General features: G+C 69.9%; 54 protein-coding genes (1 of these 54 cut by a window edge). 47 read left to right on the top strand and 7 right to left on the bottom strand.

Annotation, left to right across the window (positions count from 1 at the left end):
• The 12 genes from LSF15_RS00270 to dapF all read left to right on the top strand — a co-directional run.
• Window positions 1–124 carry the 3' portion of a ribonuclease J gene (locus tag LSF15_RS00270; RefSeq protein ID WP_232496527.1) on the top strand. 1,553 nt of this gene lie to the left of the window's left edge, so only the last 124 of its 1,677 coding nucleotides appear in the window; its start codon lies off the left edge, out of view; the stop codon is at window positions 122–124.
• Window positions 125–191: 67 nt separating this feature from the next.
• Window positions 192–683, top strand: a complete 492-nt coding sequence (locus tag LSF15_RS00265) for a GNAT family N-acetyltransferase (RefSeq protein WP_232496526.1) — start codon at window positions 192–194, stop codon at window positions 681–683.
• Between the two features lie 95 nt (window positions 684–778).
• Window positions 779–3,679: an FtsK/SpoIIIE family DNA translocase gene (locus tag LSF15_RS00260; RefSeq protein ID WP_232496525.1), complete on the top strand. Its 2,901-nt coding sequence runs from the start codon at window positions 779–781 to the stop codon at window positions 3,677–3,679.
• 55 nt (window positions 3,680–3,734) lie between these two features.
• Window positions 3,735–4,337, top strand: coding sequence for a CDP-diacylglycerol--glycerol-3-phosphate 3-phosphatidyltransferase (gene pgsA / locus LSF15_RS00255; protein WP_232496524.1), 603 nt, complete (start codon window positions 3,735–3,737; stop codon window positions 4,335–4,337).
• A gap of 1 nt (window position 4,338) precedes the next feature.
• Entirely contained in the window at window positions 4,339–4,911 is a 573-nt protein-coding gene (locus tag LSF15_RS00250; RefSeq protein WP_232496523.1) for a CinA family protein, read from the top strand.
• 147 nt (window positions 4,912–5,058) lie between these two features.
• Window positions 5,059–5,367, top strand: a complete 309-nt coding sequence (locus LSF15_RS00245) for a helix-turn-helix domain-containing protein (RefSeq protein ID WP_232496522.1) — start codon at window positions 5,059–5,061, stop codon at window positions 5,365–5,367.
• 76 nt (window positions 5,368–5,443) lie between these two features.
• Complete coding sequence (locus tag LSF15_RS00240) at window positions 5,444–5,686, top strand: DUF3046 domain-containing protein (protein ID WP_232496521.1); 243 nt, start codon at window positions 5,444–5,446, stop codon at window positions 5,684–5,686.
• A gap of 273 nt (window positions 5,687–5,959) precedes the next feature.
• On the top strand, window positions 5,960–7,021 hold the full coding sequence (gene recA / locus LSF15_RS00235; protein WP_232496520.1) for a recombinase RecA: 1,062 nt from the start codon (window positions 5,960–5,962) through the stop codon (window positions 7,019–7,021).
• Window positions 7,022–7,071: 50 nt separating this feature from the next.
• The gene (locus LSF15_RS00230; RefSeq protein WP_232496519.1) at window positions 7,072–7,800 is read left to right on the top strand and encodes a regulatory protein RecX; all 729 of its coding nucleotides are present in this window, start codon (window positions 7,072–7,074) and stop codon (window positions 7,798–7,800) included.
• A 12-nt stretch (window positions 7,801–7,812) separates the two neighbouring features.
• Window positions 7,813–9,408, top strand: a complete 1,596-nt coding sequence (gene miaB / locus LSF15_RS00225) for a tRNA (N6-isopentenyl adenosine(37)-C2)-methylthiotransferase MiaB (RefSeq protein ID WP_232496518.1) — start codon at window positions 7,813–7,815, stop codon at window positions 9,406–9,408.
• Between the two features lies 1 nt (window position 9,409).
• A complete protein-coding gene (gene miaA / locus LSF15_RS00220) occupies window positions 9,410–10,330 on the top strand; it encodes a tRNA (adenosine(37)-N6)-dimethylallyltransferase MiaA (protein ID WP_232496517.1) in 921 nt (306 codons plus the stop codon).
• 4 nt (window positions 10,331–10,334) lie between these two features.
• The gene (gene dapF / locus LSF15_RS00215) at window positions 10,335–11,216 is read left to right on the top strand and encodes a diaminopimelate epimerase (RefSeq protein WP_232496516.1); all 882 of its coding nucleotides are present in this window, start codon (window positions 10,335–10,337) and stop codon (window positions 11,214–11,216) included.
• 7 nt (window positions 11,217–11,223) lie between these two features.
• On the opposite strand, the gene LSF15_RS00210 is transcribed toward dapF, so the two are convergent.
• Window positions 11,224–11,823, bottom strand: a complete 600-nt coding sequence (locus LSF15_RS00210) for a class I SAM-dependent methyltransferase (RefSeq protein ID WP_232496515.1) — start codon at window positions 11,821–11,823, stop codon at window positions 11,224–11,226.
• A gap of 157 nt (window positions 11,824–11,980) precedes the next feature.
• On the opposite strand from LSF15_RS00210, the gene hflX reads away from it, so the two are divergent.
• The 5 genes from hflX (at window position 11,981) to LSF15_RS00185 (ending at window position 19,215) form a co-directional block, all read left to right on the top strand.
• Window positions 11,981–13,504 (top strand): GTPase HflX, encoded by a 1,524-nt coding sequence (gene hflX, locus LSF15_RS00205; RefSeq protein WP_232496514.1) that lies wholly within the window; start codon window positions 11,981–11,983, stop codon window positions 13,502–13,504.
• Between the two features lie 312 nt (window positions 13,505–13,816).
• On the top strand, window positions 13,817–14,809 hold the full coding sequence (locus tag LSF15_RS00200; protein WP_232496513.1) for a methylenetetrahydrofolate reductase: 993 nt from the start codon (window positions 13,817–13,819) through the stop codon (window positions 14,807–14,809).
• Window positions 14,806–17,151, top strand: a complete 2,346-nt coding sequence (gene metE, locus LSF15_RS00195) for a 5-methyltetrahydropteroyltriglutamate--homocysteine S-methyltransferase (protein ID WP_232496512.1) — start codon at window positions 14,806–14,808, stop codon at window positions 17,149–17,151. Before LSF15_RS00200 ends, metE begins: the two co-directional genes overlap by 4 nt.
• A 124-nt stretch (window positions 17,152–17,275) precedes the next feature.
• On the top strand, window positions 17,276–18,397 hold the full coding sequence (locus LSF15_RS00190) for a Kelch repeat-containing protein (protein ID WP_232496511.1): 1,122 nt from the start codon (window positions 17,276–17,278) through the stop codon (window positions 18,395–18,397).
• A 71-nt stretch (window positions 18,398–18,468) separates the two neighbouring features.
• On the top strand, window positions 18,469–19,215 hold the full coding sequence (locus tag LSF15_RS00185; protein WP_232496510.1) for an alpha/beta fold hydrolase: 747 nt from the start codon (window positions 18,469–18,471) through the stop codon (window positions 19,213–19,215).
• 15 nt (window positions 19,216–19,230) lie between these two features.
• Here the strand turns inward: LSF15_RS00185 and lexA are convergent, their stop codons facing one another.
• Window positions 19,231–19,899: a transcriptional repressor LexA gene (gene lexA / locus LSF15_RS00180; protein WP_232496951.1), complete on the bottom strand. Its 669-nt coding sequence runs from the start codon at window positions 19,897–19,899 to the stop codon at window positions 19,231–19,233.
• Between the two features lie 276 nt (window positions 19,900–20,175).
• On the opposite strand from lexA, the gene LSF15_RS00175 reads away from it, so the two are divergent.
• The 10 genes from LSF15_RS00175 to LSF15_RS00130 all read left to right on the top strand — a co-directional run bounded on the left by LSF15_RS00175 (window position 20,176) and on the right by LSF15_RS00130 (window position 32,618).
• Complete coding sequence (locus LSF15_RS00175) at window positions 20,176–20,571, top strand: LysM peptidoglycan-binding domain-containing protein (protein ID WP_232496509.1); 396 nt, start codon at window positions 20,176–20,178, stop codon at window positions 20,569–20,571.
• 46 nt (window positions 20,572–20,617) lie between these two features.
• Complete coding sequence (locus LSF15_RS00170) at window positions 20,618–21,718, top strand: histidinol-phosphate transaminase (RefSeq protein WP_232496508.1); 1,101 nt, start codon at window positions 20,618–20,620, stop codon at window positions 21,716–21,718.
• A complete protein-coding gene (hisB, locus tag LSF15_RS00165) occupies window positions 21,715–22,329 on the top strand; it encodes an imidazoleglycerol-phosphate dehydratase HisB (protein WP_232496507.1) in 615 nt (204 codons plus the stop codon). Before LSF15_RS00170 ends, hisB begins: the two co-directional genes overlap by 4 nt.
• Window positions 22,326–22,964 carry an imidazole glycerol phosphate synthase subunit HisH gene (hisH, locus tag LSF15_RS00160; RefSeq protein WP_232496506.1) on the top strand — a complete coding sequence of 213 codons (639 nt, stop codon included), beginning with the start codon at window positions 22,326–22,328 and terminating at the stop codon, window positions 22,962–22,964. The genes hisB and hisH overlap by 4 nt, the downstream gene beginning before the upstream one ends.
• Window positions 22,965–23,071: 107 nt before the next feature.
• Complete coding sequence (gene priA / locus LSF15_RS00155) at window positions 23,072–23,818, top strand: bifunctional 1-(5-phosphoribosyl)-5-((5-phosphoribosylamino)methylideneamino)imidazole-4-carboxamide isomerase/phosphoribosylanthranilate isomerase PriA (RefSeq protein WP_232496505.1); 747 nt, start codon at window positions 23,072–23,074, stop codon at window positions 23,816–23,818.
• Complete coding sequence (locus LSF15_RS00150) at window positions 23,802–24,644, top strand: SseB family protein (RefSeq protein ID WP_232496504.1); 843 nt, start codon at window positions 23,802–23,804, stop codon at window positions 24,642–24,644. Before priA ends, LSF15_RS00150 begins: the two co-directional genes overlap by 17 nt.
• A gap of 29 nt (window positions 24,645–24,673) precedes the next feature.
• The gene (locus LSF15_RS00145; RefSeq protein ID WP_232496503.1) at window positions 24,674–25,720 is read left to right on the top strand and encodes a winged helix DNA-binding domain-containing protein; all 1,047 of its coding nucleotides are present in this window, start codon (window positions 24,674–24,676) and stop codon (window positions 25,718–25,720) included.
• 145 nt (window positions 25,721–25,865) lie between these two features.
• The gene (locus tag LSF15_RS00140) at window positions 25,866–27,275 is read left to right on the top strand and encodes a pyridoxal phosphate-dependent decarboxylase family protein (protein ID WP_232496502.1); all 1,410 of its coding nucleotides are present in this window, start codon (window positions 25,866–25,868) and stop codon (window positions 27,273–27,275) included.
• Between the two features lie 8 nt (window positions 27,276–27,283).
• Window positions 27,284–31,855 (top strand): ATP-dependent helicase, encoded by a 4,572-nt coding sequence (locus LSF15_RS00135; protein WP_232496501.1) that lies wholly within the window; start codon window positions 27,284–27,286, stop codon window positions 31,853–31,855.
• Entirely contained in the window at window positions 31,842–32,618 is a 777-nt protein-coding gene (locus tag LSF15_RS00130; RefSeq protein WP_232496500.1) for a DNA-formamidopyrimidine glycosylase family protein, read from the top strand. The genes LSF15_RS00135 and LSF15_RS00130 overlap by 14 nt, the downstream gene beginning before the upstream one ends.
• A gap of 19 nt (window positions 32,619–32,637) precedes the next feature.
• Here the strand turns inward: LSF15_RS00130 and LSF15_RS00125 are convergent, their stop codons facing one another.
• Window positions 32,638–33,009 carry a DUF1844 domain-containing protein gene (locus LSF15_RS00125; protein WP_372459885.1) on the bottom strand — a complete coding sequence of 124 codons (372 nt, stop codon included), beginning with the start codon at window positions 33,007–33,009 and terminating at the stop codon, window positions 32,638–32,640.
• Between the two features lie 324 nt (window positions 33,010–33,333).
• Between LSF15_RS00125 and infC the strand changes: the two genes are divergently transcribed.
• The 10 genes from infC to pheT all read left to right on the top strand — a co-directional run bounded on the left by infC (window position 33,334) and on the right by pheT (window position 42,607).
• Window positions 33,334–33,954: a translation initiation factor IF-3 gene (gene infC, locus LSF15_RS00120; protein ID WP_308188406.1), complete on the top strand. Its 621-nt coding sequence runs from the start codon at window positions 33,334–33,336 to the stop codon at window positions 33,952–33,954.
• 55 nt (window positions 33,955–34,009) lie between these two features.
• On the top strand, window positions 34,010–34,204 hold the full coding sequence (gene rpmI / locus LSF15_RS00115; RefSeq protein ID WP_232496498.1) for a 50S ribosomal protein L35: 195 nt from the start codon (window positions 34,010–34,012) through the stop codon (window positions 34,202–34,204).
• Between the two features lie 48 nt (window positions 34,205–34,252).
• Entirely contained in the window at window positions 34,253–34,639 is a 387-nt protein-coding gene (gene rplT, locus LSF15_RS00110; protein WP_232496497.1) for a 50S ribosomal protein L20, read from the top strand.
• A 93-nt stretch (window positions 34,640–34,732) separates the two neighbouring features.
• A complete protein-coding gene (locus LSF15_RS00105) occupies window positions 34,733–35,545 on the top strand; it encodes a TrmH family RNA methyltransferase (protein ID WP_232496496.1) in 813 nt (270 codons plus the stop codon).
• A gap of 56 nt (window positions 35,546–35,601) precedes the next feature.
• Window positions 35,602–36,390 carry an amino acid ABC transporter ATP-binding protein gene (locus LSF15_RS00100; protein ID WP_232496495.1) on the top strand — a complete coding sequence of 263 codons (789 nt, stop codon included), beginning with the start codon at window positions 35,602–35,604 and terminating at the stop codon, window positions 36,388–36,390.
• A gap of 53 nt (window positions 36,391–36,443) precedes the next feature.
• Entirely contained in the window at window positions 36,444–37,310 is an 867-nt protein-coding gene (locus tag LSF15_RS00095) for a glutamate ABC transporter substrate-binding protein (protein WP_232496494.1), read from the top strand.
• Window positions 37,311–37,414: 104 nt separating this feature from the next.
• On the top strand, window positions 37,415–38,062 hold the full coding sequence (locus tag LSF15_RS00090) for an amino acid ABC transporter permease (RefSeq protein WP_232496493.1): 648 nt from the start codon (window positions 37,415–37,417) through the stop codon (window positions 38,060–38,062).
• The gene (locus LSF15_RS00085) at window positions 38,059–38,967 is read left to right on the top strand and encodes an amino acid ABC transporter permease (protein WP_232496492.1); all 909 of its coding nucleotides are present in this window, start codon (window positions 38,059–38,061) and stop codon (window positions 38,965–38,967) included. The genes LSF15_RS00090 and LSF15_RS00085 overlap by 4 nt, the downstream gene beginning before the upstream one ends.
• Before the next feature lie 70 nt (window positions 38,968–39,037).
• Entirely contained in the window at window positions 39,038–40,078 is a 1,041-nt protein-coding gene (pheS, locus tag LSF15_RS00080) for a phenylalanine--tRNA ligase subunit alpha (RefSeq protein ID WP_232496491.1), read from the top strand.
• Window positions 40,079–40,081: 3 nt separating this feature from the next.
• A complete protein-coding gene (pheT, locus tag LSF15_RS00075; protein ID WP_232496490.1) occupies window positions 40,082–42,607 on the top strand; it encodes a phenylalanine--tRNA ligase subunit beta in 2,526 nt (841 codons plus the stop codon).
• A gap of 61 nt (window positions 42,608–42,668) precedes the next feature.
• Here pheT and LSF15_RS00070 read toward each other — a convergent pair whose 3' ends face one another.
• Both LSF15_RS00070 and LSF15_RS00065 read right to left on the bottom strand, forming a co-directional pair.
• Window positions 42,669–43,652 (bottom strand): NAD-dependent epimerase/dehydratase family protein, encoded by a 984-nt coding sequence (locus LSF15_RS00070; protein WP_232496489.1) that lies wholly within the window; start codon window positions 43,650–43,652, stop codon window positions 42,669–42,671.
• Window positions 43,653–43,661: 9 nt separating this feature from the next.
• Window positions 43,662–44,279: a hypothetical protein gene (locus LSF15_RS00065; protein WP_232496488.1), complete on the bottom strand. Its 618-nt coding sequence runs from the start codon at window positions 44,277–44,279 to the stop codon at window positions 43,662–43,664.
• Window positions 44,280–44,432: 153 nt separating this feature from the next.
• On the opposite strand from LSF15_RS00065, the gene LSF15_RS00060 reads away from it, so the two are divergent.
• The 9 genes from LSF15_RS00060 to LSF15_RS00020 all read left to right on the top strand — a co-directional run bounded on the left by LSF15_RS00060 (window position 44,433) and on the right by LSF15_RS00020 (window position 53,897).
• A complete protein-coding gene (locus LSF15_RS00060) occupies window positions 44,433–45,662 on the top strand; it encodes a sensor histidine kinase (RefSeq protein WP_232496487.1) in 1,230 nt (409 codons plus the stop codon).
• On the top strand, window positions 45,659–46,324 hold the full coding sequence (locus LSF15_RS00055; RefSeq protein ID WP_232496486.1) for a response regulator: 666 nt from the start codon (window positions 45,659–45,661) through the stop codon (window positions 46,322–46,324). Before LSF15_RS00060 ends, LSF15_RS00055 begins: the two co-directional genes overlap by 4 nt.
• Window positions 46,325–46,559: 235 nt before the next feature.
• Window positions 46,560–47,603 (top strand): N-acetyl-gamma-glutamyl-phosphate reductase, encoded by a 1,044-nt coding sequence (argC, locus tag LSF15_RS00050; RefSeq protein WP_232496485.1) that lies wholly within the window; start codon window positions 46,560–46,562, stop codon window positions 47,601–47,603.
• Window positions 47,600–48,757 carry a bifunctional glutamate N-acetyltransferase/amino-acid acetyltransferase ArgJ gene (gene argJ / locus LSF15_RS00045; protein ID WP_232496484.1) on the top strand — a complete coding sequence of 386 codons (1,158 nt, stop codon included), beginning with the start codon at window positions 47,600–47,602 and terminating at the stop codon, window positions 48,755–48,757. The genes argC and argJ overlap by 4 nt, the downstream gene beginning before the upstream one ends.
• Before the next feature lie 35 nt (window positions 48,758–48,792).
• Complete coding sequence (gene argB, locus LSF15_RS00040; RefSeq protein ID WP_232496483.1) at window positions 48,793–49,707, top strand: acetylglutamate kinase; 915 nt, start codon at window positions 48,793–48,795, stop codon at window positions 49,705–49,707.
• Window positions 49,704–50,891, top strand: a complete 1,188-nt coding sequence (locus tag LSF15_RS00035; protein ID WP_232496482.1) for an acetylornithine transaminase — start codon at window positions 49,704–49,706, stop codon at window positions 50,889–50,891. Before argB ends, LSF15_RS00035 begins: the two co-directional genes overlap by 4 nt.
• Before the next feature lie 32 nt (window positions 50,892–50,923).
• Window positions 50,924–51,853: an ornithine carbamoyltransferase gene (gene argF / locus LSF15_RS00030; protein WP_232496481.1), complete on the top strand. Its 930-nt coding sequence runs from the start codon at window positions 50,924–50,926 to the stop codon at window positions 51,851–51,853.
• Window positions 51,853–53,283, top strand: a complete 1,431-nt coding sequence (gene argH, locus LSF15_RS00025; protein WP_232496480.1) for an argininosuccinate lyase — start codon at window positions 51,853–51,855, stop codon at window positions 53,281–53,283. The genes argF and argH overlap by 1 nt, the downstream gene beginning before the upstream one ends.
• The gene (locus tag LSF15_RS00020) at window positions 53,280–53,897 is read left to right on the top strand and encodes a DNA-3-methyladenine glycosylase (protein WP_269756076.1); all 618 of its coding nucleotides are present in this window, start codon (window positions 53,280–53,282) and stop codon (window positions 53,895–53,897) included. Before argH ends, LSF15_RS00020 begins: the two co-directional genes overlap by 4 nt.
• Window positions 53,898–53,928: 31 nt before the next feature.
• Here LSF15_RS00020 and LSF15_RS00015 read toward each other — a convergent pair whose 3' ends face one another.
• A complete protein-coding gene (locus tag LSF15_RS00015) occupies window positions 53,929–54,531 on the bottom strand; it encodes a hypothetical protein (protein WP_232416124.1) in 603 nt (200 codons plus the stop codon).
• Window positions 54,532–54,592: 61 nt separating this feature from the next.
• A complete protein-coding gene (locus LSF15_RS00010; RefSeq protein ID WP_232416122.1) occupies window positions 54,593–55,216 on the bottom strand; it encodes a DNA-binding protein in 624 nt (207 codons plus the stop codon).
• A gap of 147 nt (window positions 55,217–55,363) precedes the next feature.
• Here LSF15_RS00010 and tyrS point away from each other — a divergent pair, with 147 nt between their 5' ends.
• Window positions 55,364–56,665, top strand: coding sequence for a tyrosine--tRNA ligase (tyrS, locus tag LSF15_RS00005; RefSeq protein WP_232416120.1), 1,302 nt, complete (start codon window positions 55,364–55,366; stop codon window positions 56,663–56,665).
• Window positions 56,666–57,094: the final 429 nt, after the last annotated feature.

The raw sequence follows: 57,094 nt of genomic DNA, 5'->3' as shown, positions 1-57,094 counted from the left end.
CGCACAGAACGGCGTCCGCGACTCGCGCGGCTTGCAGCAGATCGTTCGCCGAACGCTCGGCACGTGGGTGAGCCGTCGCCTGCGCCGGCGTCCGATGCTGGTGCCGCTCGTCATCGAGGCGTGACGCCGCGCCCGACACGCTGCGAGAGGTCGGAAACGTCGCCGAAACACCGCGCGCGTAGCATCCGTGCATGGCGGACTTCCTGATCCGTCCGGCCATCCCCGGCGACGGAGCGTTCCTCGCCGACATGGTGGTCGAGGCGGCGAACTGGCGGCAGGGCGCTCACCGGCCGAAGCCGGTGGTGCTCGCCGACCCGGTCTCGCGCGCGTACATCGCGGGCTGGCAGCAGCCGGCCGATCGAGGCGTGGTCGCCGTCGACGCCGAGGGGCGTGCGATCGCGGCGGCATGGTTCCGGTTGTTCTCGCCCGAGCAGGGCGCCCGCGGATTCGTCGCGACCGGCGTGCCCGAGCTGATCATCGGCGTCCGTCCGCTGTGGCGGTCGCAGGGCGTCGGCCGGTCGCTGATGCGATCGCTGGCGGATGTCGCGCGGTCAGCGGGCTACGCCCGGCTGGCATTGAGCGTCGAGCACGGCAATTTCGCGCACGCACTCTCTCGCTCCGAGGGATTCAGCGTCGTCGAATCCTCGGGCGGGCGCGACACGATGGTCCGAGTGCTGCGCTGAAGCGCGCTCGCCGGCGCCAACGGGTCACGACCCGATCGCAGACACTCGCCCGTTGATACGGGGCTGAGTCGGCGGTCGGCCGTAACGTGGGGAGCATGGCTACGAGCACCAGGTCGAACGGGCGCGCCTCGGGCACCCCGTCGCGCAGCTCGAGCTCGCGCACCGCGCCGACCAAGAAGCTGCCGGCGACCACGGCCAAGACGGGCAGGGCGTCGGCCGCGTCGAAGAAGGCGGCGGCCGCGCCTGCCGGGCCGAACCTGTTCGTTCGCGCGTGGATGGGGCTTGCGCACGTCGCGGGCGGTGCCGCCCGCGCCCTCGGCCCCGAGACGTTGCAGAAAGATGAGCGCCGCGACGGCCTGCCGTTCTTCATCGTCGTGCTCGCGATCGCCGGTGCGGTCGTCGAGTGGTTCTTCATCAACGAGCCCATCGCGCAGTCGCTCGATTCGTGGACGTTCGGCGGCCTGTTCGGACGGGTGGCGTTCGCGCTGCCGGTGGTCATGCTCCTCTTCGCCGTCTGGCTGTTCCGGCACCCGAGTTCGGTGCACGACAACACGCGCATCGGCATCGGGCTCGGCGTGCTCCTGCTCTCGGTGTCGGCGCTCTGCCACATCTTCGGCGGCCAGCCCGAGCCGAGCGAGGGCATGGCCGTGCTCGCGCGTGCCGGCGGCATTCTCGGGTGGATGCTCGCGCAGCCGCTCATCCTGCTCATCACGCCCATCGGGGCGACGGTCATCGTCATCCTGCTCGTGACGCTCTCGCTGCTCATCATGACGAAGACGCCGCCGAACCGCATTCCGACGCGGTTCCGCGAGCTGTACGCGTGGCTGTTCGGGGCTCCCGACGAGGCCGAGGCGCCCGCCGAGGCTCCGGCGAAGCTCTCGCGCCGCGAGCGCAAGAAGGCCGTGCAGGCCGAACTCGACGGCATCGACGACCTCGGCGACGAGCCCGAGCACACCGGCCTGCTGCCGTGGTGGCGACGCAACGACTCCAATCGAGAAGAAGACCCGGCATTCGAGGCTCCGGGCGTCGACGGCATCACCGAGGTGTTCGGCCCGGGCTCGGCCGCGGGCAGCTTCGAGACCCCACTCGAAGGGGTCGGCGGCCCCGCCTCCTACGGCACCGAGGTGCTCGGCGATCTCGAGCGTGCCGAGTCGGCGCTGGCGCACTTCACCGGCGACGTCCCGCGCGGCGGCACGGGGCTTCGCGGCGACGAAGGCGGACAGACCACGGCCCTGCCGATGTTCGACGGGCTCGACGACGCCGCGTCGGCGACATCACCCACGGGCGACGGCGGGCTCGGCGGCATCGACGGCGACGAGCCGTCCGAACCCGAACGCCCGTACTCGCTGCCGGCGGCATCCACGCTCGCCGCCGGTGCGCCCGCGAAGTCGCGATCGCAGGCGAACGACGACGTGGTGCGCCAGATCACCGGGGTGCTCGACCAGTTCGGCGTCGACGCGAAGGTCACGGGGTTCTCGCGCGGGCCGACGGTGACGCAGTACGAGATCGAGCTCGGCCCAGGTGTCAAGGTCGAGCGGGTCACGGCGCTCTCGAAGAACCTCGCGTACGCCGTCGCATCGAACGAGGTGCGCATCCTCTCGCCGATTCCGGGCAAGAGCGCCATCGGCGTCGAGATCCCGAATGCCGACCGCGAGACGGTGACCCTCGGCGACGTGCTGCGCTCGGGGGCGGCGGTCAACGCGTCGCATCCCATGACGATCGGCGTCGGCAAGGACGTGGGCGGCGGTCATGTCGTGGCCAACCTCGCGAAGATGCCCCACCTGCTCGTGGCCGGCTCGACCGGCTCGGGCAAGTCGAGCTTCGTGAACTCGATGATCACCTCGCTGCTCATGCGGGCCAAGCCCGCCGACGTGCGCATGGTGCTCATCGACCCGAAGCGCGTCGAGCTCGCGCCCTATGCCGGGGTGCCGCACCTCATCACGCCCATCATCACGAACCCGAAGAAGGCGGCCGAGGCGCTGCAGTGGGTCGTGAAAGAGATGGACATGCGCTACGACGATCTCGCGTCGTTCGGCTTCCGCCACATCGACGACTTCAACAAGGCCGTCGTCAACAATGAGATCGTGCTGCCGGCCGGCTCCGAGCGCAGGCTCAAGCCCTACCCGTACCTGCTCGTCGTCGTCGACGAGCTCGCCGACCTCATGATGGTGGCTCCGCGCGACGTCGAGGACTCCATCGTGCGCATCACGCAGCTCGCCCGCGCGTCGGGCATCCACCTCGTGCTCGCCACCCAGCGCCCCTCGGTCGATGTCGTCACGGGCCTCATCAAGGCCAATGTGCCCTCGCGTCTCGCATTCGCGGTGACGAGCGTCACCGACTCTCGGGTCATCCTCGACCAGCCCGGCGCCGACAAGCTCATCGGGCAGGGCGACGGCCTGTTCCTACCCATGGGAGCATCGAAGCCCATTCGCGTGCAGGGCGCCTGGGTCACCGAGGCCGAGATCGAACGTGTCGTGAAGCACGTCACCCGGCAGGCGCGGCCCGACTACCGGCAAGATGTCGCGGCCGCCGTCGAGCGCAAAGAGATCGACGCCGACATCGGCGACGACCTCGAGCTGCTGCTCGCCGCGGCCGAGCTCGTGGTGTCGACGCAGTTCGGCTCGACATCGATGCTGCAGCGCAAGCTGCGGGTCGGATTCGCCAAGGCCGGGCGGCTCATGGACCTGCTCGAGTCGCGCGAGATCGTCGGTCCGAGCGAGGGCTCGAAGGCGCGCGATGTGCTGGCGACCACCGAACAGTTGCCCGAGGTGCTCGCACGACTGCGCGGCGAGCCGTCGGGGCCGTCGTCGGCTCCGGCCCTCCCGGCCCAGTCAGCCGCCGGCGCTTCGGCCGCCCCGGCTGCAGCCCCCGCCGATGCCTGGGGCGAGCCCGACGACCGCTATGACGGCGACCCGGTCGCGCGGGGAACCCGGGGCCTGCCCGAGGTCGACGCCGATCCCGACGAAGACGCCTGGGGGCTCACCGGTCGCGACTGACGGGTGTTCGCACGACACTGCGCCGCGGCATCCGTCGCCGGGTACAGTTGGCCGTATGACCAATCCCGCCGGCAGCTCCGCGCGCTCGGCGAACTGGAACCTCCCCAACGCGATCACGGTCGTGCGAATCCTGCTCGCGCCGATCTTCTTCTGGATGCTGCTCGCCGACGGCGGCGATGACGGCCCCCTGCGCTGGGCCGCTGCCGCGTTGTTCATCATCGCGATCGCGACCGACGGCATCGATGGGCACATCGCACGGTCGCGCGGACTCGTCACCGATCTCGGCAAGATCCTCGACCCCATCGCCGACAAGCTGCTCACGAGCGGAGCACTCGTCTGCCTGTCGATCCTCGGCGAGCTGCCGTGGTGGGTCACCGCGATCATCGTGGTGCGCGAGGTGGGCATCACGGTGTGGCGGTTCGTCGAGCTCGGTCGCGGCAACGTCGTTCCCGCATCGTCGGGCGGCAAGCTCAAGACGCTCGTCCAGGCCGTCGCGATCTCGTTCGCGCTCGTCCCGCTCTGGACCGTGTTCGGCGAGTGGATCCATTGGGTCAACGCCATCCTCATGACCGCCGCGGTCGTGCTCACCCTGTGGTCGGGCCTGTTGTACGTGCGCGACGCCGTGCGCCTCGCTCGGTCTGGCGACGCCGGCGCCTGACGTGGGCGAGCCGATTCCCCAGCCCGGCGCCGAAGCCGCCGAGCGCGTCATCGCCCTGCTCACGCGACGCGGGCTCCGCGTGGCGGTCGCCGAGTCGCTGACGGGCGGGCTCGTGGCCGCAGCGATGACGAGTGTGCCCGGGGCTTCGGTGGTGGTCAACGGCGGAGTCGTGGCGTACGACACGGCGATCAAGCACTCCCTGCTGGGGGTCGATCTCGCGCTGCTCGAGCGCGAGGGAGCCGTGCATCCCGAGGTCGCCCGGCAGATGGCAGAGGGTGCCCGCGCCGCCCTCGCCGTCGACGGACGGCCGGCCGATCTCGGCGTCGCGACGACCGGCGTCGCGGGCCCCGACTGGCAGTACGGGCGCGCGCCGGGCACGGTGTACCTCGGCATCGCCGACGCCGAGGGGGCTGAGGCGATCGCGCTCGCACTCGACGGCGACCGCGGGGCGATCCGAGCGGCCACGGTGCAGGCGTTGCTCGACGCGGTCGTGACGCGGCTCGAGACATCCGATCGTCGGGCCGGTCCGGGCGCCGAAGGCGATCCGGAATCGCGCCACCCAGCTGCGGAATAGTCTTCGTGAACACCCTGTTACATGTGGCGAGGTTCACACGAAAGCTCCAGTGTGCCACGCTAGATTGGAAGCCACGAGGGTCGGGTAGACTGGCTCTCCCGTTTCCGGTCTCGGCGAGGCCGCAGGCACAGTAGAGGAGGTTCCCCGATGGTTCTGGTTCGACAGGAGATCGGCGATGTGTTGAGGGACTTCCGACTGCAGAAGGGGCGCACGCTCCGGCAGGTGGCGTCCAAGGCGAGCGTCGCGCTCGGGTACCTGAGCGAGGTCGAGCGGGGTCAGAAAGAGGCCTCGAGCGAGATCCTCGCGTCGGTCGCCGACGCACTCGACACGCCCATCTCGGTGATCATGCACGAGGTCGGCGACCGCATCGCGGTGCTCGAGGGGGTCAGCGTGGTTCCCGACAGCCTGCCCGACGAGCTCGTCGCCGAGTTCGACGCCGACATGATGGTGCGCTGACCGCGTCCGTCTCCGCAAACATACGAACGCTTCGGCCGGTCCTCGGACCGGCCGAAGGCATGTCCGGGAGGAGCCGATGAAGCTCAGCGAGTTCCAGATCGCCGTCGATGCCGAGTTCGGCGCGGGTTACGGCGGTGTCGTCGTGAACGATCTCGTGCTCGCGACGCTCGGCGGGCGCACGGCTCGCGAGGCGCTCGCGGCGGGCGTGCGGCCGCGTGAGGTGTGGTTCGCGCTCTGCGACGCGACGGATGTCCCTGAAGAGCGCCGTCACGGAGCCGGACGGCCGGTGCCGGGGGATCGCGGTCACGGCGACCGCTGAGCGGCGCCGTATGCCCGAAGGCGTGTTCGACACGCGGGCGCGTCTTCGAACATCTGTTCGGTCGCTGGGGTAGTCTCCTCAACAGCAGGAGTTCCAGCGCGATCCATCCACATCTCCGCCGGCGACGGCGTCCGATGTCGGTGGCCGACCATACGGTCGAAGCGTCGGAACACACCGCAAACCGCCTTGTCGCGAGACGCCGCGGGTCACGGCCCGCAACGTGGAACGACAGCCTAGAGGCAGCAGCAACCGAGCATCGAAGGAGCCCACACCATGGCATCACCCGCAGACCGCGAGAAGGCACTCGAAACCGCCCTCGCTCAGATCGACCGTCAGTTCGGCAAGGGCTCGGTCATGCGCCTCGGCAGCGAAGAGCGCGCGCCGGTCGAGGTCATCCCCACCGGTTCGATCGCCCTCGACGTCGCCCTCGGCATCGGCGGCATTCCGCGCGGCCGCATCGTCGAGATCTACGGCCCCGAGTCCTCGGGCAAGACCACGCTCACGCTGCACGCCATCGCCAACGCACAGCGCGCCGGCGGCATCGCCGCCTTCGTCGACGCCGAGCACGCCCTCGACCCCGAGTACGCCAAGAAGCTCGGTGTCGACATCGATGCACTGCTCGTGTCGCAGCCCGACACCGGCGAGCAGGCGCTCGAGATCGCCGACATGCTCGTGCGTTCGGGCTCGATCGACCTCATCGTCATCGACTCGGTTGCGGCGCTCGTTCCCCGCGCCGAGATCGAGGGCGAGATGGGCGACTCGCATGTCGGTCTGCAGGCACGTCTCATGTCGCAGGCGCTCCGCAAGCTCACCGGTGGCCTCAACCAGACCAACACCACGATGATCTTCATCAACCAGCTCCGCGAGAAGATCGGCGTGTTCTTCGGCAGCCCCGAGACCACCGCGGGCGGCAAGGCGCTCAAGTTCTATGCGTCGGTCCGACTCGACATCCGCCGCATCGAGACCCTGAAAGACGGCACCGACGCGGTGGGCAACCGCACCCGCGTCAAGGTCGTCAAGAACAAGATGGCGCCGCCGTTCAAGCAGGCCGAGTTCGACATCCTCTACGGAGTCGGCATCTCCCGCGAGGGCAGCCTCATCGACTACGGCGTCGACCAGGCCATCGTCAAGAAGTCGGGTGCCTGGTACACCTACGACGGCGACCAGCTCGGGCAGGGCAAAGAGAACGCCCGCAACTTCCTGTTGCAGAACCCCGACATCGCGGCCGACATCGAGCAGAAGATCCTCGTGAAGCTCGGCATCGGCCAGCCTGCTGCCGTCGCGGCAACTCCGTCGAACGTCGAGTCGATCACGTCGAAGCGCAAGGGCGCCTGACGCAGCGGTGCGATGACCGGGAGAAGCTCGATGATCGGGGAGAGCGCATGATGAGCGACGCAGCCTCAGACGGTCTCGCCCCGGTCACGTACCTGCCATGGGTGCGCCCCGATGCCGTGGCCACGAGTCGCCCCGTCACCGAGAAGCGTTCGCGCCCGGATGTCGAGAAGACTGCACGCACGGGTCGACCGGCAACGACTGGCGAGGCCGTCGACCGGCAGGCGCGCCCGAGGTCCGAAGCCGGGCCGCTTCCCTCCGTCGAAGCGACCACCGCCGACCCGGCGACGGTCGATCCGCCCGAGACCGGGGTCGAGCGCGACGACCGCATCGACCGCCTGGTCGTCTCCCGCCTGCGGCGATCGGCGCTCTCGGTGACCGAGGTGCGCTCGGTGCTCGCAGAGCACGGGCTCGACGAGCATGAGATCGACGAGTGGATCGAGCGCTACGAACGCCTCGGCTACCTCGACGACGCACGCCTGGCCGAGCAACTCGTGCACAGCCACGGCGTGCGCCGCGGCAGAGGCAGTGGCGCGATCCTCAATGAGTTGAGCCGTCGCGGCATCGACGGGGGCATCGCGCGAGCGGCGGTAGAAGACCTCGACCCCGAGACCGAGCGTGAGAACGCACTGGCCGTCGCCGAACGACGCGCTCGTCAGCTCACGGGGCTCGACCGGCAGACCGCCGAGCGCAGGCTCTCGGCGTTCCTGCAGCGACGGGGGTATTCGAGCGATATCGTGCGCGAGGCGGTGACGGCGGCGATCGCCGCTGCAGGCTCGTAAACTGGTGCGATCATGAGCACCATTCACGAGGTCGCGACAGTCGCGACGACGGAGTCGTCGAACGCACCGCGCACGTACGAGGTCCGCACCTTCGGGTGCCAGATGAACGTCCACGACTCCGAGCGGCTGAGCGGTTCGCTCGAGGCGGCCGGGTACATTCCCGCCGACGGCACCGAGCCAGACGTCGTCGTCATCAACACGTGCGCGGTGCGCGAGAACGCCGACAACAAGCTCTACGGCAACCTCGGCCACCTCGCGAGCGTCAAGCGCCGCCATGCGGGCATGCAGATCGCGGTCGGCGGCTGCCTCGCCCAGAAAGACAAGAACGTCATTCTCGAGAAGGCGCCCTGGGTCGACGTCGTGTTCGGCACGCACAACATGGGGTCGCTGCCGAGCCTGCTCGAGCGTGCGCGACACAACGACGAGGCGCAACTCGAGATCCTCGACGCCCTCGAGGTCTTCCCGTCGACCTTGCCGACCAAGCGCGACTCCACCTACAGCGGATGGGTGTCGATCTCGGTCGGCTGCAACAACACGTGCACCTTCTGCATCGTGCCGGCGCTGCGCGGCAAAGAGAAAGATCGGCGGCCGGGCGAGATCCTGGCCGAGATCCAGGCGCTCGTCGACGACGGCGCCGTCGAGGTCACCCTGCTCGGGCAGAACGTGAACTCCTACGGCGTCGAGTTCGGCGACCGGCAGGCGTTCGGCAAGCTGCTGCGCGCCGCCGGCCATATCGAGGGCCTCGAGCGAATCCGGTTCACGAGCCCGCACCCGGCGGCGTTCACCGACGACGTCATCGACGCGATGGCCGAGACGCCGAACGTCATGCCGCAGTTGCACATGCCGCTGCAGTCGGGCTCCGACCGCGTCCTCAAGGCGATGCGCCGGTCGTACCGCTCCGAGAAGTTCCTCGGCATCCTCGACCGCGTGCGTGCGAAGATCCCGAACGCCGCGATCTCGACCGACATCATCGTGGGCTTCCCGGGCGAGACCGAAGAGGACTTCCAAGATACGCTCCGCGTCGTCGAGGCCGCGCGGTTCGCTTCGGCGTTCACGTTCCAGTACTCGATCCGCCCGGGAACTCCGGCGGCGACCATGGACGACCAGGTGCCGAAGGCGGTCGTGCAAGAGCGGTACGAGCGACTCACCGCGCTGCAGGAACGCATCTCCTGGGAGGAGAACGAGAAACTCGTCGGCCGCGCCGTCGAGGTGCTCGTGTCTTCGGGCGAGGGCAAGAAGGACGCCGAGACCCACCGGCTCAGTGGTCGCGCCGAAGACAGCCGTCTCGTGCACTTCGAGGTGCCCGCCGGGTCCGAGCTGCCTCGGCCGGGTGACGTCGTCTCGGTGACGATCTCGCGGGCCGCACCGTTCCATCTCCTGGCCGACTCGCTCGGCGACGCCCCGCTGGCCATCCGTCGCACGCGCGCGGGCGACGCGTGGGATCGTGCCGAGGCCGAGAGCTGTGCGGTACCGGTCGCAGGCGGGTCATCCGACGCCGGCCGTGTCTCGCTCGGTCTGCCGACGCTGCGCGCTCGCTCGGCGGAACCGCTCGTCGCGCCGGGCGTCGGCACCATGCCGATCTACGACCCCACCGACGCGCAGCGCTGACGTGTCGCTCATCGCGATCGTCGGCGCGACGGGCACCGGCAAGTCCGATTTCGCGCTCGACCTCGCGACGGCACTCGAACGAGCCGGCCGAACTGCAGAGGTCGTGAACGCCGACGCCATGCAGCTCTACCGCGGCATGGACATAGGCACGGCGAAGCTCTCGCTCGCCGAGCGCCGCGGCGTGCCGCACTACCTGCTCGACGTGCTCGACGTCACCGAAGACGCCTCGGTGGCCACCTACCAGTCGGCGGCCCGTGACGTGATCGACGACATCGTCGCACGGGGCGCGGTCGCCCTCCTCGTCGGCGGTTCCGGCCTGTACGTGTCGAGCGTGATCCACGACTTCAGGTTCCCGGGCACCGACCCCGAGGTGCGGGCGAGGCTCGAATCCGAGCTGGCCGAACACGGTCCCGGGCTCCTGCATGCGAGACTGCGCCGCATCGATGCCGTGACCGCGGCGAGCGTCGACGCGCAGAACGGCCGTCGCATCGTTCGCGCGCTCGAAGTCATCGAACTGACCGGCGAACCCAAGGCGGCGCGGTTGCCCGATGATCCGGTGCCGTGGCGGGAGCACCGCATCGTGCACCTGCACAGCGAGCGCGCGCACCTCGTCGAGCGCCTCGACGCACGCGTGCTCGAGATGTGGCGGCGGGGGCTCGTCGACGAAGTGCGCAGCCTGCTGCCGCGCGGCATCGAGCGCGGAGTGACCGCCCGAAAGGCGATCGGCTACGCGCAGGCGCTCGGGGAACTGCACGGGCGGATGTCCCGGGCCGACGCGATCGCCGAGACGCAGCAACTCACCCGCACCTATGCACGGCGCCAGGTCGGCTGGTTCAAGCGCTACCGCGATGCGGTCGCGATCGACGCCGACGACGCGGCGGCCCGCGCCGCCGAACTCGCCCGCCTGGCGACCCTAGACTGAGGTGATGTCGTTCGATCTTCGATTCACCAAGGGCCAGGGCACCGGTAACGATTTCGTGCTCTTCAGCGATCCCGAGGGTGAATCCGAGCTGACGCCCACCCAGATCGCCGCCATCTGCGACCGTCACTTCGGTGTCGGCGCCGACGGCGTCATCCGTGCGGTGCGGTCGGCGAATCTCGACGCGGGCGCCGCGGCGCTCGCCGAGAACCCGCATGCCGGGTGGTTCATGGACTACTACAACTCCGACGGCTCGGTCTCCGAGATGTGCGGAAACGGCATCCGCGTCTTCACGAAGTACCTGCTCGACCAGGGCCTCGCCGACCTCCACCCAGGCGACGAGATCGCCATCGGCACGCGCGCCAGCGTGCGCACGGTGAGCCGCACCTCGAACGGGTTCCAGGCCGACCTCGGTCTGTGGCGGCTCGATGGCGGCGAGCCGCTCGTACGGGCGAAGCAGCTTCCCGTCGCTCGGCCGGGCCTCGGCATCGACGTCGGGAATCCGCACATCGTCGTCGCCCTCGCCGATGATGAAGAGCTCGAGAGTCTCGACCTCGGCTTCCAGCCGATCCTCGACCCCGAACCCGTCCATGGAGCCAACATCGAGTTCGTGGTTCCGGCCGAGCCGCTCGTCGACGACGGCGTCGGGCGAATCCGCATGCGCGTGCACGAGCGCGGATCGGGAGAGACGCTCTCGTGCGGCACCGGAGCCGTCGCGTCGGCGCTCGCCGTGCGGCACTGGGCGGGCGCGGGTGCGCCCAACGACTGGCGCGTGCAGGTTCCGGGGGGCGTGCTCGGCGTCCGCATGTTCCAGGCCGACGATGGCGAGCACGTGGCGCTGTCGGGTCCGGCCGAACTGGTGTTCGACGGAGTGCTGACGCTGGCCTGAGCGGCGCTCAGCGTCGCGCTTCGAGCACCCTGAAGCCCTTCGAGGTCTCGGCGCGCTCGACGTCGAAGCCGAGCTCATCGGCGATCCAGCGCTGCAGCGAGTCGGCGCCGAGTTGCTTGGCGACGACGAGCCATGCGCTCGCATCGTCGTCGAGCCGGGGGAGCCAGTCTTCGAGCAGTGCATGCAGCCCGGCCTTGCCGATGCGGATCGGGGGGTTCGACCAGATCGCGGCGAACCGCACGTCGGGCGGCACATCATCGGGCAGCGTGGCCCTGACATTCGTGAGTCCGAGCCGGGCGACGTTGCGCCGCATGAGGTCGAGCGCGCGTTCGTTGACGTCGACCGCCCACACCGTGGCTTCGGGTGCCTGCAACGCGAGGCTGATCGCGATCGGACCCCATCCGCAGCCGAGGTCGAGCAGGTCTCCGGTTGCGGGCGGCGCCGGCACTCGTTCGAGCAGCACGCGGGTGCCCGTGTCGAGATGCTCGGGGCTGAACACACCACCGGCGGTCGTGACGGTCAGATTGCGGCCCGCGAGCGTGACGGTGATGGTGCGGAGCGCCGCCTCACCGGCGGGCCGCGCGGTGAAGTAGTGGTCCGAGGGCATACAGGGGAACCTATCGCACGCGAACCGAAGGAGTGGTCCGAGGCCATGCAGTGCTCATCAGGGGAACCTATCGCACGCGAACCGAAGGAGTGGTCCGAGGCCATGCAGTGCTCATCAGGGGAACCTATCGCACGCGAACCGAAGTAGGGTTGACAGGATGAACGATGCCGAACAGTCCGCCGCAGACGACGCCGTCGAGCGGGTGCTGCGCGGCTCAGAGACCAAGGCGGGCGTCACGCGCTTCGGGGCGGGCCCAGCCGACGCGCTCATGACCGACGGCTCCCACGACACCTCAGGCGAGAACGACGGCGAGCAGTTCGATCGCGAAGAGCGGGCGGCGCTTCGCCGTGTCGGCGGCCTCTCGACCGAACTCGAAGACGTCACCGAGGTCGAGTACCGGCAGTTGCGGCTCGAGAACGTCGTGCTCATCGGCGTGTACTCGCAGGGTTCGCTCGACGACGCCGAGAATTCCATGCGCGAACTCTCGGCCCTTGCTGAGACGGCCGGGGCGCGGGTGCTCGACGGCGTGCTGCAGCGTCGACCGCATCCCGACCCGAGCACCTACCTCGGCCGCGGCAAGGTCGAAGAGCTGCGCCACATCGTGGCGTCGCTCGGCGCCGACACGGTCGTCGCCGACACCGAACTCGCTCCGAGCCAGCGGCGCGCGCTCGAAGACGCCGTCAAGGTCAAGGTCATCGACCGTACCGCGGTCATCCTCGACATCTTCAGCCAGCACGCGAAGAGCCGTGAGGGCAAGGCGCAGGTCGAGTTGGCGCAACTCGAGTACCTGCTCCCGCGCTTGCGCGGCTGGGGTGAATCGATGTCGCGTCAGGCCGGCGGCCAGGTCGGCGGCGCAGGGGCCGGCATGGGCTCGCGCGGCCCCGGTGAGACGAAGATCGAGCTCGATCGTCGCCGCATCCACTCGCGCATGGCGAGGCTGCGCAAGCAGATCGCCGGCATGAAGCCGGCTCGCGAGGCCAAGCGCGCCAATCGCAAGCGCAACGCCGTACCGTCGGTCGCGATCGCGGGCTACACGAACGCCGGCAAGTCGAGCCTGCTGAACCGCATCACCGGTGCCGGCGTGCTCGTCGAGAACGCCCTGTTCGCGACCCTCGACGCGACCGTGCGCCGCAACACGACGGCCGACGGCCGCGTGTACACGATCGCCGACACCGTCGGCTTCGTGCGCAACCTGCCGCACCAGCTCGTCGAGGCGTTCCGCTCGACCCTCGAAGAAGTCGGCGAATCCGACCTGATCGTGCACGTCGTCGACGCCGCCCACCCCGATCCCGCAGGCCAGATCGCCACGGTGCGCGACGTCATCGGCGAGGTCGGAGCCCGCGACATCCCCGAGTTGATCGTCTTCAACAAGGCCGACCTCGTGACACCCGAAGAGCGGCTCGTGCTGCGCGGGCTCGAACCGAACGCGATCTTCGCGTCGGCACGCACCGGAGAGGGCATCCCCGAGGTACTCGAGGCGATCTCGCGCATGCTGCCCGACCCCGCGATCGAGATCGACCTGCTCGTTCCGTATGACCGCGGCGAGATCGTGTCGACCCTGCACGAGGCGGGCCGCGTGCTGTCGATCGACTACCTCGAAGACGGCACCCGCATCCGTGCGCTCGCCTCGCCCGAACTGGCCGCCCAGTTCGCGCGGTTCGCGGCGGCCGTCGGGGCCTGACGGCGCCGCCCGTCAACGGCGGCGCCATTTGAACGACGGCGCGATCTGAACGACGGCGCGAACGACAACGACGCGCGGATGTCCCTCCGCGCGTCGCGTTCCATCGGGCGATCGTCACCTTCCGTCATATGTGTTCCGGCGTTCGGGCCTCGGGCGTATCGTCGCTCCTGATCGTCGGTGTGCGGCCGGATGCCGCCCACCTGGAGCGACCGCCGAGCCCGGCACCCGCCCGCGACACCCGCCCGCCGTCCCGGCAGGGGGACGCGGCCCGCCGCGCCTCCGCCGACCGGCTCGCCACGCAGGAGACGACATATGGCTGGCATCGGTTCAGACGCGTCGGACGCGGACTGTCGGCCGCGCCCTCCGATCTCGTTCGAGCTCTTCCCGCCGCGCACCGACGCGGCCGCGCTCGCCCTCGGCCGCACGATCGACCGGCTCGCCGAGGCCGACCCCGCCTTCATCTCGGTGACGTTCGGCGCGGGCGGCTCGTCGCGCGGCCGCTCGCTCACGGTGCTGCGCTACATGCTCGAGAACACCGATGTCGAGCCGATGGCGCACCTCACGTGCGTCGGCTCGTCGCATGCCGAGGCGAATCGCCTCGTGCGGGAGTTCCTCGACGCGGGCATCACGAGCTTCCTCGCCCTTCGCGGCGACCCACCCGAGGGTGCCGACCCCGACGCCGGCATCGGCGACCTCGGCAGCGCGGCCGAGCTGGTGCAGCTCATCCACCGTGTGCAGGAGGAACGCGAGCCGTTCGCCCAGGAGGGCGTGCCGGGCGTGCCCGGCGCGTCGCGCATCGGCGAGCGGCGACGGCCCGAGCGGGTCGCGGTCGCGGCGTTCCCCACGGGACATCCGCGTTCCCTCGGCCTGACCCAGGACATCGACGCACTGCTCGCGAAGGAGGTCGCCGGCGCGAACCTGGCGATCACCCAGCTGTTCTGGCATGCCGACGACTACCTCGGATTCGTGGAGCGCGCCCGCGCGGGCGGCGTGACGATCCCGATCGTGCCCGGCATCATGCCGGTGACCACGCCGGCACGACTCGCACGGCTGACCGAACTCACGGGCGTCGAGCCGCCCGCAGACCTCGCGATCGACCTCGAGATCGAGCCCGACGCCGAGTCGTGCGCCCAGCTCGGCATCGCCTACGCCGCCCGACTCGCCCAACAGGTGCTCGGCGGCGGCGCCCCCGGCCTGCACCTGTACACCTTCAACCGGCATGACGCCGTGCTCGACGTGCTCGGCCGTCTCGACCTTCACACCACCCCGCAACTCGTCCATGAGAGGAACACGACACCACGATGACCACACACGCATTCCCGAAGGGGACCATCCTCGGCTACCCGCGCATCGGCCGCCGCCGCGAGCTCAAGCGCGCGGTCGAGGCGTTCTGGGCGGGCTCGATCGACGCCGCCGAACTCGAGGCACGCGCCGCCGAACTGCGCGCCGCGACTCGCGAGCGACTCGCCGAGCTGGGCCTCGAACGTACCGGATCGGCGATCCCCGAGTCGTTCTCGTACTACGACCAGGTGCTCGACACCGCGGTCGCCGTGGGCGCCGTGCCGCCGCGGTTCACGCGGTTCCTGGCGGCCGATGGCGAGGTCGACCTCGCCGCGTACTTCACCATCGCGCGGGGCGTCGGCGACGACGCGCCGCTCGAGATGACGAAGTGGTTCGACTCGAACTACCACTACCTCGTACCCGAGATCGGCCCGGATACCGTGTTCGAGCTGCACCCCGAACGCATCCTCTCCGAGTTCGCAGAGGCGAAGGCGCAGGGGTTCCTCACGCGGCCCGTGATCGTCGGGCCCGTGACCTTCCTCCTGCTCGCGAAGGCGGCCGAAGGTGCGCCGGCCGGATTCCGCCCCCTCGATCGCATCGCCGACCTCGTGCCCGTGTACGCACGACTGCTCGACCGGCTCGCCGCGGCGGGTGCAGAGTGGGCACAGCTCGACGAGCCCGCGCTCGTGAGCGAGAGCTTCGACGAGTCCCGCGACCGTGTGCTCGAGGCCGCGGCGGTCGCCTACGACGCGCTCGGGGCATCCGATGCGCGACCCTCGATCTTCGTGGCCGCACCCTATGGCTCGCTCGACGGTGCGCTGCCGGTGCTGGCCGCGACCCCGGTCGAGGCGATCGGGCTCGACCTCGTGCGCGGCACGTTTCCGGCGCACCTCGACCCGGCGACCGAGGAGTCGCTCGCGGCGAAGACCCTCGTCGCGGGCGTCGTCGACGGCCACAACATCTGGCGCGGCGACCTCGGAGCGGCGTTCGCACGTGCCGAGGCCGTGCAGCACCTGTCGAACGCGGTCGCGGTGTCGACCTCGACCTCGTTGCTGCACGTGCCCCACGACGTCGCCGACGAGGCCGCGCTCGAGCCACGACTGGTCTCGTGGCTCGCGTTCGCCGACCAGAAGGTCGCGCAGGTCGCCACGCTCGCCCGCGGACTCATCGACGGCCGTGAGGCGATCGAGACCGACCTCGCCGGGGCATCCGCCGCACTCGCCGACCGCGCCGGTGCGGCCGGCGTGCGCGTTCCTGCAGTGCGCCAGCGGCTCGCGGCGCTCGCCGCCGGCGACTTCACCCGCGCCTCGTACGATGATCGCGTGGCCGCGCAGGCGAGCCTCGACCTGCCCGAACTCCCGACCACGACGATCGGCTCGTTCCCGCAGACCGGCGACATCCGGCGGGCGCGGGCGCGGCTCGTGAAGGGCGAACTCGACGAGGGTGGCTACCGGCAGCTCATGCGTGACGAGATCGAACGGGTCGTGCGACTGCAGGAGGAACTCGGGCTCGACGTCCTCGTGCACGGCGAGCCCGAGCGCAACGACATGGTGCAGTACTTCGCCGAGTTGCTCGACGGGTTCGCGGTGACGCAGCACGGCTGGGTGCAGTCCTACGGATCGCGCTGTACGCGCCCGTCGATCCTCTGGGGCGACGTGTCGCGCGCGGCGCCCATGACGGTCGAGTGGTCGACGTACGCGCAGTCGCTCACCGAGAAGCCGGTGAAGGGCATGCTCACCGGTCCGGTGACGATCCTCGCGTGGTCGTTCGTGCGTGACGACCAGCCGCTCGGCGACACGGCGCGACAGGTCGCGCTCGCGCTTCGCGACGAGATCGGCGACCTCGAGCATGCCGGCATCCGGGTCATCCAGGTCGACGAGCCGGCGTTGCGCGAGCTGCTGCCCCTCAAGCGTGCCGACCAGCCCGCCTACCTCGACTGGTCGGTCGGCTCGTTCCGGCTGGCCACGGGTGGCGCCGCGCCGGCCACCCAGGTGCACACCCACCTCTGCTACTCGGAGTTCGGCGTGGTCATCGACGCCATCAAGAACCTCGACGCCGATGTCACCTCGATCGAGGCGGCCCGAAGCCGCATGGAGGTCGTGGACGATCTCGGCGCGAGCGGCTTCGATCACGGCATCGGCCCGGGCGTCTACGACATCCACTCACCGCGCGTGCCGAGCGCCGTCGAGGTGCAGGCGCTCCTCGAGCGTGCGGTCGCCGAGATCCCGGCGTCGCGACTGTGGGTGAACCCCGACTGCGGACTCAAGACCCGCGGCTACGACGAGACCGTCGCGTCGCTCGAGCACATCATTCAGGCGACCCGCGCGGTGCGAGCCGAGCTCACGGAGTCCGTGCTCGTCGACTAGCCAAGGATTCGGACGATCCGGTCGGATGTCGCGTACCCCGCGGCATCCGACCGGATCGGTTTCGGGGATGGAACGAACACCATCGCGGCGTTGTCGGGCGGTGCGCGCGGACGTAACATACGGCATGCGCACGTTCGGGTTAGCGGCGCTGGTGGTCGTCGCGCTGTCGCTGACCGGGTGCACGGCAGGGGAGCAGCATGCGCCGGTCCCCGGTGCGACCGTCGACGGGCCCGACCCAGGGCGGGCCGGGAATCGCGCCGCCCACACGGCGACGTCGCTCGCCGACGGCCGGATCCTGGTCGCGGGCGGATGCGTCGTCGACGGCTGCGGCACCGCGAGCGCCGACACGATGATCGTCCACGCCGACGGACGGACCGTGGCCTCGGTCGTACCCATGAGCGTGCCACGCACCAACCACACGGCGAGCCTGCTGCCCGACGGCCGCGTGGTCGTCGTGGGCGGGTTCCTCGGCGAGGGCGAGGGGGTCACCGGATCGATCGACGTCCTCGACCCCGTCGGGGCGACGACGGCTCCGGCAGCGACGGTCGCGCCGCGCGGCGGCCACACGGCGGCCGTCCTGCCCGACGGCCGCGTGCTCATCGTCGGCGGCGACACCGGGCCGGGAGGCTTCACCGCGGGCGCGGAGGTCTTCGACCCCGAGACCGGTGCGGTCTCGGCGGCGCGCCCCTTGCCGTGGGCCGCCGACGCCCTCGAGGCGACCTCGCTCGCCGACGGTCGCGTGCTCGTCACGGGCGGCCGGGTCGATCGCGGGACCGGCACCACCGCGGCCGCCGTCTACGAACCTGATCGCGACGAATGGGTCGTGGTGGGACCGCTTGCAGTTCCGCGGTTCAAGCACTTCCAAGTGACGCTCGCAGACGGGAGGGTGCTCGTCGGCGGCGGCACCGCAGACGATCGCGTGCTCCATGCCTCGACCGAGGTCTTCGATCCCGCCGGCGGCGGCTTCTCACCCGGCCCCGACCTCACGCAGCCTCGGTACAAGCTCTCGGGCGGCGCGCTCGCGCTCACCGACGGTCGGGTGCTCGTCGGTGCGGGCGGCGACACGGTCGAGCTCATCGACTTCGGGGCGGGCACCTCGACGGTGGTTGCGGAACTCGGTACGACGGCCTCGTTCGCGACGGTGAACCTGATCGAGGATCGGTCGGTGCTCCTGCTCGGCGGCTACGACGATCGGATCTCGTTGACGGGCCTCATGCGAGTGGTGCCGATCCCGGATCGCCATTGAGTCGGCGGCTCGCAGGGCTAATCCAGTTCGGTCGGGGGCGATGCTCAGCGGGGACGGCTACGTTTCACGTCATGCGCCTCGCAGTTCACGAATCCGGCAGCGGCTCCAGGACCGCCGTCCTCATCCACGGCATCATGTCCGATTCGCGGGCGTGGCACCGGGTGACCGCCGAGCTCGAGGCGAAGGGTTTCCGCGTGCTCGCGGTCGATCTGAGCGGTCACGGCCGCAGCCCGCGAGCGTTGCGGTACTCACCCGCCGCGTGGGCCGACGACGTCGTCGAGACGGTCGCGCCGATGCTCGACGTCGCGCCCGACGTGGTCATGGGTCATTCACTCGGCGGGCTCGTCGCAAGTCTCGTGGCCGATCGACTCGCTCCGCGCGCGGCGATCTACATCGATCCGGCGTTCGCGTTCCCGAAGGGGGTCAAGGGCTGGGCCTTCAAGGCGTTCTTCGCGATCGCGCCGCGACCGAAGCGGTCCGCGCTCGTGCGAATGAACCCGAAGTGGAGCGCGTACGACGTCGACATCGAACTGGCGACGCTTCGCGATTGGGACAAGCGCACGATCCTCGGCTTCAGCGACACACGGCCGCTCGTTCCGCCGGCACGGCTCGTCGCGCCGAGCCTCGTGCTGCTCGCCGAGAAGAGCCTGCTCATCACCGACCGCGTCGCCGCGCAGATGCGTCGGCAGGGCATGACGGTGGCGACCGTGCCCGGCACCGGTCACACGGTCTTCCGCGATGACCACGCCGGATTCATGCACGCGGTGCTCGAGTGGCTGCGTGGAGTGGCTCCCGCCGCCGTCCGCGCCGAGGTCTGAGCTGACGGGTCGCGATCAGACGGCGCGCAGCACCGCGACGACCTTGCCGAGCACCTCTGCGTGATCGCCGACGATGGGCTCGAACGCGGTGTTGCGGGGGAGCAGCCAGGTGTGGCCGTCACGCTGGCGGAACACCTTGACCGTCGCCTCACCGTCGAGCATCGCGGCCACGATCTCACCGTTCTCGGCGGTGCGCTGCGAGCGCACCACGACCCAGTCGCCGTCGCAGATCGCGGCATCGATCATCGAGTCGCCCACGACCTTGAGGATGAACAACTCGCCCTTGCCGACGAGTTGACGGGGGAGCGGGAAGACCTCGTCGATCTGCTGCTCGGCGGTGATCGGCACGCCGGCCGCGATGCGGCCCACGAGCGGGACCATGGCCGCGTCGCCGACCGGAACCGGGTCGCCGGCGGCCGGGGTGCGCTCGTCGAGACCCGGTAGCTCGATCAGCACCTCGAGCGCGCGCGGCCGGTTGGGGTCGCGCCGCAGGTACCCGGCGAGCTCGAGCTGATTGAGCTGGTGCGTGACGCTCGACAGTGAGGAGAGCCCGACGGCGTCGCCGATCTCGCGCATGCTCGGCGGATAGCCGCGGCTCGCGACCGACCGCTGCACGACCTCGAGGATGGCGATCTGCTTCGCACTCAAGCTCTTGCGGCGTCGTGCCCGGCCCGTCTCGCGCACGTCGTTGTGGGTGCTCACGGTCTCGCCCCTTCGTCGAGGTCGCCTTCGCGACCCAATGTCAGTGGTGTCTGGTCGACTGTCTTCCGGACATTCGAAACTGTATCCGCACCGGGTGGCCGAGGCAAACATTCGTTCGAGTGTGTCGCCGAATCCACCCGCAGATTCATCATCGCTCGGTGCTTGCGGCTTCGATTGTTCGAAGATATATTCGGAACAGAGATTCGCATCCGGCCCTCCCGGCCGAGGGTCGGGTGCGACTCCATCAGGAGGTGTGACATGAGCGCAGTGATCGTGAATCCCGGCTACAGCCCTCAGGCGAGCCTGCGAACACCCGAAGCCGACGCAGGCAGCCCGGTTCGTGCCGTTCGTCTTCGATTGACTCGCCGTGGCAGGGTCGTATTCACAACGCTCGCTGCGATCCCGCTCGCCGTCTGGGTGCTCGTCGCCGTGCTCTCCGCGGGTGGAGCGGCGGCCGACGCCGAGGGCGCTGCAGTCGGCGCCGGACTCGCGTACGTCACCGTCGACGCGGGCGCCTCGCTCTGGGAGATCGCGACGGCGGTCGACCCGTCGGCCGACCCGCGCGTCGTGATCGACGAGATCGTCCGCCTCAACGGCCTCGACGACGCGGTGATCGAGCCCGGGCAGCGGCTGGCGGTCCCGAACGCCGGCTGAGATGCTGCCGAACGGCGGCCCGAGTCGGCGTCGGTAGCATGGATCGGTGACGAGTCTCGACGACCTCCCCATCCGCGACGACCTCCGGGGGCGTACGCCCTACGGTGCTCCGCAAGAGCACGTCCCGGTCGCTCTCAACGTCAACGAGAACACGCATCCGATCCCCGAAGACGTGGCGCATGACATCGTCGCCCGCATCGCCGCGGCCATCCTGCGACTCAACCGCTACCCCGATCGCGAGTTCAGCGACCTTCGGGCAGCTCTGGCGGCGTACCTCGGCCACGGGCTCGCTCCCGAGCAGATCTGGGCAGCAAACGGCTCCAACGAGGTGCTGCAGCACATCATGCAGGCCTTCGGCGGCCCCGGTCGGTCGGCGCTCGGCTTCGCGCCGACGTACTCGATGTACAGCCTCCTCGCAGCGGGTACCGGCACCGAGTGGATCGCGGCACCCCGCGATGCCGACTTCGAACTCAGCCTCGAGACCGCTGTGGCAGCCGTGCGCGAGCACGATCCCGACATCGTGCTGCTCTGCGCGCCGAACAACCCCACGGGCACGCCGCTCTCGCTCGACACGATCCGGGCGGTCGCCGATGTCGCACGGGGTGTCGTGGTGGTCGATGAGGCCTACTTCGAGTTCGCCGATCCGGGCACGCCGAGCGCGCTGACCCTGCTCGGGGGGCGTCCGCGCCTACTCATCTCGCGCACGATGAGCAAGGCATTCGCGTTCGCGGGTGCGCGGGTCGGCTACCTGGCGGGCGATCCTGCGGCGATCGACGCGTTGCGCCTCGTGCGCCTGCCGTATCACCTCTCCGCGCTGACGCAGGCTGCAGCGCTCGGGGCGCTCGCGCACTCCGACGAGATGCTCGCGATGGTCGACGAGATCCGCGCCCAGCGTGAACGCATCACGCGCACGCTCGCCGAACTCGGGTTCGCACCGGCACGCAGCGGCTCGAACTTCGTGCTCTTCGGCGGTGTCGACGACCCGCACGGAGTCTTCGAGGCACTGCTCGCACGGGGCATCCTGATTCGCGACATCGGCATTCCCGGTCACCTTCGCGTGACCGCCGGAACCGAGGCCGAGACGACCGCGTTCCTCGAGGCGATCGCCGTCTTCGCGCCGGCCGGCCGCAATAGGATTGACGCATGAGCGCACAGACGCCCCCGCGCACGGCTCGCGTGCAGCGCGAGACGAGCGAGTCGAGCATCGACCTCTCGATCGACCTCGACGGCTCGGGAACGAGCGACGTCGAGACCGGCGTTCCCTTCTACGACCACATGCTCACGGCCTTCGCGAAGCACTCGCTCACCGATCTCACCGTGCGGGCGAGCGGCGACGTCGACATCGACGTGCACCACACCGTCGAAGACACCGCCATCGTGCTCGGCCAGGCGATCAGGCAGGCGCTCGGTGACAAACGCGGCATCTCGCGATACGGCGACGCGCTCGTGCCGCTCGATGAGGCGATCGCCCAGGCCGTCGTCGACATCTCAGGTCGGCCGTTCCTCGTGCACTCGGGCGAGCCCGCCGGGTTCGAGTACCACCTGATCGGCGGTCACTTCACGGGGTCGATGGTGCGCCACGTCTTCGAGGCGATCACCTTCAACGCGGGGCTCACGGTGCATGTCACCGTGCTCGGCGGCCGCGACCCGCACCACATCGCCGAGGCCGAGTTCAAGGCGTTCGCGCGCGCGTTCCGCCAGGCGAAGGCGTTCGACCCGCTCGTCTCGGGCATCCCCTCCACGAAGGGCGCCCTGTGAGCCGCACACCGCGCGTCGCGCTGCTCGACTACGGTTCGGGCAACGTGCACTCCGCCGCCAAGGCGCTCGAGGCGGCCGGGGCCGAGGTCGAGGTCACGGCCGACCGCCGCGTTGCCCTCGAGGCCGCCGGCCTGGTCGTGCCGGGCGTCGGCGCCTTCAAGGCCGTCATCGACCAGTTGCACGCGGTGCGGGGCGACGAGATCATCGACCGGCGCCTCGCCGGCGGGCGCCCGGTGCTCGGCATCTGCGTCGGCATGCAGGTCATGTTCGAGCACGGCGTCGAGCGCGGGGTCGACACCGAGGGCCTCGGCGAGTGGCCGGGCGTCGTCACCGAACTGCCGGCCCAGGTACTGCCCCACATGGGTTGGAACACCGTCACTCCCGACGAGGGCTCGGTACTGTTCGACGGCATCGAAGACGAGCGGTTCTACTTCGTGCACAGCTTCGCCGCCCAGCAGTGGCTCCTCGACGTGATGCCGCCGTTCCCCGCGCCGAAGCTCACGTGGGCCGAGCACGGCGGCCCCTTTCTCGCGGCCGTCGAGAACGGACCGCTGTCGGCCACGCAGTTCCACCCCGAGAAGTCCGCGGCGGCAGGCATCCGCCTGCTCGCGAACTGGATCGGCACGCTCCACTGAGTGCGCCGATGCCAGCGCAGGTCACGCCTGCGCATCGACGTTGGTGAAGGCGTAAGATCCTGTGACTGTGCCCACGTCGATTCCGACGAAGATTCCTGAGGACAGTGATGAGTGAGTTCAACAAGACCCCCGGCCTGGTGCTCCTTCCGGCCGTCGACGTCGCCGGTGGCAAGGCCGTCCGCATGACCCAGGGTGAGGCGGGCACTGAGACGAACTACGGCGACCCGGTCGACGCCGCGATGGACTGGGCCGACCAGGGCGCCGAGTGGATCCACCTCGTCGACCTCGACGCCGCGTTCGGTCGCGGCTCCAACGCCGCGATCCTGAAGAAGACGATCCGTCAGGTGCGAGGCGTGAACGTCGAACTCTCGGGCGGCATCCGAGACGACGAGTCCCTCGAGCACGCGCTCGAGATCGGCGCCAAGCGCATCAACCTCGGCACCGCAGCGCTCGAGAACCCCGAGTGGGCGGCCTCGGTGATCGCCCAGTACGGCGAAGCGATCGCCGTCGGGCTCGACGTGCGCGGCACGACGCTCGCGGCACGTGGGTGGACGAAGGATGGCGGCGACCTCTGGCAGGTCATGGAACGGCTCGAAGAGGCCGGAACCGCACGGTACGTCGTCACCGACGTGACGAAAGACGGCACGCTGCAGGGCCCGAACCTCGACCTGCTGCGACAGGTCATGGACCGCACGCATCGGCCCGTGGTGGCCTCCGGCGGCGTCTCGAGCCTCGACGACCTGGTGGCCCTTCGCGAGCTCGTGCCGCTCGGGCTCGAGGGCGCGATCGTGGGCAAGGCACTCTATGCGGGCGCGTTCACGCTCGCCGAGGCACTGGATGTCGCGTCGCGCTGACGAACCGAACGAGCCATCGACCGATGGCCCGACCGCGGTCGACCCGAAGCAGGCGGACTCCGCAGGCGTGCCCTGGGCCGGTCGCTCGTTCGAGCCGAACCCGCACGCGGCCGACGACGGCCTCGCGCCGCCGAAGCTCGCCGCGGCGATCACCGGGTTCCGCGAGGGAACGGCCGGCCAGGCCGACGTCGTCGCCGCGTTCGCCGAATCGCGACTGCTGATCCCGCTGCTCGCGCAACTCGGTGACGGCGGCGCCGAGGTCGGCGCGCACGGACTCGCCGTCGACAAGAGCCAGGAGCTGTCGATCGTGACGGTCGCGGGACCCGACGGGCGCAGGGTGCTGCCCGTCTTCGCGTCCGTCGAGGCGATGTCGAGGTGGAACCCGGTCGCCAGGCCGGTCCCGGCCGACGGGGTGCGTGTCGCCCTGGCTGCGGCCGACGACGGCACCGAGCTCGTGGTGCTCGATCCGGGGTCGGCCACCGAGTTCGTGTTGCGTCGCCCCGCGGTCTGGGCGGTCGCGCAGTCGCAGGATTGGGCTCCGCCGTTCGAGTCCGAGGCAGTGCGCGACGCGTTCGAGGCGTCGATACGATCGGAGCTCGCGGTGCTCGCGGTCACCCTGCTGCCCGGTGACCCGGGAGCGCGCCTGTCGGGTCCAGAGCTCGTCGTGCGGCTCGAGCTCGTGCAGGGCCTCACCCGCGACGAGCTCGACGCGACGACGGCACGCCTCGCCCGGCGGTGGGCGGCCGACGAGGTGATCGCCACGTCGGTCGACTCGCTCGCGGTACGACTCGTCGGCGGGACATCCATGGATGGGACGCCGCCCTGATCAGCGACCACGACATCGCCCGGTGGCGCATGACGAGCCAGCATGCCGTCGGACCGCTTCTCGGCGACGCCGAATCAGTGGTCGATTCCCTGCTGGCCGTCCAGGCCGAGAACCCGGCGCAGTCGGCGTGGGCGGTGGTGTCGCGCACGAGCACACCCGATCTCAGCGAGTTGGCCGCCCTGCTCGACTCGGGGCAGCTGATTCGCACCCATGTGCTTCGGCCGACGTGGCACTACGTGCGCGCCGACGACGCCGCGTGGCTGCTCGAGCTGACCGCGCCCCGTGTACGCCGTGTGACCGAACCGCCGTTGCGAGAGGTCTACGGCATGGACGCGTCAGCGCTCGACTCGGCCACGGCCCTCGTGCTCGGCGCGGTGTCGGGCGGGCGACGCCCCACCCGGCCCGAGCTCGCCGACGAGCTGGCGCAGCGCGGCTTCGAGCCGAGCGGTCAGCAGCTGATGATCCTGCTCGCACGGCTCGAGCTCGATCTGCTCATCTGCAGTGGAGGGCCGCGCGACGGCGAACACACCTATGCCCGCTTCGACGAACGCATCCCGAACCCGCGCCGACTCGACCGCGCCGACGCGCTGGGCGAGCTCGCACGACGTTACTTCACCGGTCACGGCCCCGCGACCGAGCGCGACCTCGCGTATTGGGCGACGCTCACGCTCGGAGACGTGCGCCGCGGGCTCGAGGCGGCGCGCGATCATCTCGACTCGTTCGAGCACGACGGGCGCACGTTCTGGCACGCACCGGGTGATCCGCCCGACGCGCCGGGCGAACCCGGGGCGCACCTGCTGCAGATCCTCGACGAGCTCTACCGCGGATACCAGGACAGCCGCATGGTGCTCGACGTCGCGGGACTGTTGCGGCGCGGCCGCGAGGCCACGGCCGGAATGGCCCTCGTCGATGCCCAGATCGTCGCGACGATGCGCCGGCGGCTCACCTCCGATCGGGTGATCTTCTCGCTCGGGCCGTACCGCGCGCTTCGCCGTCGAGAGCTCGACGAGTTGCGGCGGGCGGCCGCCCGGTACGGCGACGTGCTCGGGCTCGAAGGCGTGCTCGAGGTCGCCTGATCCCACGGTGCGAGGCGTTGCGCGGCGCGGTGTCGGGCGCGACTCGTGGAAGGGACATCCGTCACCGTGTTCGAGGCGTTGACCGCCTCGATCGTCTGCCGCAGAATCGTCAGTGCGCTGCAGATGCGCGGAATCCAGGTGCGTCATGGCCGACCGATCCGATGACCAGCAGGGCTGGGGAGCCCGCTACGACGCGGTGCTCGACGCCGCGAACGTGCACGCCAGGGCGTGGTTGTCGGGGGTGGGCGAGCGTTCGATCCCGCCGGGCATCGTGCCCGATGAGGTGGCCGATCGGCTCGGCCGCGCCCTCTCCGACGACGGCGAGCCGCCGGTCGAGGTCATCGAGCACCTCGTGACGGCGGCCGAACCGGGTCTCATCGCCAGCGGCTCTCCGCGGTTCTTCGGCTGGGTGATCGGCGGCACGCAGCCGGTCGCGCTCGCCGCCGACTGGCTCGTCTCCGCCTGGGACCAGAATTCGGGCCTGAGCACGATCTCGCCCACCGCGGCCGCCGTCGAGGCCGTTGCGGGGGAGTGGCTCGTCGATCTGCTCGGCCTGCCCGCCGGCAGCGAGGTCGGGTTCACGACCGGGGCGACGATGGCGCAGTTCACGAGCATGGCCGCGGCACGCGACGAGGTGCTGCGACGCGTCGGCTGGGATGTCGAGACGGCGGGGATGTCGGGCGCGCCGCGCATCCGGTTCATCGTCGGCGAGGAGCGGCACGCCACCGTCGACCTCGCGGGGCGCTACCTCGGACTCGGCTCGCCGATCGTCGTCCCCTCCGACGCGCAGGGGCGCATCCGCGTCGACGAGCTGAGCGCGACGCTCGCGGCCGGCGACGGGCCGGCGATCGTGCTGCTGCAGGCCGGCAACATCCACTCCGGCGCCTTCGACGACTTCACCGCCGCGATCGCCGTCGCCCACCAAGCGGGGGCGTGGGTGCACGTCGACGGGGCGTTCGGCCTGTGGGCGGCGGCCTCGCCCGCACTGCGGCACCTGACGGCAGGAATGGCCGACGCCGACTCGTGGTCGACCGACGCGCACAAGACCCTCAGCGTGCCCTACGACTGCGGCATCGCGATCGTGCGCGACGGGACGGCGATGCATCGGGCGCTCAGCATGCAGGCGAGCTACCTGCAGACGGCGGAAGCGGGCGCCGATCCGCACGAGAAGGTCCCCGAGCTCTCGCGGCGCTCCCGCGGCATCCCGACCTGGGCGGTGCTGCGCTCGCTCGGGCGCAATGGCGTCGCCCGATTGGTCGATGGGCTCGCCGAAGCCGCGCGAGGCATTGCCGACGGCGTCGGCGCGCTGCCGGGCGTCGAGGTGCTGAACGAGGTCGTCTTCACGCAGGTGTGCATCGCGCTGTCCGACGACACGCAGACCGAGGCGCTCAGCGCGCGCCTCTGGAGCGATGGCGAGGTGCTCGCGATGACGTCACGCTGGCACGATCGCGCGGTGGTGCGGTTCTCGGTCAGCAACTGGGGTACGGATGCCGCGCAGGTGCGCCGCACGATCGATGCGGTGGCTCGCGCCCGGGCGTCGGTGGTATCGACTTGAATGGAGCTATGACTGAGGCGCTCGATGCGTTCTCGCCGGCGACCAGGGCGTGGTTCACCGAGTCGTTCAGCGCGCCGACGGTCGTGCAGCGGGGCGCCTGGCAGGCGATCGCGCGCGGCGATCACTCCCTCGTGGTCGCTCCCACCGGCTCGGGCAAGACCCTCGCGGCGTTCCTCTGGGCGATCGATCGGCTGCACCACGCGGGCGCCGATGCGCTGACGGCCGGAACGAAGGTCGTCTACCTGTCGCCGCTCAAGGCGCTCGGCGTCGATGTCGAGCGCAACCTCCGCGCGCCGCTCGTGGGCATCGCGCGCACCGCGGCCGCTCACGGTCTCGAGGTGCCCGACGTGTCGGTCGGGGTGCGGTCGGGTGACACACCGCCCGCCGAGCGCCGTGCGCTCGTCACGCATCCCCCCGAGATCCTCATCACGACGCCCGAGTCCCTCTTCCTCATGCTCACGTCGGCGGCCCGCGAGACCCTGCGCGGCGTCGAGACGGTCATCGTCGATGAGATCCACGCGCTCGCCGGCACGAAGCGCGGCGCTCACCTCGCGCTGTCGCTCGAGCGGCTCGACGAGCTGACCGTGCGCCCGGTGCAGCGCATCGGGCTGTCGGCGACCGTTCGCCCGCACGACGAGGTCGCACGGTTCCTCTGCGGCGTGCGGCCGGTATCGATCGTGGCACCGCCGTCGGGCAAGAAGTTCGACCTCCAGGTCAGGGTGCCCGTCGACGACCTGTCCGATCTCGCCGGCGAGACCGGGTCGGGTTCGGTGTGGCCGCACGTCGAAGAGGCGATCCTCGACGAGGTGCTCGAGCACCGGTCGACCATCGTGTTCGCGAACTCCCGTCGGCTCGCCGAGCGGCTCACGGCGCGACTCAACGAACTCTGGGCCGAGCGGCAGGCCGATCCGGGCGGCGAGCCCGTCGTGGTTCCCGCGGGCGACGCCGTGGCTCCAACGGGCGATGGGGCCGACCGATCCCAACCCGTTCGGCGACCGCCGGCCGAGCTGCCCGGAGCGTCGGGCATCACGGGCGGCGCACTGCCCGTGCTCGCGCGTTCGCACCACGGATCCGTCAGCAAAGAGGAGCGCGCGCTCGTCGAGGCCGACTTGAAGTCAGGGCGGCTTCGCTGCGTCGTCGCGACGTCGAGCCTCGAGCTCGGGATCGACATGGGCGCCGTCGATCTCGTCATGCAGGTCGAGGCGCCGCCGTCGGTCGCGAACGGGCTCCAGCGCATCGGCCGGGCCGGGCACCAGGTCGGCGAGGTGTCGAAGGGCGTGATCTTCCCGAAGCACCGAGCCGATGTTCTGCACTCCGCCGTCGTCGCCGAGCGCATGCTCGGCGGCGCCATCGAGTCGCTGCGCATCCCCACGAACCCGCTCGACGTGCTGGCGCAGCAGACCATCGCCGCGGCAGCGCTCGACGAGTGGAGCGTCGAGGAGTGGTTCGAACTCGTCCGGCGGGCGGCGCCGTTCGCGACGCTGCCGCGATCGGCGTTCGATGCCACGCTCGACCTGCTCGCGGGCCGCTATCCGTCCGATCGGTTCGGCGAACTGCGTGCCCGGCTCGTGTGGGACCGCGACGCCGGCACGATCGTCGGGCGGCGCGGCGCGCAACGGCTGGCGGTGACGAGCGGCGGAACGATTCCCGATCGAGGGCTGTTCGGCGTGTTCATGGTCGGCGAGGCGGGCCCCGGCCGGCGGGTCGGCGAGCTCGACGAAGAGATGGTCTACGAGTCGCGGGTCGGCGACGTGTTCGCACTCGGGGCCACGAGTTGGCGCATCCAAGAGATCACGCACGATCGCGTGCTGGTCGCTCCGGCATTCGGCGAGCCGGGCCGGCTGCCGTTCTGGAAGGGCGACGGCATCGGCCGCCCGGCCGAACTGGGCGCCGCGATCGGCCGATTCATCGCCGAGCTCGCGGGCGCGAGCCCCGCCGACGCCCTCGCGCGAAGCCGCGCGTCCGGCCTCGACGAGAAGGCGGCCGCCAACCTCGTCGCGTTCATCGACGACCAGCGCACCGCGACCCGTGTCGTCCCCGACGCGACGAACCTCGTCGTCGAGCGCTTCCGCGACGAGCTCGGCGACTGGCGCATCGTGCTGCACTCGCCCTACGGAATGCGCGTGCACGCGCCGTGGGCGCTCGCGGCGGGTGCACGGGTGCGCGAGCGGTCGGGGGTCGACGCGAACGCCGTCGCGAGCGACGACGGCATCGTCCTGCGCATGCCCGACACCGGCGACGATCCACCGGGTGCAGAGCTCTTCGCGTTCGAGCCGGCTGAGCTTGCGCAGCTCGTCACCGAGCACGTGGGGGGCTCCGCCCTCTTCGCCGCACGATTCCGTGAGTGCGCTGCTCGCGCGTTGATCCTGCCGCGCACGTATCCGGGGAAGCGATCGCCGCTCTGGCAGCAGCGCCAGCGCGCGTCGCAACTGCTCGAGGTCGCGCGCGATTTCCCCGAGTTCCCGATCGTGCTCGAGGCGGTGCGCGAGTGCCTGCAAGACGTCTACGACCTGCCGGCGCTCACGCAGCTCGCCGAACGCATCGAGCGACGCGAGCTGCGCTTCGTCGAAGTGACGACCGAGTCGCCGAGCCCGTTCGCGTCGAGCCTGCTCTTCGGATACGTCGGCGCCTTCATGTACGAAGGAGACGCGCCGCTGGCCGAACGCAGAGCCGCCGCCCTGTCGCTCGACCCGGCGCTGCTCGCCGAGCTCCTCGGCACGGTCGAACTGCGCGAACTGCTCGATCCCGACGTGGTCGTCGAGATCGAGCGGATGCTCCAGCGCATCGATCCCGAACGCGCTGCCCGCGGCGTCGAGGGCGTCGCCGACCTCCTCAGCGACCTCGGCCCGCTCACGAGCGACGAGGTCGCCGAGCGCGTCGACCCCGAGACCGACGCCGCCGCCGCGCTCGTCGAGCTCGTGCACGCACGACGCGCTGCCGAAGTGAGATTCGCCGGCGAGCAGTGGTACACCGCCGTCGAAGACCTCAGCCGCCTGCGCGACGCCCTCGGCGTGCCGATCCCTCCCGGACTTCCCGACGTGTTCGGTGAGCCCGTGCGCGACCCGCTCGGCGATCTCGTCGCACGCTACGCACGCACGCATGGTCCGTTCACCGTGCACGACGTCGCCCGGCGGTTCGGCATCGGCCAGGCCGTGGCATCCGTCGCGCTCGGTCGACTCGGGGCCGAACGGCGCGTGGTCGAGGGCGAGTTCCTGCCGCACGGGTCCGGACTCGAGTGGTGCGACAACGGGGTGCTCCGTCGCATCCGGCGACGCTCGCTCGCGGCGCTGCGCGACGAGATCGAACCGGTCGAGCCGCGCGAGTTCGCGCGCTTCCTCCCGGGCTGGCAGCAGGTCGGCGGGCGGCTGAGCGGCGTCGACGGCGTCCTGGCGGTGATCGAGCAGCTCGAGGGCGCACGCATCCCGGCCTCTGCGTGGGAGGCATACGTGCTGCCGGCACGCGTTGGCGACTACCGGCCGGCGATGCTCGACGAACTCACCGCCTCGGGTGAGGCGCTGTGGTCGGGCTCGGGTTCGCTCGCCGGCGACGACGGCTGGATCAGCCTGCACCTGGCTGAGAGCGCCGAGTTGACGCTTCCGCCGCCGTCCGAGACACCGCTCGATGCCCTCGAGTCCGAGCTCATCGCGGTGCTCGGCAGCGGCGGCGGGTTCTTCTTCCGGCAGTTGGCCGACGCGGTCGGGGCCGACGACGATCGGGCGCTCGCCGACGCGCTCTGGCTTCTCGTCTGGGCCGGACTCGTGACGAACGACACCTTCGCGCCGGTACGCGGGCTGCTCACGGGTGGCGGTGCGCACCGCACGTCCGCGCCCACGCCTCGCGCTCGGCCGCGCGCCGGGTCGCTCTCGCGCCGCTCGATCGCCGCCAGTATGCAGGCCGACCGCACCGCGCGGGCCAGGGCGAACCCGCCGCGCGCCGCCGGCAGGTGGTCGGTGCTCCCGCTCGCGAGCACCTCGGCGACGCCGCGTGCGCATGTGCTCGGCGAGACCCTGCTCGAGCGATACGGCGTCGTCACGCGCGGGTCCGTCGTCGCCGAGGGTGTGGTCGGCGGGTTCGCGCTGGCCTACCGCACGCTGTCGGGCTTCGAGGATTCGGGGCGGGTGCGCCGTGGCTACTTCATCGACGGCCAGGGCGGCGCGCAGTTCGCGACGAGTGCGGCCGTCGACCGGCTGCGGGCCGCGCCGAAGGGTCAGACGCTCGCACTCGCGGCGACCGACCCGGCGAATCCGTTCGGCGCAGCGCTCGAGTGGCCGGACCCGATCGCCGACGTCGCCCACCGGCCGGCGCGCAAGTCGGGTGCGTTCGTCGCGATCGTCGACGGCGAGGCGGCGCTTTACCTCGAGCGTGGCGGGCGCACGGCGCTCGTGTTCACCGACGATGCCGAGAACCTCGCTGCGGCGGCCGCGGCACTCGCCGCGACCCTCGCCCGTGGGCGCACCGAACGCATGCGCGTCGAGTCGGTCAACGGCGAGCCGGTGTTCGGCTCCGTACTCGACCGGCCGTTGCGCGACGCCGGGTTCCGTGAGACGCCGAGGGGGCTCCGCTTCGATGCCCGAGGGTGACACCGTCTACCGCGTGGCTCGTTCGCTCGACGCGGCGCTGGCGGGGCGAGTCGTCACGCGCACCGACTTCCGCGTGCCCGCCCTGGCCACCGTCGACCTCGCCGGCGAGCGGTTCCATTCCGTCGCGAGCCGTGGCAAGCACCTGCTCATGCGAATCGGCGATCGGGTGGTGCACTCGCATCTCAAGATGGAGGGGGAGTGGCGGCTGTTCGCCGCGGGCGAGCACTGGCGGCGGCCCGAGTGGCAGGCACGCGCGATCATCGAAGTGCCGGGCTTCACCGCAGTCGGGTTCGACCTCGGCACTCTCGAGGAGTTCCCTGCGGCCGAGGAGCATGCTCGGCTCGACCACCTCGGCCCGGATCTGCTCGGCCCCGACTGGGATCCGGCCGAGGCGGCGCGCCGCCTCGAGACGGCACCCGATGTCTCGATCGCGGTCGCTCTCGGCGAGCAGCGAAACCTCGCCGGGCTCGGGAACGTCTACATCAACGAGCTGTGTTTCCTCAGGGGCATCCTGCCGGCGAGGCCGGTCGCCGAGGTCGAGCTCGAGCCGCTCGTGCGGCTCGCCGCCCGGGTCATCCGTGCCAATCGCGATCGAGCCGTGCGCACCACCACCGGCGACACGCATCGCGGCCGCCAACTCTGGGTCCATCGGCGTGGCGGCGAGCCGTGCCGCCGATGCGGCACGCTCATCGAACACGCACGGCTCGGCCGCAATGACGTCGAGCAACGCGAGACCTGGTGGTGCCCCAGCTGTCAGTCGTGAGCGCGGCGCCGAGACGGAATCAGCTGACCGGCCCGGTCCACTTCTCGCCGGGACCCTGGCCGATGGCGTCGGGGATGACCGACGCCTCACGGAACGCGAGCTGCAGCGAACGCAGTCCGTCGCGCAGCGATCGCGCGTGCATGTCGCTGATCTCGGGTGCGCCCGCGGTGATGAGACCGGCGAGGGCGTTGATGAGCTTGCGCGCCTCGTCGAGGTCGATCTGATCGTCGGGATCGTCGGCCAGCCCGACCTTGACGGCGGCGGCGCTCATGAGATGCACGGCCGCGGTGGTGATGATCTCGACCGCCGGAACCTCGGCGATGTCGCGCGTGGCGCTATCGACCGAGCCTTCGGTCGCGCCCTCGACGGTGCTCTCGATCGTGCCTTCGATGGGGGACTCGACTGGAGTATTGCGCACAGACTTCCTCTGTTAGACTACTTCGGGCTCCGGGGCTTCTCCCCGGTACGAAAGTGGAGATTCTCCCACCCGCGCATACCGCTTCATCAAGGTTACCGGGTCGATTGCACTCCGCTTCCACGCCGCCGGGCAACCGGACTGGGTGACCAGACCGAAGAACCAGACGGTGCGGAAGTAGACAGGGTGTCGTATGAGCCGCGGTGGGATTCCGCGAGCGAATGCGTGGATTTCTCCTTTCGTCGCCGGGCGGCGACCGCCTCCCGGCAGAGCGAAACAGCTGAGTAGAGGAGAACACGCATCAGCGATCCCCGTACCAACGACCGTATCCGCGTTCCCGAGGTCCGCCTCGTGGGGCCTGGCGGAGAGCAGGTCGGCGTCGTGAAGATCGAGGTGGCCCTGCGGCTCGCGCAGGAGGCCGATCTCGATCTGGTCGAGGTCGCGCCGAACTCCAAGCCGCCGGTCGCCAAGATCATGGACTACGGCAAGTACAAGTACGAGGCTGCGCAGAAGGCGAAAGAGGCCCGGCGCAACCAGGCGAACACCATCCTCAAAGAGGTGCGGTTCCGTCTCAAGATCGACAAGCACGACTACGAGACCAAGATGAAGCGCGCCGTCGGCTTCCTGAAGGCCGGCGACAAGGTCAAGGCGATGATCCTCTTCCGCGGGCGCGAGCAGTCGCGCCCCGAGATGGGTGTGCGCCTCCTGCAGCGTTTCGCCGAAGACGTGGTGGAGTTCGGCACGGTCGAGCACAACCCCACGATCGACGGCCGCAACATGGTCATGGTCATCGCGCCCCTCAAGAACAAGTCCGAGGCCAAGGCCGAGGCGAACGCACAACGTGCTGCGGCGAAGGCACGACCGGCGGCGGATGCCCCGGCTGAGCCCGACTCGCAGACGGCCGAGCCCACCGAGGGCTAGGCCAGACACCCCCGTCCGTCACCCGCGTGACGGCAGAACCAAGGAGAAACACGAGATGCCGAAGCAGAAGACCCACTCCGGGTCCAAGAAGCGCTTCAAGGTCACCGGCAGCGGCAAGATCAAGAAGCAGCAGGCCGGTATGCGCCACAACCTCGAGGTCAAGTCCTCGAAGCGCAAGGCCCGTCTGAACCAGGACAAGGTCGTGTCGGCCCCCGACGCCAAGGTCATCAAGAAGCTTCTCGGCCGCTGAGCCGACAGCGTTCATAGGCAATCAGGCCCGTAAGGAAGAAACAGAGTCATGGCAAGAGTGAAGCGGGCGGTCAACGCCCACAAGAAGCGCAGGGTCATCCTCGAGCGCGCCGAGGGATACCGCGGTCAGCGTTCGCGCCTCTACCGCAAGGCGAAGGAGCAGGTCACCCACTCGCTCGTCTACTCCTACAACGACCGTCGCAAGAAGAAGGGCGACTTCCGTCGCCTCTGGATCCAGCGCATCAACGCTGCGTCGCGTGCGAACGGCCTCACCTACAACCGCCTCATCCAGGGCCTCGGCCTCGCGGGTGTCGAGGTCGACCGCCGCATCCTCGCGGAGCTCGCGGTGCACGAGCCCGCCACGTTCGCGGCGCTCGTCGAGACCGCCAAGAAGGCGCTTCCGGCAGACACCTCGGCCCCGAAGACCGCCGCGTAGGCAGCACTTCGCATTCAGCGGCCCGGCACCACCCTCGTGGTGCCGGGCCGCTGCCGTTCCTTCGATCTCGAAGCCCGCCAATAGACTGGCGACATGCTCGAGAACCCCCGGTCGCCGCGCGTCCGCGCCGTCGCCAGACTCGCCAACAAGTCCGAGCGAGCCGACACCGGGCAGTTCCTCCTCGAGGGGCCGCAGGCGGTCTCCGAGGCGATCAGGTTCCGTCCGCAGGTGATCGTCGAGCTGTTCGCCACCCCGACCGCACTCGAGCGGCACGCCGACATCGGCGCAGCGGCCGCCGACGCAGACCTCGAGGTCGAGTTCGTCAACGAGTCCGTGCTCGAGGCGATGGCCGACACGGTCACCCCACAGGGGTTCGTCGCGGTGTGCCGTCAGTTCCCGACCGCGGTGAAAGACATCTTCGCGTCATCCCCGAAGCTCATCGCGATCCTCGAAGAGGTGCGCGACCCGGGCAACGCGGGCACCATCGTTCGCGCCGCAGATGCCGCCGGCGCCGATGCGGTGATCTTCACGGGGCGCGCGGTCGACCTCTACAACCCGAAGGTCGTGCGCTCATCGACCGGGTCGATCTTCCACGTACCGGTCGCCGTCGGTGCCGAGCTGGCCGACGTGCTCGAGCGAGCCCGCACCACTGGTCTGATCGTGCTCGCCGCCGACGTCAAGGGCGACGACCTGCTCGCCGTGCGCGACGAAGGCGTCCTCGCTGCACCGACGGCCTGGCTCTTCGGCAACGAGGCTCGCGGGCTTCCCGATGAGCAGCTCGCGCTCGCCGATCGCGCCGTCACGGTGCCGATCTACGGGCACGCGGAATCGATGAACCTCGCGACCGCGGCATCCGTCTGCCTCTATGAAAGCGCGTTCGCGCACCGGAGTGCGCATCACAGTTAGGTAACCACCGCGCCTCGGCTTGTCCGACGGTTCCGGTTGGCCCTAGTTTGAGGGTTATGGAGCCTGCCCAGCCCGCACCCGCGACATCGAACATCAGCGTGCGTCGAGGCGAACCGCTCGTCGTCGTCGAACATGTCGAGAAGCACTTCGGCGACCTGCACGTGCTCAACGACATCAACACCGTCGTCAATCGCGGCGAGGTCGTCGTGGTCATCGGGCCTTCCGGTTCGGGAAAGTCCACCCTCTGTCGCGCCATCAACCGCCTTGAGACCATCGATTCCGGAACCATCTCGATCGATGGCATCGCGTTGCCATCCGAGGGCGCCGCACTCGCCAGGCTCCGTGCCGACGTCGGCATGGTCTTCCAGTCGTTCAACCTGTTCGCGCACAAGACGGTGCTCGAGAACGTGACCCTCGCGCCGATCCGCGTGAAGAAGCGGTCGCGCAAAGAAGCCGACGCCAAGGCGATGGAGTTGCTCGACCGGGTGGGCGTCGCAAACCAGGCGAAGAAGATGCCCGCACAGCTCTCGGGTGGGCAGCAGCAGCGCGTCGCGATCGCCCGCTCGCTCGCGATGAACCCGAAGCTCATCCTCCTCGACGAGCCGACGAGCGCGCTCGACCCCGAGATGATCAACGAGGTGCTCGATGTCATGATCGGCCTCGCGAAAGACGGCATGACCATGATCGTCGTCACGCACGAGATGGGCTTCGCCCGCAAGGCGGCCGACCGCGTGCTCTTCATGGCCGACGGCAAGATCGTCGAAGAGGCCACGCCGGCCGAGTTCTTCGACAACCCCCAGTCCGATCGCGCGAAGGACTTCCTCTCGAAGATCCTCGAGCATTAGGCCTTCGCCGTCACAAGCGGCGGGGAACACCACACAGGAGAAGAGGCAGTGACATGAAACGCATGAGAATCGCACTCGTCGCAGCAGCGGCGGCTTCGGCGCTCGCGCTCGCCGGCTGCGCCACCGGCGGCGGTGGCGAGGCCGAGCCGACCGAAGAGGCGTCCGCGCCCACGTTCGAGGCCGGCACGACGATGGCCGAGCTCGCCGAGGCGGGCGAGATCACGGTCGGCACGAAGTTCGACCAGCCGCTCTTCGGCCTCGTCGGCCCCGACGGTGTGCCCGTCGGCTTCGACGTCGAGATCGCGAAGATCATCGCGAGCGAGCTCGGCATCTCCGAAGACAGCATCACGTGGACCGAGACGGTGTCGGCGAACCGCGAGCCGTTCATCGAGAACGGCCAGGTCGACATCGTGGTCGCGACGTACACGATCAACGACGACCGCAAGCAGGTCGTCGACTTCGCCGGGCCGTACTTCGAGGCGGGCCAGTCGATCCTCGTGCTCGAAGACAACGAGGACATCCAGAGCGAAGAGGACCTCGTCGGCCAGCCGGTCTGCTCGGTGAGCGGTTCCACCCCCGCGGCGAACCTGCGCGAAATCGGCGCCGAGGTGTTCGAGACCGATACGTACAGCAACTGCCTCGAGCCGCTGCGCAGCGGTCAGGTCGTCGCAGTGTCGACAGACAACGTGATCCTCGCGGGCCTGGTCGACCAGAACCCGGGCGAGTTCAAGGTGGTCGGCGAGCCGTTCACCCAGGAGCCCTACGGCATCGGCCTCATGAAGGGCGACGACGAGTTCCGCAGCTTCATCAACGACGTGCTCGAGGCCTCCTACGAGGACGGATCGTATGAGGCTGCGTGGGAGGCCACCGCCGGCACGGTGCTCGAGTTCCGCGAGCCCCCGGCCGTCGACCGCTACTGATGCCGTCGTGCGCGGTCCGACGGCGAACACCGCCGTCGGACCCCGCACCGACCTCCTGAACGCCACTCGGCGCCAGGCACCGTTCATCGAGAGGAAGGAGGAGCGTGGACGCCGTCATCGAAAACCTGCCCCTCTACTTCGAGGGTTTCGGCATGACGCTGTTCCTCCTCGGAGTATCAGGGCTGGCTGCGCTCGTCATCGGCACGCTGATCGCAGCGATGCGCATCTCGCCGGTGCCGTCGCTGCGTTGGTTCGCGACCGGGTACACCGAGCTCGTGCGCAACACGCCGCTCACGCTCGTGCTGTTCTTCTGCGCAATCGTGCTGCCCCTGCTCGGCTCCCGACTGGACTTCGTCACCGCGGCGCTGATCGGCCTTTCGGTGTACACGTCTCCGTTCATCGCCGAGGCATTGCGGTCGGGAATCAACGGCGTGCCGGTCGGGCAGGCTGAGGCGGCGCGAAGCGTGGGCTTCGGGTTCAGCCAGACGGTCGGGCTCATCGTGCTGCCGCAGGCGTTCCGCATGACGGTTCCGCCGCTCATCAACGTGTTCATCGCCCTCACGAAGAACACTTCGGTCGCGGGCGGATTCTTCGTCGTGGACCTCTTCGCCACCGGGCGCATTCTCGCGAACGCGCGCGGTGACGCGGTCATCGCGATCCTGCTCGGCGTCGCGACCTTCTACCTGCTCATCACCGTGCCGCTCGGACTGCTCGCGGCGCGCCTCGAACGCCGTTGGGTGGTGCAGCGATGACCGGCGCGAGCGTTCTCTTCGACGCCCCGGGCCCAGTCGCCCGCCGTCGATCCCTGATCAGTTCCATCATCGGCGCCGTCGTGATCCTCGCGGGACTCGCCTGGGTGGTACTCACCCTCGCGGCACCGAGGGGCGATCTCCCCGGATACTTCGACCCGTCCCGCTGGGAGCCGCTGACCGAGCCGCTGGTGTGGCAGCGCATCCTCACGGTGGGCGTGTGGGGCACACTCAGCGCCGCACTGACCGCCTCGGTCCTCGCGATCATCCTCGGCATCATCTTCTCCCTGCTGCGCAGCGCACGGACGTCGTGGATCCGTGTCCCCACGGCCGTGGTGATCGAGTTCGTTCGCGGCATGCCGGTGCTGCTGATGATGCTCTTCATCCTCCTAGTGCTGAACACAGGCACGTTCTGGGCGGTCGTCGCGGCGCTCACGCTCTACAACGGCGTGCTCATCGGCGAGGCACTGCGCGCCGGCCTGGTGTCGCTGCCACGCGGCCAGCGCGAGGCGGGGCTGAGCCTCGGCATGCGCCCGATGCAGTCGAAGATGCTGGTGGAGTTCCCGCAGGCGTTCCGGCAGATGCTGCCGATCATCATCGCCCAGCTCGTCGTGCTGCTGAAGGACACCTCGCTCGGCTACATCGTCGGCTATGTCGAGCTGCTGCGAGTGACCATGAATCAGCTGGCGACGTTCTACGGCAACTACTACCTGTTCTCGTTCTTCGTCGTCGCGCTCGTGCTCTACCTGATCATGAACTTGTCGTTGTCGTGGTTCGCGCGATGGGTGGCACGACGCACGGCGAGCAAGTCCGGTCGGCCGGTGCTGAATCCCGACGATGAGGATCAGGCGATACTCATGGCGACGGCGGTGGCGGACGCGCGCCAATCGGAGACGGGCCACGGCTGAAGCTGATCAGCCGGAGTTCGACCGGACTCAGCGCGTCCCGCGGCGGTCGCGCCTACTAGACTCGTTCTTCGTGTCCGAGCCCCGTGAAATCACCGAGAGCGCCGTGCAATCGGCGGTCGACGCAGCCCTCGCGGCGATCGCGTCGGCCGGCGACTCCGCCGCGCTGAAGCAGGTCCGAACCGAGCACACCGGCGAGAAGTCGGCGCTGGCCCTTCTGAACGCCGAGCTGCGCAACGTGCCCAACGAACAGAAGGCCGTGCTCGGCAAGCTGGTCGGCGGTGCCCGAGGCCGCGTCAACCAGGCGTTCACCGCCCGGGAGGCCGAGATCGTCGAGGCCGAGGCCGCGGCTCAACTCGAGGCAGAAGCCGTTGACGTCACGGCGCTCCCGTCGCGATTCACGCCCGGGGCGAGGCATCCGCTCTCGCTCCTGCAAGACCGCGTGTGCGACGTGTTCACCGGGATGGGCTGGGAGATCGCCGAAGGACCCGAGGTCGAGAGCGAGTGGTTCAACTTCGACGCGCTGAACTTCGACGCCGATCACCCGGCGCGCGCCATGCAGGACACGTTCTTCGTCGACCCGCCCGAGGCTCACCTGGTGATGCGCACTCACACGAGCCCGGTGCAGATCCGCTCGATGCTCGAGCGTGAGGTGCCGCTCTACGTGCTCGCGCCGGGTCGGGTGTACCGCACCGACGAGTTCGACGCGACCCACTTGCCGGTGTTCATGCAGTTCGAGGGCGTCGCGGTCGACAAGGGCCTCACGATGGCGCACCTCAAGGGCACCCTCGACCACTTCGTGAAGGCGATCTTCGGTGACGAGGCGAAGATCCGCCTGCGCCCGAGCTTCTTCCCGTTCACCGAGCCGAGTGCCGAGCTCGACTTCTGGCACCCCACCTTCAAGGGCGGCGCGCGCTGGATCGAGTGGGGCGGCTGCGGCATGATGCACCCCAACGTGCTGAAGGCGGCGGGCATCGATCCCGAGGTCTACACCGGGTTCGCGTTCGGCATGGGCGTCGAGCGCGGCCTCATGCTCCGCAGCGACGTGCAGGACATGCGCGAAATGGTCGAGGGAGACGTGCGCTTCTCCCAGCAGTTCGGAATGGTGGTCTGACCCATGCGAGTACCTCTCAGCTGGCTCGCCGAGTACGTCGAACTCATCCCCGGCACCACGCCCGAAGACGTGCACGCCGCTCTCGTCAAGGTCGGTCTCGAAGAAGAAGATGTGCACACCTTCGAGCTCGAGGGCCCGATCGTCGTCGGCGAAGTGCTCGAGTTCGTCGAGGAGCCGCAGACCAACGGCAAGACCATCCGCTGGTGCACGGTGCGCGTCGCGCCCGACGGTGAGACGGCCGCCGACGGCGGCGACGCCGTCCACGGAATCGTCTGCGGCGCACGCAACTTCTTCGTCGGCGACAAGGTCGTCGTGACCCTGCCCGGCGCCGTGCTGCCCGGGCCGTTCCCGATCGCCGCGCGCAAGACCTACGGTCACCTCTCCGACGGCATGATCGCCTCGGCGCGCGAGCTCGGGCTCGGCGACGATCACGAGGGCATCCTGCGCCTCTCCACCCTCGGCATCGATGCGCCCGTCGGCACCGACGCGATCACATTGCTCGGCCTCGATGATGCCGCCATCGAGATCAACGTCACTCCCGATCGCGGCTACGCGTTCTCCATTCGCGGTGTGGCACGTGAGTACGCGCATGCCACGGGTGCGCGATTCCGCGACCCGGTCGAGCAGTCGAAGCCGGCGGATGCTTCGGGCGACGCGTTCCCCGTCGAGATCCGCGACGACGCGCCCATCCGCGGCCGCGTCGGTTCGGCGGTGTTCGCGACGCGAGTCGTGCGCGGAGTCGACCCGGCGCGCCCCACGCCCGCGTGGATGATCGCGCGGCTGAAGCTCGCCGGCATCCGCTCGATCTCGGTGCTCGTCGACATCACCAACTACGTCATGCTCGAGCTCGGCCAGCCGATCCACGGGTACGACCTCGACGCGTTGCGCGGCGGTATCGTCGTGCGACGCGCGACGCCAGGGGAGAGGCTCATCACCCTCGACGGAAAGGAGCGGACGCTCCACGTCGAAGACCTCGTCGTCACCGACGACCGCGGACCGATCGGACTCGGCGGCGTCATGGGCGGTTCCGAGACCGAGATGGGCGAGTCGACGAGCAACGTGCTCATCGAGGCGGCGAACTGGGACCCGGTGTCGATCGCCCGCACCGCGCGCCGGCACAAGCTGCCCAGTGAAGCGGCGAAGCGCTACGAGCGCGGCGTCGACCCCGAGATCGCGGCGGTCGCCGTGACCCGCGTCGCGCAGCTCATGGCCGACCTCGCGGGCGGCACGGCCGACACGGGCGGCTCGCTCATCCACGAGGCGCCGGTACGGGAGGCCATCATGCTGCCGCGCGGCTTCGTGTCGAACCTCATCGGTGTCGAGTACACCGACGACGAGGTGCATGACGCGCTCGCCGAGATCGGCGGCGTGGTCACCGTGGTCGACGACGGATTCACAGTGCTGCCGCCGTCGTGGCGCCCCGACCTGACGGGTCGCGAAGAGCTGGCCGAAGAGGTGGCGCGGCTCGTCGGCTACCACCGCATCCCCTCGGTGCTTCCCGTCGCGCCTCCCGGGCGCGGGCTCACGCGCTCGCAGCGGCTGCGCCGCCAGACGGCCGATGTGCTCGCGGGGGCCGGCTCGACCGAGGTATTGAGCTTCCCATTCGCGACCGCCGACGAGAACGCGCGCTACGGCAGCGCCGACGGCTCGGCTGTGGCATCCGTGCGCCTCGCGAATGCACTCGACCAGTCGACCCCGTTCCTGCGCCGCTCGTTGCTGCCCGGGCTCATCGGTGCTGCGCGCCGCAACCGTTCGCGTGGCCTCAACGACCTCGACCTGTTCGAGATCGGCCTCGTGTTCCTGCCCGAGGCCGGGCGCACCTACGGCTCCGCCGAGCTTCCCGTCGGCGACGCGAAGCCGAGCGACGAGACCCTCGCGGCGCTCGACGCCGGCATTCCACCGCAGCCACGTCATCTCGGTGTGCTGCTCGTCGGCGACCTCGTGACCAAGCAGCCGGGGCGGGTCGCCGAGCCGGTCGGCATCGCCGATGCACTCGACGCGGTGCGCCGCGTCGTCCTTGCGACGGGCGCTGAACTCGAGGTCGTGCAGGGCGCGCACCAAGCGCTGCACCCGGGCCGCACCGCCGAACTCCGCGTCGGCGGGCAGACGGTCGGGTACGCGGGCGAACTGCTTCCGGCGCTCGCCCTCGAGCTCGACCTGCCGCGCGTCGTCGCGGTCGCCGAACTCGACCTCGATGCGGTGATCGCTGCGACCGAGCCCGCGGTCGAGGCGCGGCCGATCGGCACCTTGCCGGCGGCGACGCAAGACCTCTCGCTCGTCGTGGGCGCCGACGCACCGGCGGCAGACGTCGCCGCGGCGGTGCGCGAGGGCGCGGGCGAACTGCTCGAACACCTGCACCTCGTCGACGACTACCGCGGTTCAGGCGTGCCCGAAGGGTCGAAGAGCCTCACGTTCGCCCTTCGCTTCCGGGCGCGCGACCGCACCCTCACCGCGGCCGAGGCGAGCGATGCGAAGAACGCCGGCGCCGCGCTCGCCAGTGAGCGCTTCGGCGCAGTGATCCGCGCGTAGTCGTTCTCACGACGTACGAGAGCGGCGGCGCGCGACCGCGCCGCCGCTCGAACCGGGCGTCTTAGGCGTACCGCTGCACGAGCCGGTCGAAGGCGGCGTCGAGTTCGGCGTCGACGACCTGTCGCGAGGGGTCGGCGTCATGCCACGCGATCATCTCGCGCGCGCCGCGCCAGTAGGGGATCACCGCGCGGAACTCGGGTACGAGCGCCTTCACCTTGCTGTTGTCGAAGATCACCGAGTGCGCCTTGTCGCCGAGCAGGCCGGCACCGAGTTCGGGGAGTTCTCGCGCGATCGCGTCGCTCGCGATGTGCGCCGGCCGGAACTCGGCGCCCGCTGCCGCAGCGAGCGCCGAGGCGATCTGGTTCCAGGTGAGCACTTCATCGGACGTGATCTGGAACGCCTCGCCGAGCGCACCTTCGTTGCCGAGCAGGCCGACGAACGCGACCGCGAAATCGCGGGTGTGCGTCACGGTCCACAGGCTCGTGCCGTCGCCGTGCACGACGACGGGCTCGCCCCGGCGCATGCGGTCGATCGCCGTCCAGCCTCCGAGCAGCGGCACGCTCGCCTCGTCGTAGGTGTGCGAGGGACGCACGATCGTCATCGGGAATCCGCGCTCGCGGTAGGCCGCGACGAGCAGTTCCTCGCCGGCGATCTTGTCGCGTGAGTACTGCCAGAAGGGGTTGCGCAGCGGCGTCGATTCGGTGATGGGCAGCCTCGCGACCGGCTTCTGGTAGGCCGACGCCGACGAGATGTACACGTATTGACGCGTTCGCCCCTCGAACAGTTCGATGTCGCGTGCCACCTGCTCGGGCGAGAACGCGCGGAAGTTCGCGACGACGTCGAACGTCTCGTCGCCGATGGCCGCAGCGATGGATGCCGCATCCTCGGCATCGCCCGTGAGGTGGCGCGTGCCGGTGATCGGCATGCGCTGCGAACTACGACCGCGATTCAGGAGCGTCAGGTCGTAGCCGCGCTGCACGGCGAGGTCGCTCGATGCTCCGCTGATGGTGCCGTTGCCGCCGATGAAGAGGATCCGCAGGGTCATACGCCGAGCCTATGCGGGTTCGCTGCCCGCGGTCGAAGCATCCTCGCGCTCGCCCTCCCATCGGAACACCATCGCGTACACCGGCCCGGCAGCGAACCAGATCGCCGCGATCCAGGTGAGCCCCACCGCCATCCTCAGCAGCGGGTCGGACAACACCGCGTCCCAATCGGTGGGCAGGGCGACGCCTGCCACCATCGCCAAGCCGAGGAGCCCGGGCAGGGCGATGGCCCAGGCGACGACCACGCGCCGCCATTCCGCCCACATGCGCCGCACGTATGCCGTGCCCGATCTCGGCGGCTTCGGCGGGCGCGGTCCATCGGCGAAGCGGTACGCGAACCACCGGTCCGCCCACGCGATCGTCGCATGGCCGAAGCCGATCGTGAACCCCAGGTAGACGACGGCCAACGCGTGGACGGAGTCGGGTTCCGTGCCGCCGGCGAGGTCGACGACGGTGAGCGCGATCAACACGAGGTCGAGGAGCGGCACGCAGAGCAGGATCGTCCGGCTGGCCCGCGGCATCCTGAACAGGTATCTCATGGCGAGGCCGCTCGCGAGGGTCAGCCAGAAGGCGACCTCGACGGCGAGGATCGCCCAGACGATCGGGTTGAGCTGCGTCAGTTCATGCATGAGGAAGAGCCTGCGGCGCAGCGTTCATTCACCGCGTCGGCCGAACGCGGTGTCCTTCAGAGGACGTTCTACACATTTCGGATGACGCGCTGGGGCGCGTTCATCGGCCGGATGTCGGTCGCGGCTCGCCCAGCGACCTGCTTGCATGGAGGGATGACCTTGCTCGACGACGTCCGCCGGGGTGCGCGGCGTCACGCTCGGCTCCTCGGCACCGTCGGATTCGTCGCGCTCGGGATCCTGTTGGTCCCTGTCAGCGCCGGCGTGTACTGGGTCGACCAACCGCGCCTCGTCACTTGGTGGGCCGACCTCGCGTTGATCCTTCTGCTCGGAGTCGTCCACTTCTTTCGTCACCGCAGTCCGGTCGGCGCGCTGCTTCTCGCGGGTGTCGTGATCGCGGTCGGCGCCCTGGTCACCGGCGCCACACCGCTCGGCACCATCCTCATCGTCGCCGACCTGCTCTACCTCGTTGCGGTGCGGAGTCCATCGCGGGCCGTGGATGTCGCACAGTACGTGGCCGGCGCCGTCGCGGTCGTGGGCGTGCTGAGCCTCGCGGTGCCCGGAGGCCCACCCGAACTCGTGGTCCGCTTTCTCTGGATCCCGGTCACCGTGGTGCTCTCCCTTTGGTGGGGTCGCGCGGTGCGGGGTCCGCAGCTGGAAGCGGCGGCAGAGCGTGCGCGCGTCGAAGCCGTTCGCCGTGGCGCGGCCTCCGAGCGGCAGAGCGCACTCGCCTCCGAACGGATGGCGATCGGACGCGACCTGCACGACGCACTCGCCGGCCACGTGGTCGGCATCGCCATGCAGGCCGAGGCGGCGCTGCGCACGGCACGTGCCGAGCGATCGGCGACGACCCCGGGACTCGAGTCGATCCGTGCGTCGAGCCTCGCCGCACTCGGGGAGATGCGCTCGATGATCGACGTGCTCCGCGGTGACGGCGACGCGCTCTCGACTCCGCCGACCCTGGCCGACCTCGAGACGCTCATCGACTCGCAGCGAGCCGCCGGCGCACGACTGCAGGCAGAGGTCGGCGACGGGATCGAGTGGGATGTCCCGGCCGGAGTGTCGGTCGCGGCCTACCGCATCGTCCAGGAGGCGCTTTCGAACGCGGCGAAGCACGCCCCGGGTCGCCCCGTCGAGCTGAGGATCGTCCGCGACGACCGCGGCATCCTGATCACGACCAGAAACCCAGCCGGCGACGGCGTCGAGCTTCCCGACAGCCTGAGCGGTGGGCATGGCCTCGTCGGCATCGCCGAACGAGCGCGCATCCTCGGCGGATATGCGCAGGCCCGTGTCGACCGTGCACCGGGCGACGCGCAGTGGATCCTCGAGGCGCGGCTCCCGATACTCCACGAGTCGACCGAGGCGACGGCTGGAGCGGCCTCGTGATCCGCGTGCTGATCGTCGACGACCATCAGGCGGTGCGCGCAGGGCTCGGCGTGCTCCTCGACGGCATCGACGACCTCGCGATCGTCGGCGAAGCCGGCGACGGCCGCGAGGCGCTCCGCCTCATCGGCGAGATGCCCGTCGACGTCGTCCTCATGGACGTGCAGATGCCCGTCCTCGACGGCGTCGAGGCAACCCGCCTCCTCGTGGGACGTCCCGACGGCCCGCGGGTGCTCGTGCTCACGACGTTCGGCGTCGACGACATCGTCACGGCCGCGCTCGCCGCCGGCGCAGCCGGATTCATGCTGAAGACGGCCTCTGCCGACGCGCTCATCGACGCGATCCGCCGGGTGGCCGCGGGTGACGCGGTGCTCGCACCGGAGGTCACCCGTGCAGTGGTCGACCGCTTGCGGGCGCTCGACGCGCGGGTGGTACCCGAGAGCCCGTACCCCGCGGCATCCGGTCGGCTGGCCGACCTGACCGACCGCGAGCGGGAGGTGCTCGACTCCCTCGGGTTCGGCCTCTCGAACGCCGAGATCGCCGATCATCTGGTGATCTCCGAGGCGACGGCGAAGACGCATGTGTCGCGCGTGCTCGGCAAACTCGGACTCGCCTCACGGGTGCAGGGCGCGCTGCTCGCCCGGCATGAGGCAGAGCGCGCGTGAAACATGTCGTGATCATCGTGGTTCCGGTTTGCGACGGCACCGGTGGCGCCGATATGGTCGATCCCATGTCCGCCGCCCCGTTCGCCGCCTCCGCACGCCACCCGCGTGTCGTCGAGCTGCGCAACCGACGCCGTGGCGGGCGCCGAATCTCGGCGACCTCTGCAACGGCCTGACGGGTTGTCGCGGGGCGTCGCCGCATCAGCGCCCCGACCGCACAGACCCTAAGGTGGATTCCATGACGTACTCCGTCGCCGTTTCCGGCGCGTCCGGCTATGCCGGGGGAGAGATCCTGCGCCTGCTCGCCGATCATCCCGAATTCGAGGTGCGCACCGTCACGGCGCACGCCAACGCCGGGCAACCGCTCGTCGCAGTTCAGCCTCATCTGCGCACGTACACGCACCTGACCTTGAAAGAGACGACCACCGAGACCCTCGCCGGTCACGACGTGGTGTTCCTCGCCTTGCCGCACGGAACGTCGGGCGCCATCGCCGCACAGCTGCCCGACGACACCCTCGTGATCGACTGCGGCGCCGACCACCGGCTCGAGAGCCCAGGCGACTGGGCGGAGTTCTACGGCGGCGACTTCCACCCCGCGTGGACATACGGCGTCCCCGAGCTGCCTCGCCTCTCGGGAACCCAGCGCGACCGGCTCGCCAGGACGCGGCGCATCGCCGCTCCCGGCTGCAACGCCTCCACGGTCGCGCTCTCGCTCGCTCCGGGCGTCCGCGCCGGTGTCATTGAAGATCGCGACCTCGTGTCGGTGCTCGCAGTCGGTCCTTCGGGCGCAGGCAAGAGCCTGAAGGCGCACCTGCTCGGCTCCGAGATCCTCGGCTCGGCCAACCCCTACTCGGTCGGCGGTGTGCACCGCCACATCCCCGAGGTCGTCCAGGCGCTGCGGTGGGCGGGCGCTGCGACGCCGACCGTGTCGTTCACGCCCGTGATCGTGCCGATGTCACGCGGAATTCTCGCGACCTCGACGGCACGCATCATGCCGGGCACGGATGCCGCGACCGTGCGTGCGGCGTGGGAAGACGCGTACGCCGGCGAGCGCTTCGTGCAGTTGCTGCCCGACGGTCAGTTCCCGCGCACGGCCGACGTGCTCGGCGCGAACACCGCGCTCATGGGACTCGCCGTCGACGAGTGGTCGGGGCGCGTCGTCGTGGTCACTGCGGTCGACAACCTCGTCAAGGGCACCGCGGGTGCCGCCATCCAGTCGGCCAATCTCGCGCTCGGGCTCACCGAGTCGACCGGGCTTCCCGTGAACGGAGTCGCACCGTGACCGTCACTGCTCCCCGCGGGTTCGAAGCCGCGGGCATCGCCGCGGGCATCAAGCGTTCCGGCGCGCTCGACCTCGCGGTCATCGTCAACCGCGGTCCCTCGCAGGCCGCCGCCGCCGTGTTCACCTCGAATCGCGCCAAGGCCAACCCGATCCTCTGGTCGGAGCAGGTCATCGCCGACGGCGCCGTGGCGGCGATCGTGCTGAATTCAGGCGGCGCCAACTGCTTCACCGGACCCGAGGGGTTTCAGGTCACCCACCGCACCGCAGAGGCGACCGCGTCGGCGCTCGCCGTCTCGGCCGGTGACGTGCTCGTCTGCTCGACCGGGCTCATCGGCGACCAGCTCGACGGCGAGGTGCTCGAAGAGGGCGTGCTCTCCGCGGTCAACCGGCTCGCGTCAGACGACGTCGCCGGCGACGACGCGGCTCGCGCGATCATGACGACCGACACGAAGCCCAAGACCGTCGTGATCGAGGGCGACGGCTGGCACGTCGGCGGCATGGCCAAGGGGGCGGGCATGCTCGCGCCTGGGTTGGCGACCATGCTCGTCGTGCTCACGACCGACGCCGACCTGCCCGCCGCCGATCTCGACGCGGCCCTGCGAGCCGCGACCCGCGTCACCTTCGACCGGCTCGACTCCGACGGCTGCATGTCGACGAACGACCAGGTCACCCTGCTGGCGAGCGGCGCTTCGGGAATCGTCCCCACCGCCGGTGCCTTCACCGAGGCGCTCACCACGGCGTGCCGAGACCTCGCGATGCAATTGCAGGGCGACGCCGAGGGCGCGAGCCACGACATCACGATCGAGGTGCGTGGGGCGGTCACCGAAGACGACGCCGTGGAGGTCGGTCGCTCCGTCGCCCGCAACAACCTGTTCAAGGCCGCGATCTTCGGGAACGATCCCAACTGGGGGCGGGTGCTCGCCGCCATCGGCACGACGCAGGCGCCGTTCGACCCCTATCTCGTCGATGTGTCGATGAACGGGGTCCGCGTCTGCCATGCGGGCCGGCCCGACGCCCCGCGCGACGACGTCGATCTCGCGCCCCGGGCGACGCACGTGCTCATCGAGCTGCACGCGGGCGAGGCATCCGCATCGATCCTGACGAACGATCTCACGCACGACTACGTGCATGAGAACAGCGCGTACGCGAGCTGAACATGGGGGCGATCGAAACAGATTCCACGGGTGGCATGCAATCGGCGACCGCAGCCGAGAAGGCCCAGGTGCTCATCGACTCACTGCCGTGGCTGAAGCGATTCCACGGCGAGACCATCGTCGTGAAGTTCGGCGGCAATGCGATGGTGAGTCCCGACCTGCAGCGCGCGTTCGCCGAAGACATGGTGTACCTGCGCTACGCGGGCATCAAGCCGGTCGTCGTGCACGGCGGCGGTCCGCAGATCTCGTCCATGCTCGAGCGGCTCGGCATCGAGAGCGAGTTCCGCGGGGGATACCGCGTTACCACCCCCGAGGCCATGGACGTCGTGCGCATGGTGCTGTCGGGGCAGGTCAATCGCGAACTGGTGTCGCTCATCAACGGGCACGGGCCGCTCGCATCGGGGCTCTCGGGCGAAGACGCGGGATTGTTCCGGGGTCGCCGGCGCGGCGCGGTCGTCGATGGTGTCGAGGTCGACCTCGGCCTCGTCGGCGATGTCGTGGCCGTTGATCCTGCGGCCGTGCACGCGCAGCTCGACGCCGGCCGCATCCCGGTGATCTCGTCCATCGCGCCAGACGGCGACACCCCGGGCCAGTCGCTGAACGTCAACGCCGACTCGGCGGCCGCATCGCTCGCGGTCGCGCTCGGCGCGGCCAAGCTCGTGATCCTCACTGACGTCGCGGGTCTCTATCGCGACTGGCCGAACCGCGATTCGCTCGTGTCGGTCATCGATGTGCCCGACCTCATCTCGCTGCTGCCCTCACTCGAGTCCGGCATGATCCCGAAGATGCGGGCCTGCCTCGAGGCCGTCGAGGGCGGCGTGGCCAAGGCGGCGATCATCGATGGCCGGGTGCCGCATTCGATCCTGCTCGAGGTGTTCACGCAGTCGGGCATCGGCACCGAGGTGGTGCCGGGCGGCAGCGGCATCGCCACCGAGGGAAACGTCGCATGACCGCGTGGCAGCAGCGCTTCGATGCGCGCATCATGCGATCGATCGGCATGCCGCTCGCCAAGCTCGAGCGCGGCGATGGCGTTCGGGTCTGGGATGACGCGGGCAACGAGTATCTCGATTTCCTCGCGGGCATCGCCGTGAACGCGTTGGGCCACGCACACCCCGTGTTCGTCGACGCGGTCTCCTCGCAGGCGGCGGCGCTCGCGCACGTTTCGAACTACTTCACGACCGAGCCGGCGCTCGAACTCGCCGAGCGGCTCACGCGACTTGCGGGTGCTGGCGAGCACGGGCGCGCCTGGTTCGGCAACTCCGGTGCCGAGGCGAACGAGGCGGCATTCAAGCTCGCGCGCCTCAACAACTCGGGCGGGGCGCGCACCCGCGTGCTCGCACTCGTCGACGCCTTCCACGGCCGAACCATGGGTTCGCTCGCCCTGACGGGCAAGCCGCACATGCGCGACCCGTTCGAGCCGATGCCCGGCGGTGTCGAGCACATCCCCGCGACGGTCGAGGCGCTCGAAGCGTCACTCGACGATGCGGTCGCCGCACTGATCGTCGAACCGATCCAGGGCGAGGCCGGCGTCGTCGAACTTCCAGGGGGATTCCTCGAAGCAGCACGCGAACTCACCAGGCGGCACGGCGCGCTGCTCATCATCGACGAGATCCAGACCGGTGCCGGGCGCACAGGGGCGTGGTTCGGGTTCCAGCACGCCGGCATCACGCCCGACGCGATCACCGTGGCGAAGGGCATCGGCGGCGGCTTCCCCATCGGCGCGCTGGTGACCTTCGGCGAGACGTCATCGCTCTTCACGAAGGGCCAGCACGGCTCGACCTTCGGCGGCAACCCGCTCGCCACGGCCGTGGCGAACGCGGTGCTCGGGGAGATCGAGCGAGCCGGGCTCGTCGACAACGCCGCACGCCGTGGCGACGAGTTGCGCCGGCGCATCCTCGGCATCGGATCCTCGCTCGTCCACGGCGTGCGTGGCAAGGGCCTGCTCATCGGGGTCGGACTGTCCGAGCCGGTCGCCGGTCGCGTGGTCGCCGAGGCCATGCGACGCGGCCTGATCGTCAACGCCGCCAACGACTCCACCATCCGCCTTGCGCCGCCGCTCATCATCGGCGACGCCGAGGTCGACGAGTTCACCACCCGGTTCGCGGGTGTGCTCGACACCGTCGCCTCCCTCTGACCGAAACGACCGATCCCACCGAACGGAGTCACATGACCCGCCATTTCCTTCGCGACGACGACATCACTCCCGTCGAGCAGGCCGAGATCCTCGACCTCGCCGAAGCGCTGAAGGCCGACCGCTGGAGCCGCACCCCGCTCGCTGGGCCGCAGACGGTCGCCGTCATCTTCGACAAGTCGTCGACGCGCACGCGCGTCTCGTTCGCGGTCGGCATCGCCGATCTCGGCGGTTCGCCGCTGATCATCTCCACGGCGAGCAGTCAGCTCGGGGGGAAAGAGACGCCGTCCGACACCGCGCGGGTGCTCGAGCGCATGGTCTCGGCCATCGTGTGGCGCACCTATGGCCAGGCCGGCCTCGAAGAGATGGCCGCCGGCACGAGCGTTCCCGTCGTGAACGCCCTCTCCGACGACTTCCACCCCTGTCAGCTGCTCGCCGACCTGCTCACGATCCGCGAGCACAAGGGCGAACTCGCGGGGCTGACCGTCACCTTCCTGGGCGACGGCGCATCGAACATGGCGCAGTCCTATCTGCTCGCCGGCGCGACGGCGGGGATGCACGTGCGCATCGCCTCGCCAGACGAGTTCGCCCCCTCCGACGCGGTGGTGGCCGACGGCGACCGCATCGCCGCTTCGACGGGCGGTTCGATCACGCTCTACACCGACGCGGCCGAGGCCGTCGCCGGAGCCGACGTCGTCGTCACCGACACCTGGGTCTCGATGGGCAAGGAGTCCGAGAAGGCGCACCGGGTCGCCACCTTCGGGGGCTACCGGGTCGATCGCGAACTCATGTCGCTTGCGGCGTCCGACGCGGTCTTCATGCACTGCCTGCCGGCCGACCGCGGCTACGAGGTCACGGCCGACGTCATCGACGGCGAGCAGTCGATCATCTGGGACGAGGCCGAGAACCGCCTGCATGCCCAGAAGGCACTGCTCGTGTGGCTGCTCGAACGGAAGGACGCCTGATGGCCGAGCACGGCACCAACGAGGGATCGCTGTGGGGCGCGCGGTTCGCCAGTGGCCCGTCGCCAGAACTCGCGCGCCTGTCGAAGTCGACGCACTTCGATTGGCAGCTCGCGAGTTACGACCTCGCCGGCTCGCGAGCCCATGCGCGCGCGCTCGGAGCGGCCGGGTACCTCGACGCCGACGAGCTCGACGCGATGCTCGCCGGCCTCGACACGCTCGAAGCGCACGTGATCTCGGGCGAGATCGTCGCCGCCGACACCGATGAAGACGTCCACGGCGCCCTCGAGGCCGCACTCATCGGCATCGTGGGTGCGGAGCTCGGCGGCAAGCTGCGTGCGGGCCGCAGCCGCAACGACCAGATCGCGACGCTCGTGCGCCTGTACCTCAAGGACCACGCCGCCACGCTCGGGCAGCAGCTCATGCACCTCATCGACGCCCTCGCCGCCCAGGCCGACGCGCACCGTTCGGCGATCATGCCGGGCCGCACGCACCTGCAGCACGCACAGCCAGTGCTGCTCGCGCACCACCTGCTCGCGTATGGCTGGGCGTTCTCGCGCGATCTCGAGCGCATCGTCGACTGGACGAAGCGAGCGGATGTCTCCCCGTATGGCGGTGGCGCCCTCGCCGGTTCGACACTCGGGCTCGACGCGGCATCCGTCGCCCGTGATCTCGGCCTCGCCCGACCTGCCGACAACTCGCTCGACGGCACGGCGAGCCGCGACGTCGTCGCCGAATTCGCATTCATCGCCGCCATGATCGGCATCGACCTGTCGCGCCTCGCCGAAGACGTCATCCTCTGGAACACGCGCGAGTTCGGCTTCGTCACCCTCGATGACGGCTACTCGACGGGCTCGTCGATCATGCCGCAGAAGAAGAACCCCGACATCGCCGAGCTCGCTCGTGGCAAGTCCGGCCGGCTCATCGGCAACCTCTCCGGGCTGCTCGCCACGCTGAAGGGGCTGCCGCTCGCGTACAACCGCGACCTTCAGGAAGACAAGGAGCCGGTCTTCGATTCCGTCGAGACCCTCGAGGTGCTGCTGCCCGCGTTCACCGGAATGATCGCCACGCTGAAGTTCCACACCGACCGCATGGCCGAGCTCGCGCCGGCCGGATTCTCGCTCGCGACCGATGTCGCCGAGTGGCTCGTGAAGCGGCACGTGCCGTTCCGCGACGCGCACGAGATCACCGGAGCGCTCGTGCGGTTCGCCGAGCAGCACGGGCTCGAGCTCGATGCCGTCGACGATGCCGCGCTCGCCGAGATCTCGCCGCATCTCACCCCAGACGTGCGCGAGGTGCTCACCGTCGAGGGGTCGGTCGCGAGCCGAGACGGCGTCGGCGGTACGGCGCCGGTGCGCGTCGACGAGCAGTTCGCCCGCCTGGCCGACCGCGTTCGCCACCTGCTCGCCGGGCTCCCCGAGGGGCGACGCTGAGTCGACTCGTCGCACCCGACCGGGCATTCTTCGAGCAGGACCCGGTGCAACTCGCGCCACTCCTGCTCGGGGCGGTGCTCGGCTACGACGCTCCTGATGGACTGGTCGCCATCCGGCTTTCCGAGGTCGAGGCGTATCGCGGCGTCGGCGAGGACCCCGGATCGCATGCGTTCCGAGGCCGCACCGCCCGCAACGCCGTCATGTTCGGCGAGCCGGGACACCTGTACGCCTACTTCAGCTACGGCATGCACGTGTGCCTGAACATCGTGGCGAGACCTGCGGGCCTCTCGTCGGGCGTGCTCATGCGCGGCGCGACCGTGGTGGCGGGCATCGATCTCGCGCGGCAGCGCAGGCCGGGCGTGAACGATCGCGACCTCGCTCGCGGCCCGGGGCGGCTTTCGCGGGCGCTCGGCGTGCCGCTCGGCGCGGGCGGCAGCGATCTGCTCGAGTCGCCCTTCGAGCTTCGGGTGCCCGAGGCTCCGCTGCATTCCGCGTGCGGTCCGCGCACGGGTGTGAGCGGCGACGGGGGTGGCACCGCCTATCCGTGGCGATTCTGGCTTCCGGGAGACGAGGGCGTCTCGCCGTACCGGCGCCATAAGCTCGCCGCCGAGTGACCGTGCGCCGCGGTACCGGACGGGCGCGGTGTCAGCGGATGGCGAGGTGCACGACGAGCGCGGCCGCACACGCCCAGATGAGGCTCGCGAACGTGCCGATGATGAAGCGCTCACGCGCTTCGGGTGCCTCGAGCTCGGTGAAGCGGCCGACACCCTTGACCGCCACGACGATCGCGAGCGCCTCGGGGAAGCCGGCGATGATCGCGCCCGCGGAGGCGACACGCTCGAGCACGCCGATGGTGAGACCGCCGCGCAGCACTTCGCGACGAGCGCCGGCCACGATGCCCTGCCGCTTCTCTTCTGCCGACAGCCGCTCGGTCACGATGATGCCGCCGTGCAGACCGGGGGCGACCGTGCCGCCCATCGCGAGGTTGAGCGACGTCGCGGCGGCGGCGCTGCCGCCGAACACGGCGGTGGTGAGCCCGAGCAGCACGACGAGGGGGGCGAGGCCGAACTGGGCGGGCCCGCTCGCTGATGCGGCGGCGAGAATGGCGATGCCGAGCGTGCCCGCCGCGAACCAGACGTACGCCCGGCGCGGTCGCACGTAGGCGAGCACCGACAGCACGGCCGCGGCGCCGAGCGCGATGACGAGGGCCGACCATGTGATGGCATCGGCGATGAAGAAGAGGCTCACCGGGTTCCTTCCCGTCAGGCGTTCGGGGCCTGGTCTTCGAGCAGCATAGCGACCACGGGCGTCACCCGGACGCGGCGTGCGTGGCTTCGGCGTCGAGCTCGCGCAGCAGTCTGACGAGCGCGGGCGTGGCCTCCGCTTCGGCCCGCCAGAGGGCCGCGCGCAGGCGCGCGCTCACGGCGGCGGCGCTCACGTCGAGGATCGCCGCCGCCTCCTTCTGCAGGCGCCCGTCGTGCATGAGGTCGACGACCTCCCAGCCGGGATCGGTGCGTCGCTCGCGCAGCAGCACGAGCAGACGGACGAGCGGTTCGACGTCGGCGACGGTGATGCCGCTTGCGATCGGCGCGGCGCGCAGCGCGAAGCGACCATCGGCGCGCTTCGCGGCGCCGACCGCCTCGCGTGCGGCGATGAATGCGGTACCGGTCGCCTTGCGCGTGGCGTCGGGGAGTGGCGTGCGGATGTCCCCGACGCCGAGCCCGACGCTCCAGCGCCCGGTTCGGGTGGCATCGAGCACGATGGCCAGCGCCGCCTCGGCCGAGGTCGTGACGAGTTGCACCTCGTCGCCGGCCGTCTGGTCGACGGGCAGCAGCAGCTGATCTCCATGGCGCTCGGCGAGGTGCGCGATGAGCGGACCGGCCCGGTCTGCCTCGCGTCGACTTGCGACCTGATCGGCGGTGATGACGAACATCCGTCCTCCTGAAGGCTGGACCATTGATCGGTCGAGTTGAACGCTGCAGCTGCGACATCCGTGTGAATCAAGGATACAGACTTGAGTCGCTGAAATCAACCCTCAGGCTTTGATCTCGTCGAGGTATCACGCTGATACTCTGACGGGGTGTCAGACCCAGTGATCCTCTCGACCCAGCACAACGACGCCTCATTCGACGACGTCTGGGAGGAGCTCGTCTGGCGTGGCCTGGTGCACGTCTCGACCGACCAGGCTGCGTTGAAAGAGCTGCTCGCGGGCGAGCCGATCACGTATTACTGCGGATTCGACCCGACGGCGCCGAGCCTGCACCTCGGCAACCTCGTGCAGCTGCTCACCCTGCGTCGCATCCAGCTGGCCGGCCACCGCCCGCTCGCCCTCGTCGGGGGATCGACCGGGCTCATCGGCGACCCCCGGCCCACTGCCGAGCGCACGCTCAACACGAAGGAGACGGTCGTCGAGTGGGTGGGCTACCTCGCGACGCAGATGTCGCGCTTCCTCTCGGGTGACGGTGAGAACGCCGTTCGCCTCGTGAACAACCTCGACTGGACGGCGGGGCTCAGCGCGATCGACTTCCTCCGCGACGTCGGCAAGCACTACCGCGTGGGCACGATGCTGAAGAAGGACGCGGTCGCCTCACGCCTGAACTCCGACGCCGGCATCAGCTACACCGAGTTCAGCTACCAGATCCTGCAGGGCTTCGACTTCCTCGAGCTCTACCGCCAGTACGGCTGCGTGCTGCAGACCGGCGGCAGCGACCAGTGGGGCAATCTCACGAGCGGCACCGACCTCATCCACCGGGTCGAGGGCAGGCACGTGCACGCGATCGGCACGCCGCTCATCACGAACTCCGACGGCACGAAATTCGGCAAGAGCGAGGGCAACGCCATCTGGCTCGACCCCGCGATGTGCAGCCCCTACCGCTTCTACCAGTTCTGGCTCAACACCGACGATGCCGACGTGGTGTCGCGGCTCAAGGTCTTCACCTTCCTCGGTCGTGAACGCATCGATGAGCTCGAGGCGCTCGTCGCGAGCGAGCCGTTCCGGCGAGAGGCGCAGCGGGTGCTCGCCTTCGAGGTCACGACCCTCGTGCACGGGGCCGATGCCACCGCTGCCGTGATCGCCGCGTCGCAGGCACTGTTCGGGCAAGGCGACCTGGCCGCGCTCGATGACGACACGCTCGAGTCGGCGTTGCGCGAACTGCCGAACACGACGACGTCGCCGGATGCCCCGATCGCGCAGCTGCTCGCCGACACCGGGCTCGTGGCGAGTCAGAGCGAGGGACGCCGTGCCATCAAGCAGGGCGGCGTGGCGCTCAACAACGTGCGTATCGACGACGAGGCGGCGACGCTCGCCGACCACGTCGCACCCGGCAGCATGGCGGTGCTTCGTCGCGGCAAGAAGACGCTCGCCGGCGTCTTCATCGAGTAGGCCGCCGATCGCGTCGACGGACCCCGGTCACCCATGTTCGTGGGGACCGGGGTCCTCGTGTTTCCGGGGCCTACGGCGCGACACGCCCGGGATGCAATGCGAAGTTGCACGACCCACGGAATCGCCGTAATGTAATCACTCGTTGCCCCACAGGAGCGAAAGAGCAGAGAGTTCAACTGAACGCCGCTCTCGCCCTCAAGTGGCACGAAGATCCCAAGCCGCGAAGACATACATCCTTCGATGCGCTTGAAGCATTCGGAACCGTCCTCATGGGATGACCGAGTGAGAACGAAACAGCTCCGGTTGATCGGTCCGTATGGATCGTGAGCCGGGTGCGTCCGTTCCTTGAGAACTCAACAGCGTGCACTATGTTCAATGCCAATTTTTTGAACCCCGACCAGCCTTTGGGTTGGTGGGTTTCCTTTGATT

The sequence above is a fragment of the Agromyces humatus genome, from assembly GCF_021228295.1.
Taxonomy (GTDB): Bacteria; Actinomycetota; Actinomycetes; order Actinomycetales; family Microbacteriaceae; genus Agromyces; species Agromyces humatus.
Note: the sequence above shows the minus strand (reverse complement) of the source record. Positions and strands in the feature narration are given on the sequence as shown.

What these genes read in the sequence shown, in the direction of transcription:
- LSF15_RS00265 (WP_232496526.1), top strand. Translation starts at nt 192, where the DNA reads ATGGCGGACTTCCTGATCCGTCCGGCCATCCCCGGCGACGGAGCGTTC.
- LSF15_RS00260 (WP_232496525.1), top strand. Translation starts at nt 779, where the DNA reads ATGGCTACGAGCACCAGGTCGAACGGGCGCGCCTCGGGCACCCCGTCG.
- pgsA (WP_232496524.1), top strand. Translation starts at nt 3,735, where the DNA reads ATGACCAATCCCGCCGGCAGCTCCGCGCGCTCGGCGAACTGGAACCTC.
- LSF15_RS00245 (WP_232496522.1), top strand. Translation starts at nt 5,059, where the DNA reads ATGGTTCTGGTTCGACAGGAGATCGGCGATGTGTTGAGGGACTTCCGA.
- LSF15_RS00240 (WP_232496521.1), top strand. Translation starts at nt 5,444, where the DNA reads ATGAAGCTCAGCGAGTTCCAGATCGCCGTCGATGCCGAGTTCGGCGCG.
- recA (WP_232496520.1), top strand. Translation starts at nt 5,960, where the DNA reads ATGGCATCACCCGCAGACCGCGAGAAGGCACTCGAAACCGCCCTCGCT.
- LSF15_RS00230 (WP_232496519.1), top strand. Translation starts at nt 7,072, where the DNA reads ATGAGCGACGCAGCCTCAGACGGTCTCGCCCCGGTCACGTACCTGCCA.
- miaB (WP_232496518.1), top strand. Translation starts at nt 7,813, where the DNA reads ATGAGCACCATTCACGAGGTCGCGACAGTCGCGACGACGGAGTCGTCG.
- dapF (WP_232496516.1), top strand. Translation starts at nt 10,335, where the DNA reads ATGTCGTTCGATCTTCGATTCACCAAGGGCCAGGGCACCGGTAACGAT.
- LSF15_RS00210 (WP_232496515.1), bottom strand. Translation starts at nt 11,823, where the DNA reads ATGCCCTCGGACCACTACTTCACCGCGCGGCCCGCCGGTGAGGCGGCG.
- hflX (WP_232496514.1), top strand. Translation starts at nt 11,981, where the DNA reads ATGAACGATGCCGAACAGTCCGCCGCAGACGACGCCGTCGAGCGGGTG.
- LSF15_RS00200 (WP_232496513.1), top strand. Translation starts at nt 13,817, where the DNA reads ATGGCTGGCATCGGTTCAGACGCGTCGGACGCGGACTGTCGGCCGCGC.
- metE (WP_232496512.1), top strand. Translation starts at nt 14,806, where the DNA reads ATGACCACACACGCATTCCCGAAGGGGACCATCCTCGGCTACCCGCGC.
- LSF15_RS00190 (WP_232496511.1), top strand. Translation starts at nt 17,276, where the DNA reads ATGCGCACGTTCGGGTTAGCGGCGCTGGTGGTCGTCGCGCTGTCGCTG.
- LSF15_RS00185 (WP_232496510.1), top strand. Translation starts at nt 18,469, where the DNA reads ATGCGCCTCGCAGTTCACGAATCCGGCAGCGGCTCCAGGACCGCCGTC.
- LSF15_RS00175 (WP_232496509.1), top strand. Translation starts at nt 20,176, where the DNA reads ATGAGCGCAGTGATCGTGAATCCCGGCTACAGCCCTCAGGCGAGCCTG.
- hisB (WP_232496507.1), top strand. Translation starts at nt 21,715, where the DNA reads ATGAGCGCACAGACGCCCCCGCGCACGGCTCGCGTGCAGCGCGAGACG.
- priA (WP_232496505.1), top strand. Translation starts at nt 23,072, where the DNA reads ATGAGTGAGTTCAACAAGACCCCCGGCCTGGTGCTCCTTCCGGCCGTC.
- LSF15_RS00150 (WP_232496504.1), top strand. Translation starts at nt 23,802, where the DNA reads ATGTCGCGTCGCGCTGACGAACCGAACGAGCCATCGACCGATGGCCCG.
- LSF15_RS00145 (WP_232496503.1), top strand. Translation starts at nt 24,674, where the DNA reads ATGACGAGCCAGCATGCCGTCGGACCGCTTCTCGGCGACGCCGAATCA.
- LSF15_RS00140 (WP_232496502.1), top strand. Translation starts at nt 25,866, where the DNA reads ATGGCCGACCGATCCGATGACCAGCAGGGCTGGGGAGCCCGCTACGAC.
- LSF15_RS00135 (WP_232496501.1), top strand. Translation starts at nt 27,284, where the DNA reads ATGACTGAGGCGCTCGATGCGTTCTCGCCGGCGACCAGGGCGTGGTTC.
- LSF15_RS00130 (WP_232496500.1), top strand. Translation starts at nt 31,842, where the DNA reads ATGCCCGAGGGTGACACCGTCTACCGCGTGGCTCGTTCGCTCGACGCG.
- rpmI (WP_232496498.1), top strand. Translation starts at nt 34,010, where the DNA reads ATGCCGAAGCAGAAGACCCACTCCGGGTCCAAGAAGCGCTTCAAGGTC.
- rplT (WP_232496497.1), top strand. Translation starts at nt 34,253, where the DNA reads ATGGCAAGAGTGAAGCGGGCGGTCAACGCCCACAAGAAGCGCAGGGTC.
- LSF15_RS00105 (WP_232496496.1), top strand. Translation starts at nt 34,733, where the DNA reads ATGCTCGAGAACCCCCGGTCGCCGCGCGTCCGCGCCGTCGCCAGACTC.
- LSF15_RS00100 (WP_232496495.1), top strand. Translation starts at nt 35,602, where the DNA reads ATGGAGCCTGCCCAGCCCGCACCCGCGACATCGAACATCAGCGTGCGT.
- LSF15_RS00095 (WP_232496494.1), top strand. Translation starts at nt 36,444, where the DNA reads ATGAAACGCATGAGAATCGCACTCGTCGCAGCAGCGGCGGCTTCGGCG.
- LSF15_RS00085 (WP_232496492.1), top strand. Translation starts at nt 38,059, where the DNA reads ATGACCGGCGCGAGCGTTCTCTTCGACGCCCCGGGCCCAGTCGCCCGC.
- pheT (WP_232496490.1), top strand. Translation starts at nt 40,082, where the DNA reads ATGCGAGTACCTCTCAGCTGGCTCGCCGAGTACGTCGAACTCATCCCC.
- LSF15_RS00070 (WP_232496489.1), bottom strand. Translation starts at nt 43,652, where the DNA reads ATGACCCTGCGGATCCTCTTCATCGGCGGCAACGGCACCATCAGCGGA.
- LSF15_RS00065 (WP_232496488.1), bottom strand. Translation starts at nt 44,279, where the DNA reads ATGCATGAACTGACGCAGCTCAACCCGATCGTCTGGGCGATCCTCGCC.
- LSF15_RS00060 (WP_232496487.1), top strand. Translation starts at nt 44,433, where the DNA reads ATGACCTTGCTCGACGACGTCCGCCGGGGTGCGCGGCGTCACGCTCGG.
- argC (WP_232496485.1), top strand. Translation starts at nt 46,560, where the DNA reads ATGACGTACTCCGTCGCCGTTTCCGGCGCGTCCGGCTATGCCGGGGGA.
- argB (WP_232496483.1), top strand. Translation starts at nt 48,793, where the DNA reads ATGCAATCGGCGACCGCAGCCGAGAAGGCCCAGGTGCTCATCGACTCA.
- LSF15_RS00035 (WP_232496482.1), top strand. Translation starts at nt 49,704, where the DNA reads ATGACCGCGTGGCAGCAGCGCTTCGATGCGCGCATCATGCGATCGATC.
- argF (WP_232496481.1), top strand. Translation starts at nt 50,924, where the DNA reads ATGACCCGCCATTTCCTTCGCGACGACGACATCACTCCCGTCGAGCAG.
- argH (WP_232496480.1), top strand. Translation starts at nt 51,853, where the DNA reads ATGGCCGAGCACGGCACCAACGAGGGATCGCTGTGGGGCGCGCGGTTC.
- LSF15_RS00010 (WP_232416122.1), bottom strand. Translation starts at nt 55,216, where the DNA reads ATGTTCGTCATCACCGCCGATCAGGTCGCAAGTCGACGCGAGGCAGAC.